The sequence below is a fragment of the Paraburkholderia sp. RL17-373-BIF-A genome (genome assembly GCF_046030175.1).
In the GTDB taxonomy this organism is placed as follows: Bacteria; Pseudomonadota; Gammaproteobacteria; order Burkholderiales; family Burkholderiaceae; genus Paraburkholderia.
This window is the reverse complement of the sequence record NZ_JARESO010000003.1, coordinates 226,485-282,197: the sequence shown is the minus strand read 5'-3', so window position 1 is coordinate 282,197 and position 55,713 is coordinate 226,485. Positions and strand designations below refer to the sequence as shown.

Here is a 55,713-nt window from a genome sequence, read left to right as displayed (position 1 = left end):
ATGTGTGAAGGCGCGGGCGCGGCGGGCAACCGCCCCGTGCAAGTGTCGATCTAGATCAATAGTCGCGCGGACGCCGGATCACGGTTGATTGCGCGCGGCCGAGCGTGGCGCGATCGAGTTTGACGGTCAGCAGGCCGATCACGTCTTCGAGGGTGCGCGAGGTGACTTCGACGCGGAAGGTCACGCGCTCGCGTTGCTGGTCGATGGTGACGACATAAAGACGCAGGTCGTCGCCGAGCGCGGCGTGCAACGCGCGCCGTCCGTCGGCCGACGACCTGCCGGGCACGGTGACGTCGATAATGACGAGTGGCACGACGATATGCGTGCGGCGAGCCATGTGCGGCGCTTGCGGCGCGCGCTGGGTGCGCGAGGACGTGCGCGTGATGGGGAGATCGGACGTGGCGACGGAGGGGGGCATAGGGTTGCGCCGACCCGGCGGGCGGCGCGCGTTGTTGGCACCCGCCCACAATAACGGCGCGCGTCTCAAGGAAGCGCAAAAGCTGCCGCGCGGCGAATTAAAATTGTGTTAACGCGCGAGCTGCGTGTGGTGTGGTAACGCGGCAAACAGCGGCGAACCGCGGCATCAAACCTTCGGCGCCGCGGCCGTGGCCTTCGCCTCGTTCACGGCCACGCCGACGCGTTCGACGAAATCGCGATCGGTGCTCGACAGCGCTTCGCGGTCGCCGTTCGCCGTTCGCACCATCAGACGATGCGTGATGTCCTGGGTCAGCCAGGTGAGCCAGCCGACCACGACCAGCATCGTGCCGCACACCATGCCGACCGGCGAGCGCAATATCGCGCCGACAATAGCGCCGGCGAGTCCAAGCAGCGAAATCGTGAGCGGCAAGACCTTGTTCTTCGGCACGGTGACGACCCGCACGTCCACGATATCGCGCAGCGGAAAGACCTGGCCGGCGGACGAGAGTGCGTTGCGCGTGACCGACACGCCACGATCATTGAAAGGGGTTTCCATCGAGTCGAATGCAAGCGGTAGCAAAGGCCGCAGCGTACCAGACTTCGAATGTCGAAAGTTACGGGGCCTTTCGCCGGCTCACAGGCTGACCGCGCAAGGGGAGCGTGCGCAGTCGGCTCAAAGCAGCAATCACTGGATTTTTCTGCCCACATGGTGCGGGCGATCTCCGAGCGCTGCTGGCAATTAGTCGCAACTAGTCGTTATCGTTTCACGCTTCGGAAGTAAGGCTCCCTGGGCGACCATTAGTCACGGGCTACGTAGACGATCGGGCGTACATCCCGGATTCCCATATGCAAAGCGGCGCCATTCCACCGATGGCGCCACTTGGGGGCGTGAAGTCGTAGGCTTGCTTATCGCGCCACGTGCCCGACGTGATGACCCAGCCGAAGCTCGAAGTCGCCTTCCTTCTGCAGACCTTTCTCGTACATTTTGCCGATCAGAGCCTGCGTTTCCGGCCAGGAGGTCGTGCCGATGAAGGCCTGATTCGAGGACCAGCGCTCCGCTTCGGACGGAATCCCGGCGCGGGCATTGACGAGCTTCTTCGCGAGTTCGAGCGCGCGCTTTTCGAAGCTCGCGACACGCCGGGCAAAGTTATCGACGAAAGCGTCCAGCTCGGCGTCAGGAATCGAGCGATTCACCCAACCATATTTCTCCGCGGTGTCGGCGTCGAAATCGTCGGCGCCGCAGATGATTTCCAGCGCGCGTGAGCGACCGGCCAGAGCGGAGAGCCATTCGGTTGCGCCGCCGCCGGGGACCACCGCCACGCCAACTTCGACCTGTGCGAGCACAGTCTTTTCCTTCGACGCGAAACGCATGTCGCATGCCAGGGCGAGTTCCGAGCCGTGACCGCGGGCGCGCCCACGAAGCTTAGCCACGCTGACGACCCGCGATTGCGCCAGCCGGGTGACGAATTTCGGCCACGCGCTAAATTCAGCGGCGCCCGGTTGTTCCGGGATGACCTCGCCACGATCGAGATCGTAATGCGCAACGAAGTAATCGGGGTTGGCACTTTCAAAGACAACAACCTTCAGATCACGGTCGGCGTCGATCTTGTCCATCAGGACATTGAGTTCCGCGAACATCTCCGGATCGTAGAGATTGATTGGCGGATTCTCGATGATCACGCGCCAATAGCTGGGGGTCACAGCGTCGATCGACAGTCTGTTCTGGTTGGAAGTCATGTGTTTCTCCAAGTGATTTTGCGGCCGAGCCACGTTGGCAAGAGGTCCGTTATCTGGTTTCGTTATGAAACCATGTGGAGAAGCGTAACAACAATGGTTTAGTAACGCAACCAGCTAGTGGGAGAAATTTTGGAATGGTATGTTGTCGATTACGAGGGTGATGCCCGTGGAAAAATGGGGTAATTAAAGGACATTCGATCTATTTCGTGCATGATGGTCATGCACAAAAATCATCTCGTTGTGGTTGTATAACAAAACTAGATACAATAAGATCAAACCGAATTGATCGATCGTGTACCGAGAGGCAATCGATCCGACGCTGGATTGGCTTCAGTGATTTTTTAGCTTAGAGGAAGAGAGCAATGTCACTTCAACAACAAGTTTCAGACGACAACACCCAGGAGTATTCATGGCCTGGCGTGTTGGCCATTGCGCTTGGCGCGCTCTCGCTGGTTGTCACCGAGTTTCTGCCGGTTGGGTTGCTGTCGGGAATCTCCCGCGATCTGGGCGTGGCCGAAGGAACAGCCGGGCTAGCGGTCACTGCCACCGCGGTACTCGGCTTTATCGCCGCGCCGGTAACGGCGATTGCAATCGGCAAAGCCGACCGCAAGCTGGTCCTGCTTGGTCTCACGGTCTTGCTCATCATTTCCAGCGTATTGTCGTGGACAGCCGGAAGCTTCGCGACGCTACTGATCGCCCGCATCATCCTTGGCATTGGGGTAGGTGGGTTCTGGGCCATCTCCATTACCGCGGCAGCGAAGCTTGTTGCGCCGGAGAAGGTGCACGCGGCGTCGTCGCTCGTGTTCGCCGGCATATCGATCGGTTCTGTGATCGCAGTTCCGGCCGGCTCCTACATCGGCGCTTATGCCGATTGGCGTGACGGATTTCTTGCCGCCAGCATCCTGGCCGCTGTCTGCTTCATCTTGCAGCTCGTTTTTCTTCCGACGCTCAAGATGAAAGAAGGGGTAAGCGTCAGTGACTTCTTTAGCTTGCTGAAGGACCCCAAGATCCGGGCGATCTTCTTGACTGTGATCTTCATCGTTGCCGGACAGTACGCGGGCTACACTTTCGTCACGCCTTACCTGGAACAGATCACTCATCTCGATGCCACTATCGTCAGTGGCCTGCTGTTCGCGTACGGCGTGTCTACTGTCGTCGGGAATTTTGCCGGCGGTGCCTTCGCCGGGCGGAACCTGCATAGCACGGTGGTCGCCACGGTGTGGATCTTCGTGTTGTCTCTCGCTGCGATGGCAGTCTTCGCAACCAGCCCCATCTTCGCTGGCGCGGCGTTGATGATATGGGCTCTTTCGTGGGGAATGGCTCCCGTGGGAACTCAGCTGTGGCTATATAACGCGACCTTGCATGCGCCTGAAGCCGCGCAGGCGATGAACACGAGCGTGTTCCAGCTGTCGATAGGATTGGGCTCGCTGGCCGGAGGCATCGTAGTCAATAACGTTGGATTGCGCGGTTCGATGTGGCTCGGTGTCCTGATCCTGGCCCTTGCGGTCGTGATGGTCTACATCGTCGGCCGTACGAATCCGCAGGCTGCCGTCGCGTGAGATGGATACCCTTCTCACGCTAGTAACGAACGCCGAACTCTTTTCGATCGTGCTGTGCTCGATGTGTTGACTTGACAGGAGATGGAAATGCAACCAACCGCAGTAGTGGTGGGCGTTGGCTCGGAGGAAGGCCTTGGCGCCGCAGTCGCACGCCGATTCGCGCGTGGTGGCTTCCATGTGCTAGTGGGCGGCCGTACTATGAGCAAGCTCGAACAGGTAGTGGCAGGCCTCGCTGACGGAAATGGAACGCCGGTTCAGGTGGATGCTACGAAGGAAGAGGATGTCCTGCGGCTATTCGAACTGGCGTCGTCTCCTGGTGTCGGGCGCTCACCAGCCAGTGTCGTCGTCTTCAACGCCGGAAACAACCAGCACATCCCGTTTCAGGAAGTGTCCAGCGCTCAATTCGAGGACTTTTGGCGTGTGGGCTGTCTTGCCGGTTTTCTGGTCGGCAAAGAGGCGGCGAACCTTATGTTGCCTCAACGCCGGGGTACGATCATCTTCACCGGAGCGTCAGGTAGCTTGAGAGGAAAGCCCGGCTACGCGCATTTTGCAGCGGCGAAGGCGGGACTTCGCATGGTAAGCCAGAGCATGGCGAGGGAATTCGGACCACAAGGCCTGCATGTCGCTCATGTGGTGATCGATGGTGGCATCAACGGAACCAGGCTGAAAAACCTGCGTCCAGACGCCGTTGCCCAGCGAGGAACGGATGGCCTGTTGAACATCGATGCTATTGCCGAGACTTACTGGCAACTGTATCTGCAACACCCGACTGCGTGGACTCACGAGATCGACCTGCGGCCGTTCAAGGAATCGTTCTGACGCGTCTGGATGAGTCCATTCTTTAAACCGATGCGGTCCTCTCCGCCGGCTAGTTCATGAAGACGATGCGGGGCACCAGAACATCCTTCGGATGGAGATGGCGCCCGTCTTCCGACACCATCGCGAGCCGCTTGAGAGGCCGCTTTTTCTTGGCATCCAAAGGGATGGAGCCGCGTTCCCCGGGTTCGAACAGATATTCAGCGCCCCACTGACCGAGCGCGACAAGCACGGGGAGCAAAGCCTCTCCTTTGCTGGTCAGCGCATACTCCTGGTAAGCGCTGCCATCCGAGGCGGGGACAATTTCCATCACCCCCTGTTCGACCATTGATTTCAGACGGGCCGACAGGATATTTTTGGGGATGCCAAGACTGCGCTGGAACTCGCTGAAGCGGCCTATGCCGGCCGTCGCGTCGCGGATGATGAGCAACGACCACCAGTCGCCAATTTCATCGAGCGCCCGGGCGATCGCACAGAGATTCCCTTCGAGACTTTTGCGTTTCATGGCTGATCCTGCTTGACTATGCCCTAGCATATCATATCTGGTATCTTTATTGAACCAACATGATGGAGGCATGAGAGAGTCTTCGCGATGACTATCTCGTCATTGCACCCGCCAGGAGAGGCTCTGTCGCAGGACTGCGATCGGCTCGCCCGAATCGGGCCTGCCGCGATGGTTATTGCTGGTGGGAGGCCTGTTCTGCGGGCGATGGATTGTCTTTCTCCGCCTCCGTCAATGCGCAGCGGCTGCCTCGACCAGAGCGACCACGCCACTGAGTGGCTTCATCAAATCATCCGGAAGTCCATGACGTTGGCGGAGATACTCGATCGAGTTGAACGACAACCATGTACGGCCATCGGCATCCTCCCAGACGAGTACCTTAAGCGGAAGATCCAGCGCAGCAGTAGGCGCGCATTGCATCAATGGCGTACCAGCCTTGGGGTTGCCGAAGATCACGAGTTGACTGAAGCTTAGCGCGAGCCCGGCTCGCTCGGCGTCGCCACTGAAATCGATGCAGCTGAAAAGCATCAGCCCCCGTTCCCGGATCAACTGTTGGAGACGCTCGGCTGTTGCGGCACCGGAGCGCGCGCTTGCAACGGTGACGATGCCGTTATCGGCACTCTCAGTAGTTGAGTTGGTGGTCATGGTGTCTCCAATGCGGACGGTACGCGTTCGACGTAGTCCAGACGAGCGCACCAACTCAGTTTAGGTGTTCCCGGAAGCAGCGTGGTCGATTTTTCGCCCGGTCTCAATCAAACGCCTTGTCGTTCGGCGCTGCGTACAATTTTTCCAGTCCCTCGCTCATGGGAAAGTCAAAGTTGATGCCTTTCGGCGGTACCGGCTTCATGAACCACTTGTCGTACATGGTTTTGATATCGCCGCTCTTCATTTCGTGAATCATGACGTCGTCGACCAGCTTCCTGAACTCCGGGTCGTCCTTGCGGAGCATGAAGCCATACGCTTCGGACGATTCAGGCGTTCCCACAATGACCCAATCGGCGGGCTTGGCCGTCAGCGAGCGCGCACCGGCAAGCAGGACGTCGTCCATCATGTAGGCCACGGCCCGGCCGGTTTCGAGCGTGACACGGCCTTCACCGTAATCTTTCGCGCTGATGATCTGCATGTTCATCTTTTTCTCCTCGTTCATTTTCCTGAGGAGACGTTCTGACGTGGTTCCCTGGTTGGTCACGACGGTCTTGCCGGTAAGATCGGCGAAATCCTTGATGCCGGAGTCTTTGCGCGTCAGGAGACGCGTCGTGGCAACGAAGAACGTGTTGGAAAACGCGACCTGGTTTTGCCGGGCCGTCAGGTTTGTCGTCACCCCGCATTCGAGGTCGACGGTGCCGTTCTGCACGAGTGGAATGCGGTTCTGCGAGGTGACCGGTATGAAGCGGACGCGCAGATCGGGGCGGCCAGTCTTGGCCTTCACCGCGTCGATGATTCTGTTGCAAATATCCTGGGAAAATCCGATCACCTGATTATTCGTATCAACGTACGAAAACGGCACGGATGTTTCGCGGTGGCCGATCGAAATCGAATTTCCGTTCTGGATTTTTGCCAGGGTCGACTGCGTCTCCTGCGCCGAGGCGGTGGTCGAAACAACGGCAAAAGTCGCGAGGGCCATCAACAGCCTGTGTTTCATAACAATTTCCCCATCGTGGTAAGAGCCCGTCTCTGCGCGTGTGCGCGGCCGATTTGATACATATGTTGCCAGAAAAATATTTAATGCAACATATGTTAACCACTGATACGCCAAACATTTGGCCGCTTTGATTGCACGAGCGGCACAGGGGGTCGACGGGTGCCTCACAAGGGCCGGTCACGCTGCGCTGCAATCCACGTCTGCGAATGCGTGTGATTTCGCCTGTCGCATCGCGGCCGGAATCCGCTCGGGGGAGGGGAACGTTAAATGCTACTTCGGTCGACGGAGTCGCGCGGCGGCACGAACGAATACAGCCGCGCGAATTACACATCGACCCTGGAGACAAACAAAATGAGCACTCGGCCCACCAATCCGCCTGATCCTGCACGCCGGAAAATTCTCGCTGCGCTGGCAAGTTCTATTGCGTTGTCGGCTTGCGGCGGAGGTGGCGGCGGCAACTCCGGGTCAGGCGGGTCGACCAATCCTGCGATCGGAGCGATCCCGCCAGATCGCGCCAATCTTCCGCGTCCTCCATTGCCCGATCCGTCGACTTCCGGCATCGACCATATCGTCCTCGTCACGATGGAAAACCGTTCCTTCGATCATCTGCTCGGCTGGGTGCCGAACGCCGAAAGCGCGCAGGCTGGGCGCACGTTGACTGATGCGTTCGGCACGGCCCGCGCGTCGTTCGCGCTCACGGCAAATGCGGCCTATGGCTTCCAGGGCTGCGCATACGCGGACCCGGATCACGCGTACGACGCCGGGCGCACCCACCTTGCAAACGGCGCAATGAACGGCTTCCTGCTGACGCCGGCCACCAGCCTCACGCCTGGCGACTTGCTGCCGATCGGCTATTTCCAGGCCACGGATCTGGAGTTCTACCAGGGGGCTGTCGCGCAATACACCGTCTGCGACTATTACATGAGCGGCATTCTTGCCGACACCTACCCGAATCGCGTCTACCTGCATAGTGGTGAAACGGACCGCCTTTCCGACACGCTCGACACCTCGTCATTGCCGACCATCTGGGACCGTCTCGACGCGAAGAACATCTCGTCGACCTACTACTTCCACGACGTGCCGTTCACGGCGCTCTACGGAACCCGCTATGTCGGCCGTTCGAAGCTGTTTGCCGATTTCCTGACCGATGCCGCCGCGGGCACCTTGCCGTCGTTCTGTATGGTCGATCCGAGTTTCGGCGGCGAAGCACAGGGGACGTCGAACGACGACCATCCGCATGCCGACGTCCGCAACGGCCAGGTGCTGTTGGGGCAGATCTACGATGCGCTGCGCACCAGCCCGAACTGGAGCAAGACGCTCGTGATCATCGTCTACGACGAGTGGGGCGGCTTCATGGAACATGTCGCGCCGCCGATAAGGACGGTGTCGGCCGCCGAAAGCGCGTTGGGCAACGACGGGCGGCTCGGGTTTCGCGTGCCTTGCGTGCTGCTCGGACCGCGTGTGCGGGCGAACAGCGTGTCGCGCTATCCGTTCGATCCTAGTTCGATCCATCAACTGCTTGCCTGGCGCTTCGGGCTCGACCCGCTCGGCGTGCGGGGAAGCGATCCGGGAACGGTCAACCTCGCGTATGCGTTGGATCTGGCGGACGCGCCACGTACCGACGCGCCTGCCATCGCCGTCACGCAGGGTGTTTTCGGCGCGGCGTGCGCGGCGTCGGCGTCCACCGGCGCTTCGGCCGTGACCGGCATCGGAGAACTGGACAAGAGCCAGGTCACGCCAGGAAGCACCGTCCCCGATACGGCAGTGAGCCCGGTGGGCGGCCGTTTCGCGGAGCTCAGAACGAAGGCGGACGCTCTTGGGTTCCCGAGCCCGAAGTAACCTGGCGTCAAGCGTGATCGGCTGGATTGCCTTGACCCGCCTTCGGCGCTCCGGCGTCCTGATGATGATCGGCGGCGAGAAACATATACATCGCGGGCACCACGAACAACGTGAAGAGCGTACCGATCGACAGCCCCGTGAAGATCACGAGGCCCATCGCATTGCGGCCCGCGGCGCCTGCCCCGGAGGCGACCACGAGCGGCAGGACGCCGAGCACCATCGCCGCCGTGGTCATCAGAATCGGGCGCAGCCGCACGCCGGCCGCCTCTTCCAGGGCTTCGCGCTTCGATCTGCCGGCATGTTGCAGTTCGTTGGCGAACTGGACGATCAGAATGCCGTGCTTGCTGACGAGCCCCATCAGCGTGACGAGCCCGACCTGCGTGTAGATGTTCAGCGTCGTCAAGCCGATGTTGATGAAGATCAGCGCGCCGAAGAGCGCCATCGGCACCGAAATCAGAATCACGATCGGGTCGCGGAAACTTTCGAACTGGGCCGCGAGCGCAAGGAACACGATGATCGTCGCGAACATCAGCGTGATGACGAAACCGCCGGACTCCTGCACGAACTGCCGCGATTGCCCCGAGTAGTCCGCCGAATAGCCTGCTGGTGCTGCCTGTGCGGTCGCCTTGCGCAGAAAGTCGAGGACCTCGCCTTGTGACACGCCCGGCACGATCACGCCGGAGATCGTCGCCGAGTTGAGTTGCTGGAAGTGGTTGATCGATTCCGGCACGACGTTGTGTTCGAGATGCGCAATCGTCGAAGCCGGCATGACACTGCCGTCCGGCGTGCGCAGGTAGTAATCGAGCACCTGTGAAGGATTCAGGCGGTCGGTCTGCAATACCTGCGGAATCACCTTGTACGAGCGCCCGGCGATCGAGAAGTAGTTGACATAGCCGCCGCCGAGCGCCGACCCGAGGGCCTGCCCGACGTCGCTCTGCGAGAGGCCGAGCGAAGCGACCTTGTCGCGGTCGACGACGAGCGTGGCTTCCGGCTTGTCGAGCTTGAGATCGCTGTCGACGAAGAAAAACATCCCGCTCGCGCGGGCTTGTTGCAGAACTGCCTGCGATACCTCGTTGAGGTTCTCGAAAGGCTCGGTCGTGCTGATGACGAACTGCACCGGCAAGCCCTGCGAGCCCGGCAGCGGCGGAAACTGGAATGCCGCGACACGTGCCCCGGCAATCTCATTCCATTTCTGCTGCAATTCCTGTTGCAACGCGGTCGCGCCCTTGCTGCGCTGATCCCATGTCTTGAACAGCACCCCGCCGATTCCCTGGTTGAGTGTCGGTGAGCCCGTGAGCTGGAACATCTGCGAGTATTCAGGCAAGGCCTTGGATATGTCGAATACCTGGTCCGCGTACGTCTGCATCTGCTGGATGGTCGCGTTCGGCGGCCCCTGGATCTGCGACAGTACGATGCCCTGATCCTCCTGCGGCGCGAGTTCCGATTTCGACGTCATGAACAGGTAGACCGTTCCGCCGAGCAGCAGCGCGCCCATCACGGTGAATACGGGCCAGGTGTCGAGCGTCGCGTGCAACAGACGGCCGTAGCCACGATGAAGGCGTTCGAACTGGCGGTCGACGAAGCGCGCGAAGCGCCTCGACTCCTGGTCCGCGCGAAAAAAGCGCGAGCACATCATCGGCGACAACGTGAGCGCGATCACGCCGGACACCGTCACCGCGCCGGCCAGCGAGAACGCGAACTCGGTGAAGAGGGCGCCGGTCAGGCCGCCCTGAAAACCGATCGGCGCATACACGGCGATCAGCACGACGGTCATCGCGAGGATCGGGCCGCCGAGTTCGCGCGCGGCGATCAGCGCGGCCTCGAATGGCGCCTTGCCTTCCTCCTTCATGTGGCGATCGACGTTCTCGACGACGATGATCGCGTCGTCCACCACGAGCCCGATCGCGAGCACGAGCGCGAGCAGTGTCAGCAGATTGATCGAATAGCCGAGAAACTGCATCACGAAGAACGTGCCGATGAGCGACAACGGCATCGCGATCAGCGGCACGACGACCGCGCGCAAGCTGCCGAGGAACAGGAAAATCACCGCGGTGACGATCAGCAGCGCCTCGACCAGCGTCTTGATGACTTCGACGATCGCGGTGTTGATGAAATCGGTTGCGTCATAAACGATCTCGCCCGTCATGCCGGTCGGGAACTGCTTCTGCAGCCCCGGAAAGATGGCCTTCACGCGCTTGGCGACATCGAGAATATTGGCGTCCGGCGCGACCTTGATGCCGATGAACACCGAACGCTTGCCGCTGAACGCGACATTGAAGTCGTAGCTGTCGGCGCCGAGCACGACGTTCGCGACGTCTTCGAGGCGCACGATCGCGCCGTTCTTCTGTTTGACGACGAGTTGCTTGAAGTCGTCGACGGTGTGCAGGTCCGTGCCCGCGTTCAGATCGACGCTGACCATTTGCCCCTTGGTCGTGCCGAGCGTCGCGAGATAGTTGTTGTTGCCGAGCGCCGTGAAGACGTCGGCTGCCGTCACGCCGTGGGCGGCGAGCCGCGTCGCGTCGAGCCACGCGCGCAACGCGAACTGCCGGCCGCCGAGGATTTCAGCCGTCTGCACGCCTTCGATCGAATCGAGCTTGGGCTTGATGACGCGTAACAGGTAGTCCGTGACGTTGTTGCTCGGCAGCACGTCGCTGTAAAAGCCCATGTACATCGCGTCGGTGGTCTGCCCGGTCTGTATCGTCAGCACCGGCTGCTGCGCCTGCGGCGGCAACTGGTTGCGCACCGAGCCGATCTGCGTATTGATCTCGGTCAGCGCGCGGTTCGCGTCGTAGTTCAGGCGCAGCGTTGCGATAATGGTCGACACGCCGGTGCTGCTCGTCGACGACATGTAGTCGATGCCTTGCGCCTGGGCAATCGCCGACTCGAGCGGCTGCGTGATGAAGCCGGCGATGGTGTCGGCGCTCGCCCCGTAGTAGGCCGTGGTGATCGTCACGATGGCGTTTTCGGTCTGCGGATACTGGCTGACTTTCAGCGCGGCCAGCGAGCGCAACCCGAGCACGAGGATCAGCAGGCTGACGACCGAGGCAAGCACGGGCCGGCGGATAAAGAGATCGGTGAAGGTCATCGCGCGGTCTCTCTATTGTTCCTGGGGCGCCGGGTTCGGATTGTCCGACGGCTGCACGCTGTTGTTGATGACGAGCGGCGTGCCGTTCTTCAGCTTGAGCTGACCGCTCGTCACGACCTGCGTGCCGGCCTCGACGCCTTTGAGGATCGCGACCTGATCGCCGCGCGTCGGGCCAGGCGTGACGAACACCTGCTGCGCGACGGGCAGCGCCTTGCCCTGTGCATTGGGTTGCGTGCCCGGCTTGACGATGAACACGGTCGCGCCATAGGGGTTGTAAGTGATCGCGGTTTGCGGGAGCGTCAGGTAGCGCTGTCCGGCGCCCGCGTCGATCTTCACGTTCGCGTACATGCCCGGCAGCAGCTTGCGCTCGTGGTTGTCCACGCTGGCTTCGATCTGCACGTTGCGCGTGGTGCTGTCGACCTTCGGGCTGACCGACTGGATCTTGCCCTTGAACGTTTGCCCGCTGTAGGCATTGGTGTCGACCACGATGGTCTGGCCGATCGCGAGCTGGCCGAGCTGCTGCTGTGGCACGTAGAAATCGGCGTAGATCGGATCGATTGCCTGCAACGTGACGATCGCATCGCCCGGATTGATGTACTGCCCCGGATTGATCGTGGTGATGCCGAGACGTCCCGCAAACGGCGCGCGAATGATCTTCTTGTCGACAAGCGCGGCCTGTTGCGCGACTTGCGCCTTCTTGCCCTTGAGGTCGGCGGCGTCCGCGTCGAGCTGCGCCTTGGCGATCGCCTTGATGTCGTACTGCGCCTTGTCGCGCGTGTAGACCGTCTGCGCGAGTTCTGCGGCTGCCTGGAGCGACTGGAGCAGCGCCACGTCGCTGTCCGCGTTGAGCCTGACAAGCACTTGTCCGGCTTTCGCTTCCTGTCCCGAACTGAATGCCACCTCGCGCACGAGGCCCGCGACTTCGGTGGTGACATCGACGCCGCGCACGGCGCGCAGGCTGCCGACCGCCGCAAGCTGCGGCTGCCATTGCTGATAACCGGCGACGACTGCCGAGACGGTGGCGGGCGGCGCCGAGTTGCCCGCCATGAACTTGGCGAACATATGCGTGCGAAACACGTTGAAGCCGACGAGCGCGGCCAGCAGCAGGCCGACACAGATCAGCATGATCACCATCCGTTTTGTCAGCGGTTTTCTTTCGGTCATCGTGATGTCCTTGCACGGCATTGGGCGAAAGCGCCGGACGGTTCGTCCTTTCGTTCCTTCGTTTCTGACGGCGCGTGTTGCAAAGAGCGGTGAAGCGAGTGTCCCGTCGGGCTATGGCAATGCGTCAATGCGTGGTCGCGGCGGTGGCCGGCGCGGCGGCGTTCCACCAGCCGCCACCGAGCGCCTGGAAGAGGGCCGCGGTGTCGGCGTAGCGGGCTGCCTGAGCCTGAGCGAGGCTCACCACGGTTTGCTGGTACTGGCGTTGGGCATCGAGAAGCGATAGATAGCTCACGCCGCCGACGCGGTACTGCCCACGCGTGAGTTCCAGCGAGTCGTTGGCGGCATGCCAGGCATCCGTCTGCGCTTTCAGGCCGGTCGCGTCGTGATCGAGCGCGCGCAGCGAGTCCGCGACGTTCTGAAACGCCAGCAGCACCGTTTCACGATATTGCGCGTCGGCCTGCTCGTACGCCGCCTCGGCTGCGCGCTTCTGCGCGCTCAGTTGCCCGCCGTGGAAGACCGGTTGCAGCAGGCCGGCGCCGATGCTCCAGATCGTGCTGCCGGCTTTGAACACCTGTGCCGGCGTCAGAGCCTCGGCGCCGTAGCTGGCCGACAGCGTGATCTGCGGATACATCGCCGCGGTGGCCACGCCGATTTGCGCGCTGGCCTGATGCAGCACGGCATCGGCGGCGAGAATGTCGGGCCGCTGTTGCACCAGGGCCGACGGCAGGCTGACAGGCAGCGTTTCGGGTAACGAAAACATCTCGAGCCTGAATTCGGGCAACGCGGTGTCGCTGGGCAGTTTGCCGGCCAGCACGGCGAGCTGGTGACGCACCTGGTCGAGTTGTTGTTGCAGCGGCGGCAGCGTAGCGCGGGTCTGCGCCAACAGGGTCTGCTGCGCGAGCACCGTCGTACGGCCCACGCCCCCAAGTTCGAACTGCTTGCCGAGTACGCCCAGTTGCTCGTCTTCTTGCGCGGCGATCTGCTCGGTCGCCTCGATCTGGGCGCGCAGCGACGCTTCCTTGACGGCCGCGGTCACGATGTTCGCCGACATCGCGAGATAGGCCGCCTGCAACTGGAAGCGCTGGTAATCGACTTGCGCGTGCACCGCTTCGAGTGCGCGCCGGGTGCCGCCGAACACGTCGAGTTTGTACGACACGTTCACCGATGCGTTGTAGAGATTGAACTCCTCGACGAGTCCGGGCTCGCCGAATGTGACGCCGTTGAATTTTTCGCGCGTGGCGCCGAGTTGCGCGTCGACGCTGGGCAGAAGGGTGCCGCCCGCTTGCGCCGAGAAGTTCTCGCGCGCCTGCCGCAGGGCCGCTTGCGCCGCCGCGATGTTCGGACTGTTGACGAGCGCCTGACGGATCAGCGTATCGAGCGGCTCGCAATGAAAGAGCGCCCACCAGGCGGCGGGAATGTCCTGTCCCGGCACGAAGCGCTGCGGCAAGCCGGCGGCTCCCGGGGAAGAGGCCGTCTGCTCGGGCAGCGGCGAAGCGGTGTAGGTGTCGGTAGCGGGCGCGGAGGGAGAGCGGTAGTCAGGACCGACCATGCAGCCGGCCACTGCGGCGCAGCCGCATAGCGCGACGCACAGGCGCCGCTGCCGGACAATACGCGGGGTAACGTCGGTCATCGATCCACCTTATATCGCCTGCGTTCTGACTAAACGAGCGAGCGGACGCGGATATTCGGGCAACGTGAACGTTCGGTGTTTCTTTTCCTGCCTGACGCCGGAATTTACCACGCGGGACGATAGCTACGCGTAGCCTAGCACGGTCGATTGCTGCGCTCGCACACGAGATCACGTAGGCAGTGCGCTCGACCTGCCGCCACCGGGATCTCCCATTGCTCAAACGGTCTATACTGGAATATCGCCCTTTTTTTCGGGGGATCAAATGGCTGCCACGCAATCCGGGGCGACGCCCCTCTCCGATCAGGACGCTCGGCGGCAGTTACGCCGCGCCGTCATCGCCAGCACGATTGGCACTACGATCGAATGGTATGACTTCTTCCTCTACAGTACGGTCACCGGCCTGGTTTTCGCGAAGCTGTATTTTCCCGGATCAGACCCACTCGTCGGCACACTGCAAGCTTTCCTGATTTACGCCGTCGGCTTTATAGCGAGGCCGGTTGGCGCGGCTATTTTCGGCCACTACGGAGATCGCATCGGACGTAAAGCCACGCTCATCGTCACGCTGTTGCTGATGGGATTCGCCACGTTTGCCGTGGCCTTTGTTCCGACCTATGCGACGATCGGCATCTGGGGCGCCGTCGCGCTCACGGTGCTGCGTTTCATCCAGGGCGTGGGCGTCGGCGGCGAATGGGGTGGCTCGGTCCTGATGTCGATGGAATGGGCACGCACCAACGCGCACCGCGGCTTCGTCGCCTCCTGGCCGCAGTTCGGGGTGCCGGCGGGACTGTTCCTGGCCAACCTCGCCGTGCTGGCCATGAGCGAGATCTCCGGCAGCGCTTTCCTGACGTGGGGCTGGCGCGTTCCCTTCTTCCTCAGCATCGTACTGGTCGCGATCGGCCTCTACATCCGACTGAATATTCTCGAGACGCCGATCTTCGCGCGGCTCCTCGCCGAACACAAGATCGAGAAGACGCCGATGCTCGAGGTATTGCGCCGCCAGCCGAAAGACATCCTTCTCTCGGCCTTTGCGCGCATGGCGGAACAGGCACCGTTCTACATTTTCACGGCCTTCGTCTTCACTTATGGCGTCACGACGCTGGGCGTGACACGCGACCTGCTGCTGACGGCGGTGCTGGCGGCTTCCGTGCTGGAATTCGTCACCATCCCGCTGTTTGGCCATGTGTCCGATCTGATCGGGCGGCGGCGGATGTACATGATCGGTGCCGCCGCTGTCGGCGTATTCGGCTTCCTCTATTTCGGCATGGTCGACACCAGGAATCCAATGTGGATCTTTGCGGCCATCGTGCTCTCGCTGGTACCGCATTCAATGATGTATGGTCCGCAAGCTGCATTGATCGCCGAATCGTTCACGGGGCGGCTGCGTTACAGCGGGGCGTCCATGGGCTACCAGTTGGCTTCGGTCATTGCGGGCGGCCCCGCGCCGCTGATTGCGACCGCGCTCTTCGCTTACTACCATTCGGGCTATGCGATCGCCGGCTATGTGCTGGTGTGCTCGGTGCTCAGCCTGATCGCCGCTTCGCGGCTGGGTGACTACACGAACAAAGACATCTCGCAGGAATACGACGATGCGCGGACGATGGGCGATAGCGGGCACGCCACTCCAGCCGCATGATTAGTCGGCTTGCCGCGGCTTCCATCAATAGGCCGCGGTCAGAGCGGGTCGGGCCGGGCCGGGTTCGCAGTGCCTGTCTTCATTTCCACCACGCTAATTCCCGTTACCTCTGGTCCTACATGCCTCGACAACATCCGCGGGCGCACGACCTGACCGGTGGCTCATTGCGCCCATTGGCCAGATTGCCAGCGTGCCCCGTGCCATGCCCGACGCAACGTTCCTTCACATGCGTCGAATCTGATCAGGCGTTTCAGTCATATCTTACGGCGACCTGATCATAGAACCTCGCGTCTCCCAATCGTACATTTGAGCCACCGGAATGCCAGGTCAGCCGCCTGCCTTCAGGCCGGTAGATGAACGCTCACGGCCCCCGCCGCATGACGATCCATATTGGGAGAAATGCTATGAATGCAGTATCGCGACTCACCGACCGCGATCGTTACGCGCGGTGCATTCGCGCTTCAAAGATGGTCAGCTGGGACATCGACCGTGACGTGATTCGAGGCCGCACCTTTGACACGTCGCAGAAGTATTTGCCAGACGGACTCTCGCTGGCTCCGAATTTCATCACGCTCTCGGATAGCGAGAAGCTTTTTGTCAGCCAGATTCAGGGACGCACGTATGCCAACGTGTTCGGACTGGTGGAGCGCTTCATCAACGCCAAGGTGCTGGAAGTCAGCCGTGACTATTGGCTTGGCGACCAGGTGGCGCTCGAGGCGCTGGTCCGCTTTAGCGACGAGGAGCTTAAGCATCAGGCGCTGTTTCGCCGCATCGACATGCTGGTCGGTGAAACGCTGCCCGCTGGCTATCGCTTCAACGTCGACCCTGATGCCATTGCCGCCGTGGTCCTCGGCAAGAGCACCTGGGCCGTGCTGGCGCTGACGCTGCATATCGAACTGTTCACGCAGCTTCACTATCGCCATAGCATTGATCCAGACGGTCAGCTTTCCGAACTATTCAAGAATGTATTCCTTTACCACTGGAAGGAGGAGAGTCAACACGCCATTCTCGACGAGCTCGAATGGGAACGTCACGACGCCACTGTCACGGCCAACGATCGCGACAAGGCTGTTGACGAGTTCATCGAACTGGTCGTCGCGATCGACGGCATTCTGCAGGCGCAGGCCGTAGCCGACGCGCGTTACTTCGTGGCCAACTGCGGCCGCGCGGTCTATGAAGCGGAAACGCTGTCGATCGAAGCGAATTTCCTCGAGGCCTACCGGTGGCAATACATCCACTCGGGTGTACGGCACCCTCATTTCAGGGAGGTGCTTTATAGCCTTATTTCCGAAGACCAGGCCATGCGCATCCAGACTGCGCTCGCCACCCTGCAATAAGACTTTCTGAAGCTGAACAACCCACGTTTGTCCAGGAGATGGAACATGAATGCCAATGCACAGACCCATGAAACTAACATCGTCAACGGCCTCAACGTCGACGACCTGTTCTCCCTGATCGAAGGCGTCAAGGGCGATGCGTCGAAAGCCAACACCAGTTGGCGCGTTGCCACGACCTGGAAGGGCCAGGCCCGGAGTCACTCCGAGGTAAAGGGGTTCGCGATCGGAGGGCAGGACGTGTCGCGTCGATTCACGATCGATATCGATGAACCTCTCGAACTCGGCGGCTCGAACCAGTTCGCCAATCCTCAGGAGCATCTGATCGCGGCGCTGAACGCTTGCATGACGGTGGGTTACGTGGCGCAGTGCGCTGTTCGCGGAATCACGCTCCAATCTCTCGAGATTGAAACGGAGGGCGACATCGACCTTAGAGGCTTTCTCGGGCTCGACCCGAAGGTGGCAAACGGCTACGAGAGCCTGCGTTATACCGTTCGTATCAAGGGCAGCGGTACCAAGGAACAGTTCGCCGAAATCCACGACGCTGTCATGGCCACTTCTCCCAACTTCTACAATCTGGCGAATGCCGTCTCCTTGAAACCCACGCTTCTGGTCGGGTGAGCTTCGCGATGTAGGGCGGCGCGACTCGAATCGTTTCCGTCGCGCCGCCTTCCAACTGCGGATCGCCAACTCAGCTGTCCGGTGAACGGTCATACGCGTTCACCGACGTTCACCGGTTCCAACTTTTCGCCAGGTGTTCAGGCTTGAAGTTACTCGACGAAATCCGTTGCTTCGGAAGAGCCTTTCCAGGCGTCGACATCGTGCTGGACCGCCGCGATCTTTTGCGCCGCCAGTTCGTTCGCAATCTTGCCGGCGAACAGGTGCAACGGGGGTTCTGTTACGTCCACCGCCTGCATGATCAGCAGGGCCAGCTTGTCCGGGTCGCCTGCCTGACGACCGTGCAGCGTGCCGAGGTGCAGATCGAGCGATGCCTTGGCCTCGGTGTATTCATCGATCTGCCGTTTGGCCACCGCTAGCGCGCCACTCGACAAAAACTCCGTGCGCACCGGCCCCGGATACACCACCGTTGCCTTGATGCCGAACTCGGCCACCTCGGCGGCCAGCGACTCCGTCAGGCCGGCGATGGCGAACTTGCTTGCCACATAGCTGCCCCAGCCGGCGTAGCCGCCCTGGAAACCCACAATCGAAGCGATATTGATCACGTGCCCGCCGCGCTGGGCACGCAGGTGCGGAAGCGCATGCCGCAGCACCGTCAGCGGGGCGAACAGGTTGATGTCGAAGTTTTGCCGAAGCTCCTCGTCCGAAAGCCCTTCAACGGTGCCTTGTTGCGCATAGCCGGCGTTGTTGACGACCACATCGATCTTGCCGAAGGTTTCAATCGTCCTGGCGATAGCGCATCGCACGCTCTGGTCGTCGGTGAGATCCACTTGCAGAGGAAGAAACTGCCCGGAAGCCGGGCCGATCGCTTCGGTCAGCGACGCTACGGTTCGCGAGGTCGCCGCGACGCGATCGCCGCGCGCGAGGAGTTGCCGTACGAGTCGTTGGCCGACGCCTTTCGACGCGCCGGTGACAAACCAGATTTTTGCAGACTTGCTCATGATGATGTCCTTTGATAGATCAGTCATGCGAAATTAATGGAGGCCAATTGTTTAAAGGAACTCGGCCATGAATTACTTGAGCGCCACGCTCATTCCGCCATCGGCCATCACCACCGCGCCGACGATATAGCTGGCTTTAACGGAAGCCAGGAAGGCGATCACTTCGGCGATTTCCCGCGGATCGGCCGCCCGTTTGATCGGCGCGCTCTTGCCATGCGCGGCGAGAAAAGCCGGCCCGTCTTCGTGGATGTGGTTCGTGATGTTCGTCACCGCATCGCCCGATCCGACCGCATTGACGCGAATGCCGTGATCGATCGCTTCGAGCGACATGGCGCGCGTCAACTGGGCGAGCGCGCCTTTCGACGCCGCATAAGCGGCGATCAGCGGAAACGCCTGATAACACGCATATGAACCCACGTTGACGATCGCGCCCGTCTTCGCCGGCATCATCGCGCGCATTGCCTCGCGCGAGAAAAGGAACGCGCCGGTGGAATTGACTGCCTGAATGCCGTTCCAGTCGTCGAGCGTCATGTCAACGACCGGCTTGTTGATGATGATGGCCGCGTTGTTGACCAGAATGTCCAGCCGCCCGAAGCGTTCTGTCGCTGTCGACACCGCACGCACCGCGCTTTCTTCATGCGCGACGTCGGCGATGAGCGGCACGATCCCCGGCTGGGCCAACGCTTCGACATTGGCGCCGCGATCGACGGCGATCACGGTGGCGCCTTGGCCGTGCAGTAGCTCGGTGGTGGCGAGTCCGATGCCGCTAGCCGCGCCAGTGACGATGGCGACTTTGCCGGCGAATATTTGGTCTGTGGATGCAGATGAGGTCATGATGAATTTCTCCTGGGGGAAGGGGATGCTTAGAAGGGACTTGCCGTCGGACGCACGACGAGTTCGCTCACGTCGACATCCGCCGGCTGCTCGATCGCGTAGGCGACTGCGCGCGCAATGGCGTCGGAGGTCAACGCGATCCGGCGGAAGTCACGCATTGCGGCCCGCGCCGTTTCGTCGGAGATCGAATCGGCCAACTCCGACTCCACGACGCCGGGGCAGATCACGGTCACGCGAATCTTGTCGGTTTCCTGCCGCAATCCATCCGAGATGGCGCGCACGGCGAATTTGGTGGCGCAGTACACGGCGGCGGTCGGCGTGACGGCCAGCCCGCCGATCGAGGACATATTGATGATCTGGCCGAACCCCTGCCGCTCCATGGTCGGCAGTACCGCGGCGATGCCGTGCAACACGCCGCGCACGTTCACGTCGATCATGCGATTCCACTCGTCCACTTTGAGCGAACTCAAAGGCGACAAAGGCATCACGCCGGCGTTGTTGACGATCACGTCGATACGGCCGAAGGTGTCTAGCGCGAACTGGGCGAAAGCGTTCACGTCGGCGGCGGACGTGACGTCGAGTGCCCGATAATGAACCGAGCCGCCGCTCGCCTGGATTGTCTCGGCCAACGCCGCGAGTCGTTCGGTGCGCCGTGCGCCGATCACGAGCTGATGCCCCTGGGCAGCGAGCAGCCGAACCGTTGCTTCGCCGATACCGCTGCTTGCCCCGGTGATGAGGATGACCTTGGGTTGGTTGGTTTGCGTTGTCATGGTGCGTTCTCCGTTCCGATAGTTCGTGCAGGTTTTGTCCGAGGGGCGCCGCGAAGGCCGTACATCACGAAGCAGGGCAATCGCGGCGGCGTCTCTCTCGAGACCTTCGGCAGCACTGTGCAACCGATGACCCATCTTATGAGCCGGCCACCTGCGTGCGAATACACGCGACAATGGCGGTATTGCCTATTCCTATCGACGTGGGCTGTTGCCCGTTGATCGAGTCCGGCGGAATCGCTTAACCTGACCTCGCAAAAAAAGGAGTTCTCGTGACCGTAGCCGACAACCCGGTTTCCACAAGAATGGTGAGCCTGCTTGGGCGCCTGGCGCCGAATGAGGGGTACACCCAGTCCGCATTGGAGTCGGTGCGGTTCATGCGCTCGAACCGGCCGCTGGGGCGCACGCCCGTGCTGTACGAACCCAGCATCGTGATCGTGTGCCAGGGGCGCAAGCTGGGCTTTCTGGGCGAAGAGGTGTACGTCTACGATGCGCAGCACTACCTGATTCTGTCGGTACCGCTGCCGTTTTCGACGGAAACCGAGGCGAGCGAGTCCGAGCCGATGCTGGCCGTGTCGCTGCGGCTTGATCTCACCGATCTGACCGACCTGATTCTGGCGATCGATCAATCGGCGTGCCAGCAGCAAGGCACGCCGCTTGGGATCGTCTCCACGCCGCTGGAGGGCGATCTTGCCGACGCTACGTTGCGCCTGCTACGGGCGCTGAGCTCGCCGCTCGATGCCCAGGTGCTCGGGCCGGCAATCGTGCGCGAAATCTGCTATCGGGTCCTGGTGGGGGAGCGTGGTGCGGCGATGCGAGCGGCGCTCGCCCATCAAGGCCGCTTCGGCAGGGTGGCCAAGGCGCTGCGGCGGATCCACACGGACTTTGCCGAGCCACTCGATGTCAGCCGTCTCGCCGACGAGGCCGGCATGAGCGTGCCGGCTTTTCACGCCAATTTTCGGGCCGTCACGCAGACTTCTCCGATCCAGTACATCAAGTCGACGCGGCTTCATCAAGCGCGCCTCATGATGATCCGCGACGGCTTGACTGCCGCGTCTGCGTCGGCGCGAGTCGGCTATGAGAGCCCGTCGCAGTTCAGCCGCGAATTCAAGCGGTTTTTTGGCCGCTCGCCGGTGGACGAGGCTCGGGACATGCGAGCGTCTTTCGCGCTTTCGCCCGCCGCGAAGATCGACGATTTTGTCGCGTCTCACTGATAGCCCGCTTCACTCATGCTGCGCGCGAGTTACGGCGCTCAGACCGGGCATCGGCGCTGAGCGCAAAGGCAACGGCAACGGAGAATGGCGCTAGCTGCGGTAATCGGATTTCGGGTCGTCGATCAGACGGAGCGCGGCTTGCCACGCCAGCTCCGCGATTTCCGCCGAATCCTCGCGAGCGAACTGGCTCGCGGTCAGTTCACAGACTTCACGCGACGGGATGCGCAAGGCGCTGCCGCCGGCCAATGCCTGAATCTGCGCCTGGCAGGCACGTTCGAGGAAGTAGATCTCGTGGAATGCTTCGGCGGCCGTGGCGCCTGCGGCCAGCAATCCGTGATTGCGCAGGATCATCGCCTTGCAGGTGCCGAGATCGCGGACCAGACGTTCGCGTTCGCCGAGTTCCAGCGCGATGCCTTCGTAATCGTGGTAGCCGAGCTTGCCGTAGAACTTCAACGCATGCTGGCTGATCGGCAGCAGCCCTTGTTCCTGAGCGGATACAGCGGTTCCGGCGGCCGTGTGCGTGTGGATCACGAAATGCAGGTCGTCCCGCGCGGCGTGAATCGCCGAGTGGATCGTGAAACCCGCGGCGTTCACGCGGAACAATGCGGGCTCGGTTTGCGCGCGCTCGTCGACGACCTTGCCCTGATGATCGATCTTCACCAGATCCGAAGCGCGCATCTCGTGGAACAGGACACCATAGCGATTGATCAGGAAGGCGGCTGGCTCACCCGGCGCGCTCGGCAGACGCGCGGTAATGTGCGTGTCGATCATGTCCGTCATGCGGAAATGCGCGACGAGCCGGTAAAGCGCGGCCAGTTCTTCCCGCACATGCTGCTCGTTATCGGATCGCGTGCTGCGTGCAGCGCGCGATTCCACCGTGGGGTCGGATAATTGGGACGTTTGCATTTGAGAAGGCTCCGAGGTTCGCACTTGCTGTCACGTGCGCAATGTTCGCTGGCGGCGAGGCGGGTTGGCAAGCGTCGCGGCTTCGGTAAACAATACGCCGTTATCGTCGGCGAGGACCAGTCCGTCGGACCGTACCATGCTCGCGCATGGTCTCGTGCCGTTAACGGAAGCCAAAAGCAATGGGGCGAATGATCTCCGATAAAAAAGAACTCGCCCAAAAAGAAAAACGCCCCGCAGGGCGTTTTTCAGAACTTCGATCCAGCAGGAAACTCGCGTTCCCCACCGAGAGAGACCCGCTTAGAACTTGTGACGGATACCGACGCGGAACGCCAACTGGTTGTCCGAACCCGTGCCCGACGTATTGAAGTAGCTCGTGCTCGAACCGATCTGCGCTTGCACATCGCCCGTTGCCGCATTGTGGCCCGAAGCGATCTGGTAGATACCCAGTGCATACACGTCAGTACGCTTGCTCAGCGCGTAGTCGACGCTCAGGTCCACCTGGTTCCAGTGGCCCGTGTTCGCGTTGCTCAGGTGCATGTACGTGTAGCCCGCGCCTGCCGTCAGAGCCGGCGTGAACGCGTACTTCGCACCTGCTTCATAGGCGGCGAACGTCGTCGAACCACCCGTGATCGGCTCGAAGCGCGTGTTCGTGTACAACGCCCACAGCGTCGCTGCGCCGATCGAGTAACGGCCGCCGACGCCGAACGTGCGCAGATCGCGCACCGTGCCGGTCGTCACGTTGGCCATCGCCGTCGAGAAGGCCGGCGTTGCCTGACCCGGGAAGCGGATGTCCGTGTAAGCCGCGCCGACGCCGAACGGGCCGTTGGCGTAGTTCACGCCGAAGCTATAAGCACGCGACGAACCGGCGGTCGTGCCGACCGTCGGTGCGCCGGCAAATGCGCCTGCCTGGTTCGAGAAGCCGTACATCGCGCCGAAGGTCAGGCCCGCGAAATTCGCGCTGCTGAACTTGACTGCGTTGTTGATACGGCTCGACGTCAACTGGTCGACGTCGTTGATGTGGTAAGCGTAGTTACCCGCGACGGTCTGGCCGCCGGTCGAGTAGTTGCCGCCCAGATAGTCCGTCGAAAACGAGTACTGGCGACCGAACGTCAGCGAGCCGATGCCGTCCTTCGACAGACCGACATAAGCTTGACGGCCGAACAGCGCGCCGCCCTGGCCGAGCGTGCCGTTGCCGCTGTTAAAGCCGCTTTCCAGGACGAACAGCGCCTTCAGGCCGCCACCCAGATCTTCCGTGCCGCGCAGGCCCCAACGGCTGCCTTGCGAAACGCCGTCGTCGTACTTGAAGAGGTTGTCGTGACCCGTTGCGGTCTTCGAGTTGTTCACGTAGCTGATACCGGCATCGATCAAGCCATACAGCGTGACGCTGCTTTGCGCGTGGGCGGCGGTGGCGAAGACGGCGAGAGTAGCGGCGGTCAATACTTTCTTGTTCAAGACTTTCTCCGATTAAAAATTAAGCGATCGCGGCGCCGAACTCTTTGGTCAGGTCGTGCGATGGCCCGAAATTTAAGGGAACGCAGAGTAAGGTATGTGACAGCATGGGTTATTTTTGAAATCTGTCGCGCCGGCGCGACACTCACATGGCGCTGCCCGCTCAAATCACGCAGGCCATGCGCGTATAAGCTTTTTCCGGATCGTGCATATAAGCGTGTGAAAAACGATTGGTTTCGGGCGCCCCGGCCGCATGCGACGATGCGCGCCTATCAACAAATCACACGTGGGGCAACGCATGCAACGCCGGAGAATCATCCAGAACCTGCTCGCTATTGCGGCCATTTCGCTCACGGCCACGTTCGCGCACGCGGACGACAAACAACTCAAGATCGGCACGATGAGCGGTCCCGACGCGCAAATCTGGACGGTCGTGACGAAAGTGGCGGCGCGCGAAGGTCTGAACGTCAAGGTCATCGAATTCAACGACTATGTGCAGCCGAACGCGGCGCTCGACGCGGGCGATCTCGACGCCAATGGTTTTCAGCACCAGCCGTTTCTCGACAGCCAGATCAAGCAGCGCGGCTACAAGATCGTCAACGTCGGCCTGACCTATGTGTCGCCGATGGGCTTCTATTCGAAGAAACTCAAGTCGCTTAAGGACTTGCCGGAAGGAGCGAAGGTCGGCATCCAGAACGATCCGTCGAACGGCAACCGTGCGCTGCTGCTTCTGCAGAAGTACGGCGTGATCAAACTCAAGCCGGGCGTCGGCACGAACGGGGTGAACGCGACGCCGCTCGACGTCGCCGAGAATCCGAAGAAGATCAAGCTGGTCGAACTCGACGCCGCGCAATTGCCGCGCGCGCTCGGCGATCTCGACGCGGCGTCGATCAATACCGACTACGCGGTCAAGGCCGGCCTGCAGCCGACCAAAGACGCGATCGCGATCGAGGACCTCAAAGGCCCGTACGCGAATCTGATCGCGGTGCGCGAGCAGGACCGCAATCAGCCGTGGGTGAAGAAGCTGGTGGCGGCGTACGAGTCGGACGAAGTGCGCAAGTACATCGATACGCAATTCAAAGGCGCGATCATTCCGGCCTTCTGAGCGCGGCTTCGACACACGGAGTGCAAAAGCAGATCGCCCGCTGAAACAGCGGGCGATTTGTCTTTCGGCTCAAGCTTTTACCGGTGCAATGCGCGGCAACGCGGCACCGTCCACGGTTGCGCTTTAGTTGCTCAACAGCGAGCCGCTGCGGAACGCCTTCGCGCCGGCGATGCGCGCGAACTCCAGGCCGGCCGTCGCAAAGCGCGTCAAATGCCGTGCGTACAGCACGCCGGCCACGCTGCTCTTCAGCGTGACGACTTGCTCCGTCAGCGGATCGACAATATCGGCGATCTCATGGCCCACGTCGACCCAGGTGCCCACTTCGCAGCGATACACCAGCACGCCGCTCATCGGCGCGACGATCGGCTCGGCGCCGGCGAGCGGCGTGGCGGCGAATTCGAGCGGCGGCAGCGGAGCGGCCGTACCGTCGATCACGCCACGCGAGGTCAGGTATTCGATGATCGCCTGGGCATCGTGCTCGGCGTACTCGTACGACACTTCGCGCTGGCCGCGCAGTTCGATCGTGACCGAGATCGAGCCGTTCGGAATCGGGAAGCGGTCGCCGTAGCGGCCACGCAGATCCGACCAGCAGAAGCTGTGGATTTCATCGAACGGGTTGCCCACCGAATTGAGCGCGAGCAGCGAGGCCTTGGCATCCAGGTAGCAGGCGAGCGGCTCGACTTCCGGCCACAGATCCGGATTCGTGTAGAGGTGCATCGCGGCTTCCCAGTCGCAGTGCAGATCGAGCACGATGTCGGCGTCGTACGAGAGCTTTTGCAGTGCGAGGCGCTGCGATTCGAGTTCGGTTGCCGGCTGTTGCGCGTCGAGTGCCTCGCGCATGGCCGTACGGATGGCGGTGCGGTTGGCGTCGACGTTGTCGGTCAGGCGCGACTCGATCACCGGCTGCACCAGCGCCGACAGATCGTGGAAATTGCGGTTGAAGTTCTGCGCGGTGTTGGTCTCGAAGCGTCCCGTCAGATGGCCGAGAAAGTGCTGGTTCAGGCCGATCGGATTGGCCACCGGCACGATCACGACTTCGCCGCGAAGCTTGCCGGCGGCTTCCAGCGCGGCCAGCTTGCGGCGCAGCGCCCACGACACCAGCATGCCGGGCAACTCGTCGGCATGCAGCGACGACTGGATGTAGATCTTCTGCCCGCCGCCGGGACCGTAGTGGAAACTCATGAGGTTGCGGGCGGTGCCGAGCGTCGGGGCAATCAGCGGATGGGTTTGGGTTTGCATAGTTTTCAAATCCGCGGCGAGGTGGGGCGTGCCGCGCTATCTCGTTGATAACAGTGGGGAAACTTGCTTGGCGGCCGGTCAGTCTCGGGGCCGGCGGGTGGCGCCTTGCGGGCGCCTCGATCGCACGATCTTAGCCGATATGACGCAGTGTGTGGTTTTATGCGGCGCCGCAAATGAAACGGGCTCCGCATGTGGCGGAGCCCGTTTCGGCAAACCGGCAGGCGCGCCGTCAGACGCGCATGGCTGGTTGAGTTGGCAACTTAGCTGCCGTACACGTCGAAGTCAAAGTACTTCTTCTCGAGCTTCTTGTACGTACCGTCCTTGATGATGTCGGCGATCGCCTTGTCGATCTTCGCCTTCAGATCGGTGTCTTCCTTGCGCATGCCGATGCCCGCGCCGTTGCCGAGGATCTTCGGATCGTCGAGGTTCTTGCCGACGAAGTCGAAGCCGGCGCCGCGCGGCGTCTTCAGGAAGCCGATTTCAGCTTGCACCGCATCTTGTAGCGCTGCGTCCAGACGGCCCGACAGCAAGTCGGCGTAGACCTGGTCCTGGTTCTGATACGGCACGACCTTCGCGCCCTTCGCTTCCCAGTACGTCTTCGCGTAGGTTTCCTGGATCGTGCCTTGTTCCACGCCAACCGTCTTGCCCTTGAGCGAGTCGGCCGTCGGCAGGATGCCCGAACCCTTCTTCGCGACGAGGCGCGTCGGCGTGTTGAACAGCTTGTTCGAGAAGGCGATCTGCTCGGCGCGTTGCGGCGTCATGGACATCGACGACAGCACGCCGTCGAACTTCTTCGCCTTCAGGGCCGGGATCATGCCGTCGAAGTCGTTTTCGACCCACACGCACTTGGCCTTCAGGCGCGCGCAGATCTCATTGCCGAGGTCGATGTCGAAGCCAACGAGCTTGCCGTCCGAGCCCTTCGACTCAAACGGAGGATAGCTGGCGTCAACGCCGAAACGGATGGTCGACCACTCTTTAGCGTGTGCGCCAATCGAAACGGTAGCAAGCAGAGCAACCGTCAAAGCCGCTAGCAGTTTTTTCACTGTTTAACTCCTCGTGTAGTTCAAATACGCCCGCATGCGGTTGTACCGCTGCGAGTCACCCGGCGCGACTCACGACCGGGCTTGGGTTGAAGCTGCCAGCCGGGGCGGCCAGCAGCGCGCGCCAAGCTTATCAGTTCAAAAAGATTGGGTAGCTAGTGAAACACCGGATGGCGCGGGAGGATAGCTTTTAAGGTCCAAGTGTGGTGGAGATTCAAAAGCGGCCGTGATGCGTATTGGATGGAATGGCCGCTCGCCTTGCGCATGTAATCGCGTAGTAATGAAGTTGGCTAATTGCGTCCGTATTGCAGTTCGGCCGAATGACGCGCGATTCAAGCCACTCGGGCGCGGCGGACTAAAAACCGGCCATTTACTCCTTATTTACTGCTTACCCAGCGAATCCGCGCGCCCGGCGCCGACCTCGCCGCACCACAGTTCGCCTTTGTCCATCATCTGCGCCTCCTGCGCGGACATGCCCGCGCAGGTGCCGCGCATGTCCGGCGTCTCGCGCTCAGTGCGCGCGAGCGCGGCCCGGTTCATTTCGCCCTGAAGCCAACTGCCGAAGCACCCAATCGACCCGGCCGCGACGGCCACCCACATCCACTCTGTTTTGCTCAAGCGCATTGTCTGTTTCTTGTCCGACTCTTCGACTGCCCGCAAGACAGGCCGCGCGACATCCGGCGACGCTGCCGTCGACCGCCGGCGGCGGACTGGGCAAGAGAGTTTATCGGCACCGGCGCGGGGTTCTTTAGAGACGGCCCTCTATCTCCGAATGGCGTTATTAAGCGCGGACAATCGCGCGCTATTACAGCGCTTGCGCGCGTTTCAATCGATAGGCGGCGAGTTAAAGTTTCCGCATAAAGTGCCGTTAAATGCAGTTGAGCGGCTTTGATGCATCACGTCCGACCGGATATTTTTTCGACTCTGGCTAAGCCAAAAACCAAAAATGGTTTCCTTAGCGCTATCATCGATGCTCCTCGCGCTCCGCTACACGCAGCATCGAGCGCATCTGTCTGAAGAAAGTCACCGAGCACCCCGTCCGCGGATCGAGTCCGCGTGTTTGCGCTCGTCGGAAAGGCCTTCTGCTAAACGGTGTTGGTTATGCACATGATGTTGACGGCAGATGAAAAGCGCTTTTGTAAACGATTCTTCCATTCACGAATCGCTGCCGCCTTGGCGCGCGCGCGTTTGTCGTGTCGCGGCGTTTGTTCGGGATATTTAACATTTCTGATTGGCGCGGTTATCTGCCTGGGCGTTTGTTTGGCGTCGCCGGTTAAAGCCGAAGAAAAGATTCTGCGCGTGCTGGCATGGCCCGGCTACGCGGACGCCGACGTCGTCAAGAATTTCGAGGCGCGTTATCAAGCCAAAGTGGAAGTGACGCTGGTCGATTCCGACGAGGCGCTGTGGGCGCAGATGCACGCCAAACATGCGCCGCCGTTCGATGTGCTCGCCGCCAATACCGCGGAAATCCAGCGCTACACGCAGGCGAATCTGCTGGCGCCGCTCGATCTCGCCAGCTTGCCGAACACCAAAAAACAATTGCCGCGCTTTCAGGCGCTCGCGTCGATCGGCGGCATCACGTCGGGCGGCAAGGCGTACGCCATTCCGTTCACGTATTCGTCGATGGGCCTGATCTACGACCGCAAGCAGGTCGCCGTGGCGCCGCGCTCCATGCGCGAATTGTGGAATCCGCGCTACCGCGGCAAGGTGCTCGACTTCAACAGCGCGCAGCACAATTTCTCGTTCACGGCGCTGGCGCTCGGCTATCCCCATCCTTTTCAACTCGATGCCGCGCAGATGCGCGCGATCGCGCACAAGCTCGTCGATCTGCGCCGCAATCTGTTGACCTATTACACGTTGCCCGAGGAGGCGACCGCGTTTTTCATCCAGCACAAGGCTGCGCTGATGTTCGGCAACTACGGCACCCAGCAGGTCGAATTGCTGCGCCGCGCGGGCGCCGACGTCGGCTACGTGATTCCCGACGAAGGCGCGCTCGCGTGGCTGGATTGCTGGTCGATGACACGCGCGGCGGCCGATCAGCCGCTGGCGCTCGCGTGGATCAATTACATGCTCGAACCGGACGTGAGCGCTTTGCTGACGCAACGCCAGGGACTCGCCAACACGTTGACGGCGCCCGTGGAAAACAGCGATAACGCGCGCATCGTGTGGATTGGCCCGGTCGAAGATATTCAGCGGCGCGAGGACCTGTGGGCCAGAATCGTGTCCGGGGACCGGTCGGAGCGTTTTTGATGATACGCCCGGGGCTGACCTTCAAACTATCCGTGCTGCTTGCGTGCATCGGCGTGCTCGCGTCCGGCGCGACCGGCTATTACGCGTATCGCGCCAACCGCACGATGCTCGTGAACGAAGCCGAGCGCAGCCTGCTTACGTCGACGGAATTGCTCGGCCAGCGCTTTTCCACCTCGATCGACGACGTCGCCGCCGACGCGCTTGTGCTCGCGAGCATGCCGTCCACGGCGGAGGTCGCGCAGACCGACGACGGTATCGGCCCGAACGTGGCGCGCGAACGGCTGGCGCAGGTGTATTCCAGTTTCATGGTGCATCACCCCGAGTACCTGCAAGTCCGTCTGATCACGCGCCAGCACTATGGACTCGAACTGGTGCGCTTCGACCGCGACGCCGACGGCCTCGTGCGGGTCGAAGGCAACAAGCTGCAGGAGAAAGGCCAGTTCGCGTACGTGTTCGACACGCTGGCGTTTTCGCCGGGCCGCATCTACACCTCGCCGATCTCGGTCAACCACGAGTACGGCACGCATGCCGCGGAGGGCAAGCCGACCTTGCGGGTCGGCACGCCGGTGTCGAACGTCAATGGCGCGGTGGTGGGCGTGATCGTGATCGACATCGATCTGGCGGGTTTGTTCAAGCGCCTGCAAAGCGATTTGCCGAGCGACTATCAGGTCTATCTGGCTAACGAGTGGGGCGATTTCCTCGTTAATCCGGATGCGTCGAAAACCTTCGGCTTCGATCGTGGCCGGCGCGTGCTGATGCAGGACAGTTTCTCCGTCACCAAGCCGCTGTTCGAGCAGACGCAAAGCGAGGTGCTGGTCAACGGCCTTGGGCGGCCACGGCAGGCCGCCGGCCAGGTGCTCGCTTTCGTGCGCAGGCCGTTCGGCGATCTGGAGGGCAACCGCTTCATCGTGCTCGGTCTGGCCAAGCCGCTCGAAGACGTGCTGTCCGGCGCGAATCTGCTTGGCAACAGAATCGTGCGCATGGTGCTGATTTTCAGCGTGCTGGCGCTGTTCCTTGCGGTTCTGTTCGCGCGCGCGCTGACCAAGCCGCTGCACATTCTCGCGTACGCGGCGACGCATCTGTTCGCCGAGCACGCCATGGAAACGCTGCCGCTCAAACGGACCGACGAGATCGGCGTGCTGGCGCGCTGCTTCGACCGGCTGCGCCGCGAAATCAAATCGCAGATGGACGTGTTGCACACCAAGCAACGCGAGCTCGTGCATCTCGCCACGCACGACGTGCTGACCGGACTGCCGAACCGCGTGCTGTTCATGGAGAAGCTCGAAAGCGCAATCGACGAAGCGACGCGGCGCGAGGAAGGGCTGGCCGTGCTGTTCGTCGACCTGGACCGCTTCAAGCAGATCAACGACCAGTTCGGCCATGCCGTCGGTGACAAGGTGCTCGTCGCGGTGGCGCGCCGCTTGAAGCAGGTGCTCTGTTCCGCGGATGTGGTGGCGCGTCTGGGCGGCGACGAGTTCATCGTGCTGATCGAGGGGCCGCGCTCGGCGGAGGCGGCGCCCGCGATTGCCTCGCGGATCATGGCGACGTTGAACGAGGAACTCCGCGTGGACGGGCAGGGCATGACGGTGGGCGCGAGCATCGGCATCAGCCAGTTCCCCGACGACAGCGGCACGGCCGAGGAGTTGCTGCTCAACGCCGACGCCGCGATGTACGCGGCCAAATCCGGCGGACGCTGCGCCTATATGCGCTATCACGTCGTGCTCGAAATGCGCCGCCGCGAACAGCTCGAGCAGGCGCACGCGCAGGCAGACGTAGGCGCAACGGAAGGGCGCGAGGCCAAGCCGACGACCTGATGCGCCTGTTACGCTTGAGCTGCACGCCCAGCTTTGCTGGCTGCTTGCCGGTTGCTTGCCGGTTGCTTTCTAATTGCTTTCTGATCGCGTCGCCTGCTGCTCTCTCCCCAGCAAAACCGCGAGGCAACTTTGCCTCGATCCTCGCTTTGCCGAGCGTCGAAGCAATCGTTTGCGCCGATCTTGAGGCAAGTCTTTTTGATTTTCGGCGAAGCGTTTCCGCCATATCAACTTTGCCGCGGGCCTGCCGAAAACTCCGATATAGCAACGGATTTGACGGGAGATTGCCGTGAAGCGACAGATAGGGTTGTTGGCTGCCGTTTTCGCGTTCGCCGGGTGCGCCCAGATGCCTCCGCCGACTGCGGCCCATACGGACAAAGCGCCGAACGAGGTGATCAGTTTCGACATTCCGCCCGACGCGCTCGGCGCGCGCGATCCGCAACTCAGCGCCGTGCTCGCCAAAGCGGGCGCGTTGGCCGCCGCGCAGCCGCAGTCCACGGTCGTTCTCGTGACCGCGCTGGGGCAGGATTTTGCGTACCTGAATCAGGCGGTATGGAAGGGCGTGCCCGCACAGCGCACGGCCCGCGTGAACTTCGAGAACCGCACCGCCGGACTGGGTCAGCCGTATAGCGTGTCGATCAGGACGGTTCAATGATGGAGGGCACCGTGACGGTTCGCATCATTTTGCTGGCGCTGGCCGCGCTTCTGAGCGCGCCGGCCTTTGCCGGCCAGCCGGGCGCGGACCTGCAATCCGCCGGCGCATTTCCCGCAGCATTTCCCGCCGCGGCGGACAAGGTTTATCCGCCGTTGCCGTCGCTCGCCATGCTTCCGCCTCCGCCCGCAACCGACGACGACTTGCCGCTCAAACCGGCTACGCGTCGAAAGAAGCCGCATGGGGCGGCTCAGACGCAGGAGCGCAGAAGTCCGCCGGGCCCGGTCGTGCGCATCGTCGTGTCCGACGCCTCGCGTGCCTATCTCGACTCCGTGCAACGACAGATCGATCAGGCGTTGGCCAGTAAATCGGGCGGCGACCCGACGCTCGCCACTCTTTATCACTAACTAGCGGAAGGATGCGTCATGTCCTTGAAGATCTTCCTTATTGCGCTCGCCTGCCTGTCGGTGTGCGGCGTCGCGCAAGCAGCCGACGATTGCTTCAACGAAGCCGCGGCGTATCAGGGCGTCAACCCATGGGTGCTGCGCGCGCTTGCGTGGTACGAATCGAAGGGCGACGCGGGCGCGATACGCCAGAACGCAAATGGTTCGATCGACGTGGGTCAGCTGCAGATCAACTCGATTCACTTCGACGACCTCGCGCGCGAAGGCGTGCCGCATCGCGCGCTGATCGATCCGTGCGTGAACGTGTACGTGGCCGCCTGGCTGCTGAAACAGAAGATGGTCAAGCACGGCAATACGTGGCGCGCGATCGGCGCTTACCACTCGGAAACGCCAAAGCAGCGCGATGCGTATGCGCGTGGGATTCAGAAGGTGCTGGTGGCGTGGGGGCAACTGCCGTCCACGCCATGAGGATGCTCGCGAGCCGCGCATCGCGAGCCCGGCGAGCAATAAAAGCCCTATAAAAAAGCCTTCAAACGATCCGTGCCCCGCCGCGATACGTCGCGCGCGGCACCGGCAGCTTATCGAGCATCGTCACGCGCACGAAGTCCCCGCGCAAACCCGCTTCGATCGCGCCGCGGTCGTGCAAACCGGCGGTGCGCGCCGGTTCGGCGGAGACCGTCGCCATCGCTCGCGGCAAGGTCCAGCCGGCTTTGTCGACCAGTTCGAACACGGCGGTCATCAGGCTCGACGGCACGTAATCCGACGACAGGATATCGAGCAAGCCGGCTCGCGCCAGTTCGAGCGCCGAGACGTTGCCCGAATGCGAGCCGCCGCGCACGATGTTCGGCGCGCCCATGATGGTCGAAATGCCGTGTGCGCGCGCGGCCTCGGCGGCGATGCGGGTGGTCGGGAATTCGGCGAGCACGATGCCTTCCTCCTTGGCCTGCTCGACGTGTTCGATCAGCGTGTCGTCGTGGCTCGCCACCGGAATGCCGAGGCGGTTGCAGCGCGCGACGATCTCGCGGCGGTGCGTATCGGCGTAACGCGCCTGTTCGACCGACAGTTCGGCGAGCGCGGTCGCGACGTGTTCGTCGCTCAGCTTGCCGTTGCGTTCCTGGAAGCGGCGCCATTGCTCGCGGTCGTGCCACTGACGCTGACCCGGCGTGTGATCCATCACCGAGGCGAGCCGCAGCAGCGGATGCGCGCACAGCGAGTCGAACACTTCCACGACGTCGGCGGTGGCGATTTCACAGCGCAGATGCAGGAAGTGTTCGGCGCGCAGCAGCTTGCGCTCGGAAAACCGTGTGAGCGATGCGGCGCATTGCGTCTGCAAGTCGCGGCCCCGCAGCCCCACGTTCGTGCGCGAGCCGATGGCGAGCGCATCGAACACCGTGGTGATGCCGGCCGCGGCCACTTGCGCGTCGTGGATCACGAAGGCGGCATCCGTATTCCATTGCACGCCCGGACGCGGCGCGAGATGCTTCTCCAGATTGTCCGTGTGCAGTTCGATCAGACCGGGCAACAGATAGTCGCCGTCCCAATCTTCGGCTTCGCGCGCGCTGGTCGTGCCGCGCTCGACGTCGCGAATCACGCCGTCTTCGACGCGTAGCACGCCGGTGAATACTTCGTCTCGCGTCACGATGCGAGCGTTCCTGATCAACATCGACTTGCTCCGTAGTCAGTCAGACTTGAGTGTGGCTGTGTGGTTGCTGTGTTGACGCCGCATGCGTCAGTGTAGTGCCGTTTGGTGTCACTTAGTGACGCAGCGGCGGCTGCAGTTCCAGGCGGCGCGTGGCCACCTTGCCGCGCGTATCTTCGTCGTGAAAGATCCCGACGATCGCCGCGCCGCGCTCGCGCGCTTCGACGATCAGATCGGCGACCACGTCGCGGTTTTCCGCGTCGAGCGAGGCCGTCGGTTCATCGAGCAACAGTAGCGGATGCTCCGCGATCAGACCACGCGCGATATTCACGCGCTGCTGTTCGCCGCCCGAGAACGTGGCGGGCGCGAGCGACCACAGCCGTTCCGGCACATTCAATCTGGCCAGCAGCGCGGCGGCGCGCGAGCACGCTTCGTCTTCTGGCACGCCGCGCGAGAGCAGTGGTTCGGCGACGAGCGTGAGCGTCGGCACGCGCGGAATCACGCGCAAAAACTGGCTCACGTAACCGACCACGCCACGGCGCAGGCGCAGCACGTCGTGCGGTTCGGCGCCGGTGATCGACACGGGCCGGCCGTCATTCGCCGCATCGCGAATCGCAATCGAGCCGCGGCTTGCCAGGTAATTGCCGTACAGGCAGCGCAGCAGCGTGCTCTTGCCCGCGCCCGACGGTCCGACCAACACCACGCACTCGCCGCGCTCGACTTCGAGCGAGACGCCCGCGAGCGCTTCGATCTGCACGCCGCCCTGGCCATGCAAGATAAACGTCTTGCCGATGCCGACCGCGCGCAGCATCAGCGCCGCGTTGTCGATGAACGCGCGCTCGCCGGCGCGCGCTTCACTGCTTGTTTCAATGGATCGCATTGTGAGCCTCAAACCGGCAGAACCGAGGAAACCAGCGTTTGCGTGTATGGGTGCTGCGGATCGTCGAGCACCTGATCCGTCAGGCCCGCCTCGACGACTTCGCCACCCTGCATCACCATCAACCGATGCGCGAGCAAACGCGCGACGCCGATATCGTGCGTGACGATCAGCACCGACAGATGCAGCGTGGATGTCAGCGTGCGCAGCAGATCGAGCAGACGTGCCTGCACCGACACGTCGAGACCGGCGGTGGGTTCGTCCATGAAGACGAGTCGCGGACTGGTGACGAGATTGCGCGCGATCTGCAAGCGCTGCTGCATGCCGCCCGAAAACGCAGCGGGAAATTCGTCGATGCGCGAAGCGTCGAGTTCGACGCGCTCCATCCACTGCGTGGCCGCGTAACGGATATCGCCATAGTGACGCGCGCCGACGGCCATCAACGGCTCGCCGATATTCGCGCCGGCCGAGACGCCGCTGCGCAGTCCGTCGCGCGGATTCTGCTGGACGAAGCCCCACTCGGTGCGCATCAGCAAGCGGCGGCGCGGTTCGGACAACGCGAGCAGATCGAGCTGGTCGCCATGCGTGGCCGTGTAGTGAAGCGAGCCGCTGTCGGCCGCGGTTTTGAGCGCGAGCGTGTTGAGCAGTGTGGTCTTGCCCGAGCCGGATTCACCGACGATGCACAACACCTCGCCCGGATACAGATCGAAGCTGACGTTTCTGCAGCCGTTGCGGCCGCCGTATTGTTTGGTGAGCGAGCGGGCGCTCAGAAGCGGCGTCATGCGGGCTCTCCTTTGCGTGCTTCGCGTGCCGGCAGATCGAGATCCGCGTCGCCGCGGCGTTCGTGGCAGTAGTCGCTATCGGAGCAGACGAACATGCGTTTGCCGGCGTCGTCCACGATCATTTCGTCGAGAAAGCTCTCCGTCGATCCGCACAGCGCGCACGCGTGCTGCCACTTCTGCACTTCGAACGGGTGATCGTCGAAGTCGAGGCTGCGCACCGGCGTGTACGGCGGAATTGCGTGAATGCGCCGTTCGCGGCCGGCGCCGAACAATTGCAGCGCGGGGTTCATATGCATCTTCGGATTGTCGAACTTCGGAATCGGCGAGGGCGAGGCGAGGTAGCGATGGTTGACGATCACGGGATAGTCGTAGGTGGTCGCGATGCTGCCGTGATGCACGATATCCTCGTAAAGCTTCACGCTGATCAGACCGTAGTCGGCGAGCGCATGCAGCTTCTTGCATTCGGCGACGCGCGGTTCGAGTCGAAACAGCGGCTCGGGCATCGGCACCTGATAGACGAGAATCTGCTTGTCGGTGAGCGGCGCTTCGGGAATGCGGTGACGGGTCTGGATGATCGTCGCGTCGACCGTGCGGCGCGTGGTCGCCACGCCGGTGGTGCGCGCGAAGAAGCGGCGGATGTTGACCGCGTTGGTGGTTTCGTCGGAGCCCTGATCGATCACCTTCAGCGTGTCGTGTTTGCCGATGATCGCCGCGGTCACCTGAATGCCGCCGGTGCCCCAGCCGAACGGCAGCGGCATTTCACGCGAGGCGAACGGCACCTGATAACCCGGCACGGCGACGGCCTTGAGCAAGGCGCGCCGCAGCATGCGCTTGGTCTGTTCGTCGAGGTACGCGAAGTTGTAGCCGTCGGCAGCGCTGTCGTATGACGCGGTGGACGCGGTGGCGAGAGATGTGTCGGGCGCGTTCATGCTGCCTGCTCCTGCTGAGCGTTGGGTTGGTCCTCACTCTGCATGGCGTGCTGCGCACGCAAACGGCGCACGAGTTCCAGCTCCGATTGGAAGTCGACATAGTGCGGCAGCTTCAGGTGCTGCACGAAACCGGACGCTTCGACGTTATCGCTATGCGAGAGCATGAATTCGATGTCCTGCGTCGGCGAGGCAAGCGTTTCGCCGAGTTCTTCGGCGCGCAACGCGCGGTCGACAAGCGCCATCGCCATCGCCTTGCGCTCCGAGTGGCCGAACGCGAGACCGTAGCCTTGCGTGAAGGTTGGCGGCACCGCGCCGCTGCCGGCGAACTGGTTGATCATCTGGCATTCGGTAATGTCGATGTCGCCGATTTCGACCGTTTCGCCTAGTTCGTCGAGTTCCATTTCCACGGCGATCGTACCGAAGCGGATCTCGCCCGCGAACGGATGGGAGTGCGCATAGCCGCGCTGCGTCGCGTAACCCATCGCGAGTAGGAAACCTTCGTCGCCGCGCGCGAGATTTTGCAGGCGTGTGGCGCGGCTCGCGGGAAAGGCGAGCGGCTCGCGCGACAGATCGCCGGGTTCAGGCGCATTCGGCGTGGGACGTTCCTGTTCGATCAACCCTTCCTTGTCGAGCAGACTGACGACGCGCGGCATCGCTTCCGTTTCCACTGCGGCGACTTGATTCGAAGGTGACGGCGCTACGCTAACAGCCCCATCGCTTTCAGCGAGCAACGCGAAATCCAGCAGACGCTGCGTGTAATCGTACGTCGCGCCCAGCAACTGCCCGCCGGGCACGTCCTTGAAGGTCGCCGAAATGCGGCGCTCCACCTGCATCGCTTCGGTATCGATCGGCTGCGTGTAGCCGAAACGCGGAAGCGTGGTGCGATAGGCGCGCAGCAGGAAGATCGCTTCCACCAGATCGCCTGCGGCTTGCTTGATCGCGAGCGCGGCGAGTTCTTCATCGTAGACCGAGCCTTCGGTCATCACGCGCGCCACTGCGAGGCGCAATTGTTCGCGAATCTGCGCGACGCTGAGTTCGGCCAGCCGCGTGTCACCGCGGCGTGCCTTGTCGAGCAGACGCCACGACGCTTCGATCGCGCGTTCTCCACCCTTGACGGCAACGTACATCAGTTCACCTTCGCTTGAGTTGTGCGCGGCAGGCCGATCAGGCGCGCGCCGCAGACGAGATAACAATCGACGCCGCAAGGAAAGAGCGGCGCGAGCGCGGCGCGTTCGCGCCAGAAATGCTCGGGCAGGCCGACCGGCGCAATCGTCGTTGTGTGCTGGATGCCGGGGCCGCTCAGCACGATCGGTGCGCCGCCCGTCAGCGCGTCGACGCGGATCAGCAGCGTGACCGATTGCTCGGGCGATTCCGCCGCGCCGAGCGCGAAGCTTTCCAGCGGCGGCAACGCGCCTGCGTCGTGGATATAGGCGAACGCGGCTTGGCCCGGTTCGTCGACGAGCGGCGCGCCGGTGTGAAAGCGCAATGCCGAACCCAGCGCCGTATCGGGTTGCGCGAGCCACACGGGCGTCGCGTAGTCGCAGAGCGCGAGCAGCGCGGCGAAGGGGGCGAGCTCGGTGCGTGTGGCCCGCCCTTCGGGCAGCACGTTCTCGATCACGCCGACCGTGCCCGGCCGCGACAGCGCGTCGAGCAGAGTGCGAAACACCGCCTGGGTGTCGTGTACCGGGTCTGCGAAACCCGGCGCTAAGGTGGATAACGCGGTAGACAATGCAATCTGTGAGTTTTCCATCAGTCGCCCCGGACCATCGTAAAGAATTCGACGCGCGTGGCCGCGGCGTCCTGTTGCCGCCCGGCGCGTTTCGCGGCCTGCTGCGTGGCAAACGGCTCGATCAGTTGCTTATGCAAGACGGCGTGATGCTCAGGCATTTGCAGGAGCGCGTCTGCGAACGCAGCCAATTCGGCGCGGCGGCGGTCGCGGCCCAGATGGCACGCCACGCCGACAGCCGCGGCGGCATCGCCCGACGCGCGCAGACGCAAGGTGGCGCGCGTTACCGTGGCTTCGCCGAGATTGAACGGATCGCCGCTGCCGCCGACGCGCCCGCGCACCATCGCAAGGCCGATCTCGGGTGGGCGCAGCCAGTCATACGTCGGAGTGGGGATGTCCCGCAGTGCGCGCTCGAGCGCGGCTTCGAGATCGGCGCGCGGCGTGCGGGCCAGGACGGCCATCCATGCGCGCCGGACAGCCGGTGGCGGAGCGGAGGAAGGCGAGGCGGAAGTGGCACTCATCGAATTTCCTGTTGATCCAGCGAGTAGACATTTGACCATCTATTCATCTAAACGTCTAGACGTTTAGGGGTATGCTTGTCGAGCCGTGTAGCGCATGCCGGCCGTTTCACATTTCCATCACGGCTTGCGCACTACAATGCACGTCATAGAGAATATTTGAACCCAAGGGAATGACAGCACCATGACATCGAACGACAACGCGACGCCGGGCACGATGCTCGAACGCGGCGCGGGCGTTGCCGTGTGGCGGCAGATCGAGCAGATCCTGGCGGCGGAGATCGCCGCCAGCGGTTTCGGCGAAGAAGGGCGCCTGCCGAGCGAGGGCGAACTCGCGAAACGCTTCGACGTGAACCGGCATACCGTGCGCCGGGCCATGCTGGGTCTCGCGGCGTTGGGCCTCGTCAGCGTCGAGCAGGGGCGCGGCACCTTCGTGCAGCCCGGCGCCATCGACTATACGATTGGCCGCCGCACGCGGTTTACAGAAAACTTGCGCCAGCAGCATCACGCCGCGGCGGGCACGATGTTGTCGGCCGCGCGCGTGAAGGCCGAGCCGAGCGTCGCGAAGGCGTTGAGCCTGCGGGCCGGCGCGTCGGTCTACCGGATCGAATCGCTGCATGAATCCGACGGCGTGCCGCTCACGTTCGCGCGCAACTGGTATCCCGCGGTGCGTTTCGCGGACCTGCCGGAGGTGCTGGAGCGCACCGGCGGCATCACCAAGGCCATGGCGGAATTCGGCGTGAACGACTATCTGCGCAAGTGGAGCCGTATAGGCAGCGTGCTGCCCGAGCCGGAGGTGGCGCGGCGTTTGAATATCAACCGTCAGCAACCGGTGCTGTGGGTCGAAAACGTCGATGTCGATCTGCAAGGCACGCCGGTCAAATACGGCTTCACGCACTTTGCCGCGGACCGTGTGCAACTGCTGGTGGAGCACGACTTATGAGCGGCGCCGCATGGGGTGCCGAAGCTCGTTTCGCTGTGTATTACGCGCCGTCGCGTGAATCGGCGTGGTGGCAGGCCGGCTCGGCGTGGCTCGCGCGCGACGCGGAAAGCGGCGAGCGCTGCGAATCTCCTCAACCTCCCGAGTTGTCGCGTCCACTCGCAGAACTCACCGAAGCGCCGCGCCGCTATGGTTGGCACGGCACATTGGTCGCGCCGTTTCGACTCGCCGACGGCGTGACGCAGGCACACGTATTGCAAGCCACGCGTGAGTGGGCGCGGAACCAAAGCGCATTCGCGTTGCCGGTGGAAGCCGCGACGCTCGGCGATTTCGTGGCATTGCGGCCCGCCGATGCGCAAGGCGAAGCCAGCATCCGCGACGTGGCCACGAGCGCGCTGCAAACGCTCGATGCCTTGCGCGCGCGGCAGTCCGCGGCCGATCTGGCACGCCGTTTGGCGGCCCCGCTCAGCGAACGGCAACGCGCGTTGCTGATCGAATGGGGTTATCCGTACGTGTTCGACGAATTCCGATTTCACATGACGCTTTCCAGTTCACTCGCCGACGCGCAGGAGCGCGCCACGCTGGTCGCATGGTGGCAGGCGCGAACGGCCGCGCTCGGGCCGCTGCTTGTCGATCACGCCGCGCTCTTCGTCGAACCGGCTCCCGGCGAGCCGTTCGTGCTGTGGCAACGTATGCCGTTCCGGACCGACGAGGTGAAATAACAATGACAGGTCGTTTGATCTATGTAATGGGGCCGTCCGGCGCGGGCAAGGATTCGTTGCTGGAGTTCGCGCGCAAGCACTTGATGGGCGAGCCGATTCTGTTTGCGCATCGCTACATCACGCGGCCGAGCGGCAATGGCGAGGCACACGTGGCGTTGAGCGTCGAAGAGTTCGCGGCGCGTTCCGTGCTCGGCCTGTTCGCGCTCGAATGGTCGAGCCACTCGCTGCGCTATGGCATCGGTATCGAACTAGATGTGTGGCTGGCACGCGGCTGCACGGTAGTCGTCAACGGCTCGCGTCAGCATTTGCAGCATGTGCTGGCGCGTTATCCGAATACGGAAGTGGTGCACGTGGACGCCGCGCCGCATATTCTCGAAGCCCGGCTCGGCGCGCGGGCACGCGAATCGGCGGAACAGGTGGCGGCGCGGCTCGCGCGCCGCGCGCCGTTCTCGTTGCCGGATGGCGTGCGCTGCACCACGATCGACAATTCCGGCGAGCTGAACGAAGCCGGGCATGCGTTGATTGCGTTCCTCAAGGCGGAAGCCGACGTTCAGTAAGCCGTATTATTCGGCCATCGCCATGCGTTCCCGCGTGGCGTCCTGCAGGCAGGACACGAACTGCAGGACGGCCGGCGTCGGCAGCAGGCCGCGCCGCGAAATGATGCTGAGATCGTAGTTCGGCAGCGCCTCTTCGATCTGCGCGACGCGGATGCCGAGCGGCGCGACCATCTGCGCGAGCGGCCGCGTGAAGCAGCCGATCACATCGGTTTGCGACACCAGTCCGAGCGTCACCGCGAACGACGACGGCGCGCGCACCAGCCGCTTCGGCACCGGCAGGCCGTGCGCGTTGAACATCGCCATCATCACGCTGTGCGGGAAGTGATCGGCGCCCACGGTCACGATCCACTCCGCGTCGAGCAGTTCATGCAGGCGCGTCACGTTGGCCAGCGGATGCCCCGCGCGCATGGCGACGACGAACTGCGTCGAATAGAGCGGCGCTTGCACCAGATCGCTGTCGAGCGCCTGCACGTGATGGATCGCCGCGATATCCAGCGCGCCGTTGCGCAAACGCGCGACGGCGTCCGGGATCGTCACTTCTTCCAGATGCAGATTGACCAGCGGCATCGCGCGGCGAAACTTCGAGACCGCATGGGGCAGCGCCGTGAGCGCGATCGACGGCATGGTGCCCACGCTGACCTTGCCGGCCAGTTCTCCCTTCACCTGTTCGACGGCTTCGACCGTGCGCCGCATGTCGCCCAGCAACTGCTCGGCGCGCGGCAGCAGCGCGAGCCCGCACGCCGTCAATTCGATGCCGCGCACGCTGCGCACCATCAGTTCGGCATTCAGCGCGCTTTCGAGCTCGCGGATCGTATGCGTGACGGCCGGTTGCGTCACGCCGAGCTCGCGCGCGGCGGCGCGCAGACTGCGGTGATGGGCGGCGGCGACGAACGCCTGCAACTGCTGCGGTTTCATTGGGGTAATCCCGTATATAACGCTTGTTAATCGGGGTGAAAAAAACAGCATCTTATTCGAACAAAACGGCGTGGCTATAGTGCTCGCCTGTTGGCCGCGTTTTGATGCGGCCATGAATCCATGGAGCCCTAGAGATGAGCGAAGCCGCGCGTTTTACCGAAGTGTCCGACCTGGCGCCCGCCGCCGACAGCCTGCGCGAGATTCGCCATCACATTCACCACCACCCGGAACTGGCCTACGAGGAGCACCAGACGAGCGCACTGGTCGCCGAGAAGCTCGAGCAATGGGGCTGGCAGGTCACGCGCGGCGTCGGCCAGACGGGTGTGGTGGGCACGCTGAAGGTGGGCGACGGCAAGCGCAGCATCGGCATTCGCGCCGACATGGACGCGCTGCCGATCATCGAGCAAACCGGCCTGCCGTATGCGAGCGGCACGCACGGCAAGATGCACGCATGCGGCCACGACGGGCACACGACGATGCTGCTCGGCGCCGCGCAACGGCTCGCGGCCACGCGCAATTTTTCCGGCACGGTGCATCTGTACTTCCAGCCGGCCGAGGAGAGCGGCATCGACAGCGGCGCGCTGAAGATGATCAACGACGGCCTGTTCGAGCGCTTCCCCTGTGACGCCGTGTTCGGCGTGCACAACCATCCGGGCGAAGAGCCGGGCGTGCTGCTGTTCCGCAAAGGGCCGTTCATGTCGGCGGGCGACAAGGCGATCATTACGATTGAAGGCGTCGGCGGCCACGCGGCGCGTCCGCATCTCACGGTCGATCCGGTGGTGGTGGCGGCGAGCATCGTGATGGCGTTGCAGACGATCGTCGCGCGCAACGTCGATCCGTCGCAACCGGCGGTGGTGACAGTCGGCTCGATGCATGCGGGCACCGCGAACAACGTGATTTCGAGCAGCGCGAAGCTGGAGCTGAGCGTGCGCTCGTTTAGCCCCGAAGTGCGCGCGCTGCTGAAGAAACGCATTACCGAGCTCGCCGAAAGCCAGGCCGCGAGCTACGGCGGCAAGGCGGTGGTGGAGTACATCGAAGGCTATCCGGTGGTGGTCAATTCGGATGCCGAAACGGACTTCGCGGTGGAGGTGGCGCGCGAACTGGTCGGCGACGACAAGGTGGTCGCGCAGACCGACATCCTGATGGGCAGCGAAGACTTTGCCTTCATGCTGCAGAAGCGGCCGGGCACGTTCCTGCGCATCGGCAACGGCGCGGGCGAAGACGGCTGCATGGTGCACAACCCGCACTACGACTTCAACGACCGCAATTTGCCGGTCGGCGCGGCGTTCTGGACGCGGCTGGTGGAGCGCTATCTCGGCCAGTGATCCGGTGCGGCGAGCCGCGCCTGAGTCGAGTCCCACAACCATAACGACGAGGAAGACCACGCGATGAGTACCACGACCAATGCGAGCCACGCCGTTCAGGCGAGCCGGCCCGCCAGCCGCGGCGCGATCGCCGCCGCGGTGATCGGCAACTGGCTCGAGTTCTTCGACTTCACCGTGTACGGGTTTTTTGCCGTGATCATCGGCAAGCTGTATTTCCCGTCGGCGGATCCGACTACGTCGTTGCTGCTGTCGGTGGCGACCTTCGCGGCGGGCTTCATCACGCGGCCGCTCGGCAGCGTCATGCTCGGCGTGTACGCGGACCGCAAGGGCCGCAAAGCCGCGCTCAATCTGACCATCATGCTGATGGCGGTGAGCACCGGCCTGATCGCGATCGCGCCGACCTATGCGCAGATCGGTCTCGCCGCGCCTTTGCTGATCGTGCTGGCGCGTCTCGTGCAAGGCTTCTCGCAAGGTGGGGAGTTCGGCGCGGCCACATCCACACTGCTCGAACAGGGCGGCGGCACGCGGCGCGGCTTTCGCGCGAGCTGGCAACTGGCCACGCAAGGCGGCGCCGCGCTGATGGGCTCGGGCATCGCGGCGGCGCTGTCTGGCGCGTTGCCGAAAGAGTCGCTGGAAAGCTGGGGTTGGCGCATTCCGTTCCTGCTCGGCGTGCTGATCGCGCCGGTCGGCATGTACCTGCGCCGCCGCTTGGCCGACGACGCGGCCAGCGCGCACAGCCACGCCATCGAGCGCGGCGTGCTGCATGAACTCTTCACTAGCCATTTGCGCCCGCTCATCCTGATCACGCTGACGGTGATGGGCGGCACGGTCTCGACCTACATTCTGACCTTCTACATGCCGACCTACGCGATCCACACGCTCGGCCTGCCGATGTCGCTGTCGATGCTGGTGGGCGTCGCCTCGGGCTTCGTGATGCTGATCACGTGTCCGCTCTTCGGCATGCTGTCGGATCGCATCGGCAGCCGTAAGCGGCCTATCCTGTTCGGACGCGGCGTGCTGGTGCTGCTGCTATTTCCGGCTTTCATGCTGATCAACCGCTTTCCGCAGTTGCCCGTCATCATGTCGCTGACCGCGCTGATGCTGCTGTTCTACTCGATGGGCTCGGCGTCGGAATTCGCCTTGATGTGCGAGTCGTTTCCGCGGCGCGTGCGCGCCACCGGCATTTCGATCGCGTATGCGTTGAGCGTGTGCGTGTTCGGCGGGACCGCGCAACTCGTCGCGACCTGGCTGATCAAGCTGACCGGCAGCAAGCTGGCGCCGGCCGGGTATGTCGCCGCGTGCGTCGTGGTGTCGTTGATCGCGGTCTCGATGTTGAAGGAAACGGCGGATAAGCCGATCGATTGATTGCTCGAACAGGGCGCCGTCATGACGCGGCGCCCACGACCGGAATTACCCGCGCCGTGCCACCATCTCCGAGACGGTTTGCGCGGCGTGCTGCAGCGGCTCCAGAAACGCCTTCACCATCTGCTTGGCCGAATTGCGCTGCGCATTGCCGCTGATATTCATCGCGGCGATCACGCGTCCCTGGCGATTGCGGATCGGCGCGGACAGGGAAATCAGTCCGCCTTCCAGTTCCTGATCGACGATCGCCCAGCCTTGGCGGCGCACCTGCGCGATCAGCTTCTTCAACTCTCCCTTGTCGGTGACCGTGCGCGGCGTGTGCGCGTAGAGCGGCGCCGAATTCAGGGTCGTCTCGAGCGTTTCCTCGTCGAGCGCGGCGAGCAGCACGCGGCCCATCGACGTGCAATAGGCTGGCAGCCGGCTGCCGATCGACAGGTTGATCGTCATGATTTTGTGAGTCGGCACGCGCAGCACGTAGACGATCTCGGTGCGGTCGAGCACGGCCGCCGAGCAGCTCTCGTGGACCTGCGCCGACAGTTGTTCCATCACCGGCTCGGCGAGGTTCCAGAACGGCATGGAGGTCAGATACGCGAAGCCGAGATCGAGAATCTTCGGCGTGAGGCGGAACAGGCGCCCTTCGGCCTCCACATAGCCGAGCGTTTGCAGGGTCAGCAAAATGCGGCGTGCGCCGGCGCGTGTGAGGCCGGTGGCGGCGGCGACGTCTGTGAGCGTCTGTTCGGGGCGCGTGGCGTCGAACGCGCGGATCACCGCGAGGCCGCGCGCGAACGACTGCACATATGAGTCGCCCGGTTTGTCCGGGGCCGGTTCGGCGCTGACGGGAACGGCGGAAGACGGCGGCAGGGCTTTGCTCATGGGCCTTGAAGGATGCATTCGAGGAAGGGCGGACCCGCGCCACGCTTGAATCCCCCGCGCGGCGCGCTAAAGGCGTGACGATAGCTTAAGCCTTCTGTTTCGCCAACTTTGCGGCCCGATGCACAAAAATCCCAGGGTTTGCATGGATGCAGCCGACATCTAAAATTTGTATGATGACCCGATAACATGATCAATCGAGGCATCGATGTTCGACAAGATTCCTGCGAGAGCGTTGAGCGACACCGTCGCGCAGCAGCTTCTCAAGCAGATCGACAAAGGCACCTTCGAGCGCGGCGGCAAGCTGCCGACCGAGGCCGTGCTCGCCCAGCAGTTCGGGGTGAGCCGCACGGTGATCCGCGAGGCGATCTCGCGGCTGAAGAACGAGGGCGTGGTCGAGCCGCGCCAGGGCAGCGGCGTGTTCGTCGCCGCGCACGGCACGGTCCGGCCGCTGCGGATCGACTACGCGGAAGCGGTCGAACCCGGCTCGGTGGTGCAGATTCTCGCGTTGCGGCGCGCGATCGAAGCGGAAGTCGCGTCGGAAGCCGCCATGCGCCGCAGCGACGCCGACATGATGTCGATCGACGCGGCGCTCGCGAAGATCGACGCGGCGGTGGCCGAAGGCGAGGACGGCGTGGCTGAAGACGTCGCGTTCCATCGCGCGATCGCGGCGGCCACCGGCAATCCGTATTTCCTCAAAACCCTCACGTTCCTGAATCAGTACCTCGAAGCCGGCACGGTCGTCACGCGCCGCAACGAGGCGCTGCGCGAGGACTTTTCGCGTCAGGTGCGCGAAGAGCATGCGGCGATCGCTGCCGCGATTCGCGCAGGCGATCCGATGGCGGCGCGCAATGCGGCGCGAACTCATATGTACAACGCGGCACGGCGTCTCGCGGAAGCGGGGATTTGCTGAGCTTCGTTGCTCAGATTCAGTGCTCAGTTTCAGGCGCGAGCGCCCAACGAATTCATAGAGGTCAAGCATGTCCAGAAATGTCGGTGTCATCGGTCTTGGTGCAATGGGCCTGGGTGTCGCGCGCTCGCTGCTGCGCGCGGGTCTGCGCGTCCATGCGTGCGATCTGCGGAGCGAGATCCTGAATGCGTTCGTCGCGGAAGGCGGCGTGGGTTGTGCGACGCCTGCCGAACTCGGCGCGCAGTGCGAGGTGATCGTCACGCTGGTGGTTAATGCCGCACAAACCGAGGCCGTGCTGTTCGGCGAGCAGGGCGCGGTCCCAGCGATGAAAAAGGGCGGCGTGGTGATCGCCAGCGCGACCGTGGCGCCGGACTTCGCGATCGAACTCGGCAAGCGGATCGAGGCGGCCGGTTTGCAGATGCTCGACGCGCCGGTCTCGGGCGGCGCGGCGCGCGCGGCCTCCGGCGAGATGACCATGATGACGTCCGGTCCTGCTGCGGCCTATGCCGCGTGCGAGGACGTGCTGGCCGCGATGGCCGGCAAGGTGTACCGCCTCGGCTCCGAGCACGGCGCCGGGTCGAAGGTGAAGATCATCAATCAGTTGCTGGCCGGCGTGCATATCGCGGTGGCCGCCGAGGCGATGGCGCTCGGCTTGCGCGAAGGCGTCGACCCGGATGCGCTGTACGAGGTCATCACGCACAGCGCGGGCAATTCGTGGATGTTCGAGAACCGCGTGCCGCACATTCTGAACGGCGACTACACGCCGCTGTCGGCCGTCGATATTTTCGTCAAGGATCTCGGCCTCGTGCTCGATACCGCGCGTCGCTCCAAATTCCCGCTGCCGCTGTCGGCGGCGGCGCATCAGATGTTCATGATGGCGTCCACGGCCGGTCACGGTGGTGAAGACGATTCCGCGGTGATCAAGATTTTCCCCGGCATCGACGTGCCGGCGGCGAAGTAAGCAGGAGACTGTCATGACGGCAAACACGAAACGCGCGCTACTCGGCTGCATCGCCGACGACTTCACCGGCGCCACCGATCTCGCCAACATGCTCGTGCGCGGCGGCATGCGCACCGTGCAAACCATCGGCGTGTCCGCATCGAGCGAAACGCTCGAAGCCGACGCACTGGTGGTCGCGCTGAAATCGCGCACCATTCCCGCCGCCGATGCGGTCGCGCAATCGCTCGCCGCGCTCGACTGGCTGCGTGCGCAAGGCTGCCGGCAGTTCTTCTTCAAATACTGCTCGACATTCGATTCGACCGACGCGGGCAACATCGGCCCGGTCACGGATGCGCTGCTCGACGCGTTATCCGCGAACGGCAACGTCAATGCGTTCACGATCGCCTGTCCGGCATTTCCCGAGAACGGCCGCACGATCTTTCGCGGCCATCTGTTTGTCGGCGACACGTTGCTCAACGCGTCGGGCATGGAAAACCATCCGCTCACACCGATGCGCGATGCCAACCTCGTGAGCGTGCTGCAACGGCAGACCCGATCGAAAGTCGGTCTCGTGCGTTATGACGCTGTAGCGCGAGGCGTGTCGGCCGTGCGCGAATCGTTCGATACGTTGCGCGATGAAGGCGTGCGCATGGCGATTGCCGATGCGGTGTCCGACGCCGACCTCTACGTACTCGGCGAAGCTTGCGCCGACCTCACGTTGATCACCGGAGGTTCCGGCGTCGCGTTGGGTTTGCCGGCCAACTTTCGCCGCGCGGGTTTGCTCGAAGAACAGGGCGACGCCGCGCAGTTGCCGCCGGTGGACGGACTGTCGGCGGTGCTAGCCGGCAGCGCATCGAAAGCGACCAACGCCCAGGTCGCGGAGTGGCGCGCCACACGGCCCGCATTTCGCATCGATCCGCTTGCCGCGGCGCGCGGTGAGAACGTCGTCGAACAGGCACTGGCTTTTGCGCAGCCGTACCTCGACAAAGCCGAGCCCATGCTGATCTATGCCACTGCCACGCCCGACGAAGTCAAGGCGGTGCAACGCGCACTCGGTGTGAATGAAGCAGGACATCTGGTCGAATCCACGTTGGCCGCGATTGCTCGCGGTCTGCGCGAGCGCGGCGTGCGCAAGTTCGTGGTAGCGGGCGGCGAGACCTCGGGCGCCGTCGTTCAGGCGCTCGACGTGCACACGCTGCGGATCGGCGCGCAGATCGATCCCGGCGTGCCCGCCACCGCCACGACCGGCGCCGAGCCGCTGGCGCTCGCACTGAAATCCGGCAACTTCGGCACGACCGACTTCTTCGAAAAAGCGCTGCGTCGTCTGAGCGGAGCCGCGCAATGACCGGCACGCCCGCACTCCATACGACCAACGAAGCGCGCGTTCGCGAAGAAATCTGCGTGACCGGCGCGAGTCTTTATCAACGCGGCTACACGGTGGGCACCGCCGGCAACATCAGCGCGCGGCTCGACGACGGCTGGCTGATCACGCCGACCGATGCCTGTCTCGGCCGGCTCGATCCCGCCGATATCGCCAAGGTCGATCTCGACGGCAACGCGGTGTCCGGCGGCCGGCCGTCGAAAACGCTGGCGCTGCATCGCGGCATCTATGCGCGCAACGGCGAGGCACGCGGAATCGTCCACACCCATTCGACGCATCTGGTCACGCTGACGCTCGCGGGCGTCTGGCGCGAGACCGACGTGCTGCCGCCTATCACGCCGTACTACGTGATGAAAGTGGGCCACGTCCCCCTGATTCGCTACAAGCGGCCCGGCGATCCGCAGGTCGCGGAACAGATCGCCGCGCTCGCCGACAGCGTTCGCGCCGTGCTGCTCGAACGTCTCGGTCCGGTGGTGTGGGAGCGGTCAGTGGCGCAAGCCGCGTATGCGCTCGAAGAACTCGAAGAGACCGCGCGTTTATGGTTGATGACGACCCCGCGGCCCGCACCGCTCGACGAAGCCGCACTCGAAGAACTGCGCACCGTGTTCGGCGCGCGCTGGTAGGGAAACCGACATAACAAAGCCCGGCTGCGCTCGTTGCGCCGCGTCGGGCCATTCATCAAGGAGACAATGCATGAGTTCGTATCAGGCCACACCCAGCCAACCGATTGCAGCCGACGCCGCCGGACAACCCGGCGCCGCCGAAGTCGAGCGCACGTACAAGAAGGTGTTCTGGCGCATCGTGCCGTTTCTGATGCTGTGCTATGTGGTCGCCTATCTGGACCGCGTGAATGTCGGTTTCGCGAAACTGCAGATGTCGCAGGACCTGGCGTTCAGCGAAACGGTGTTCGGCCTCGGCGCCGGTGTGTTCTTCATCGGCTATTTCCTGTTCGAGTTGCCGAGCAACATTCTGATGCACAAGCTCGGCGCGCGGATCTGGATCGCTCGGATCATGATCACGTGGGGCTTGCTCTCGGCAGTGTTCGTGTTCGTGAAGACGCCGATGCAGTTCTACATCTTGCGCTTCTTTCTCGGCCTCGCCGAAGCCGGTTTCTATCCCGGCGTGATCCTGTACCTGACCTACTGGTTCCCGTCGCATCGGCGCGCGAAGATCATCGCGGTGTTCATGTCGGCGATTCCGGTGTCGGGCATCTTCGGCAATCCGCTGTCCGGCTGGATCATGCAGACGTTCCACAACAGCTCGGGTTTCGCGGGCTGGCAATGGATGTTCCTGATCGAAGCGATCCCCGCCATCGTGATCGGCATCGCCACGATCCTGTATCTCGACAACGGCATCTCCGCCGCGAAGTGGCTGAGCGAACGCGAAAAGCGCCTGCTCACCGATGAAATCGCCGCCGCGCAGCCGAAGGAGCAAACCCAGAAGCATTCGCTTGGCGCGGTGTTCCGCGATCCGCGCACGTGGTGGATGTCGCTGATCTATTTCGCGTTCGTCACCGGGCAATACGGCCTGACGTTCTGGATGCCGACGCTCGTCAAATCGACGGGTGTGACTGGTGCATTCAATATTGGTCTGCTGAGCGCGATTCCGTTTCTGTGCGCGATCGTCGTGATGAATCTGATGGGGCACAGCGCCGACAAGCGCCGTGAGCGCCGCTGGCATCTGATCGTGCCGGCGTTGTTCGGCGCGGTCGGCTTCACGGTGGCGGCTTCGTTTGCGGATAACACGGTGGTGTCGATCGCGTTTCTCTCGCTCGCCGCCGCCGGTGTGTTGACCTGCGCGCCGCTCTTCTGGTCGCTGCCCACCGCGTTCATGTCGGGCGCGACCGCCGCGGCTGGCATCGCGATTATCAATTCGATCGGCAATCTCGCGGGTTTCGCGAGCCCGTACATGATCGGCTATCTGAAGGACCTCACGCATAGCACGCAGACCGGTATGTACGTGCTGGCCGGCATGCTGGTGATCGGCGCGATCGCCACGTGGCTCACGCCGGCCAAACTGGTCAACCGATAAATCGACATTCACGCGCGGCATGGGTCGCTGCCGCGCGCCGCATCAAACCGTTTTCAAGGAGTCGCCGCCATGCCTCGCTTCGCCGCCAACCTCTCGATGATGTACAACGAGCACGCTTTCCTCGACCGTTTCGCCGCCGCGGCGCAAGACGGTTTCGAAGCGGTCGAGTTTCTGTTCCCCTACGATTTCCGCGCCGACGAGATCAAGGCGCGCCTGGACGCGAGCGGTCTCACACAAGCACTCTTTAATGCGCCGCCCGGCGACTGGGCCGGCGGCGAGCGCGGCATTGCCTCGCTGCCGGGCCGCGAAGACGAATTCCGGCGCGGCGTCCAGACCGCGCTCGACTACGCGCGCGTGATCGGCAATCGCAAGCTGCATGTGATGGCTGGCCTGATCGGCGCGGATCAGCCGCGCGCGAAACATCGCGAGGTGTATCTGAGCAATCTCGCGTATGCCGCCAAGGCCGCGCAAGCCGAAGGCATCACGGTCGTGATCGAGCCGATCAATACGCGCGACATGCCAGGCTTCTTTTTGACCCGTCAGGACGAGGCGCAAGCGATCTGCGCGGAAGTCGGTGCGCCGAATCTGAAAGTGCAGTTCGACTGCTACCACTGCCAGATCGTCGAAGGCGACCTCGCGGTGAAACTCAAACGCGATATGGGCGGCATCGGCCACATTCAGATCGCGGGCGTGCCGGAACGGCATGAACCCGATACGGGTGAGTTGAACTACCCGTATCTGCTCGAACTGATCGACTCGCTCGGCTATGACGGCTACATCGGCTGCGAATACCGGCCGCGCGCGGGTACTTCGGCCGGCCTCGGCTGGTTCAAACCGTATCTGAACGCGACCCGCTAACAAGGACGAAACTCATCATGAAAGTACTGATTACCGGCGGCGCGGGTTTTCTCGGCCAGCGTCTCGCGCGTGAACTGCTCGCGCGCGGCTCCCTGAAGGACACGCAAGGCACGCCGCAAGCGATCACCGAACTGGTGTTGCTCGATGTGGTGCAAGCCAACGATTTCGGCGACAGCCGCGTACGCAAGGAAGTGGGCGACATCGCCGAGCGCAGCGTGCTCGAGCGCGTGATCGACGACAAGACTTCGGCGATCTTCCATCTGGCCGCGATCGTGAGCGGTCAGGCCGAAGCGGATTTCGATCTTGGCATGCGCATCAATCTGGATGCGTCGCGGCTGCTGCTGGAAACCTGCCGGCAGCGTGGCCACCGGCCGCGCGTGCTGTTCACGAGTTCCGTGGCGGTCTATGGCGGCGAGCTGCCCGCGGTCGTGCAGAACGATACCGCGTTGAACCCGCAGTCCTCGTATGGCGCGCAGAAGGCGATCGCCGAGTTGCTGCTCAACGATTACGCACGGCGCGGTTTCGTCGACGGCCGCGTGTTGCGCCTGCCCACCATCAGCGTGCGGCCGGGCAAGCCGAATGCGGCGGCGTCGTCGTTCGCGAGCGGCATCATTCGCGAGCCGTTGAACGGCGAAGCGGCGGTGTGCCCGGTCGCGGGCTCGACGCGCCTGTGGCTGCTGTCGCCGCGCAAGGCGATCGAGAGCCTGATCGCCGGACTCGAACTCGATTCCGCCGCGCTCGGTAACCAGCGTGTGCTGAACTTGCCGGGTATTTCGGTAAGCGTCGACGAAATGGTCGCCGCGCTGCGCGAGGTGGCGGGCGACGCGGTCGCCGGGCGGATCGTGTGGGAACCGGATGCGCGCGTCGAAAAGATCGTGGGTAGCTGGCCGGGACGGTGGGATACGTCGCGCGCCGAAGGGCTGGGGTTGAGCGGCGAGCGCAATTTTGCCGACGTGATCCGCAGCTATATCGAGGACGAGCATATCCAGGTCCGCTAGAAACACCCCCAACGCAGTCTCCAGCCCCGTGCCCGCGCCTTGAAAACAGGGCTGCGGGCACGGGCGCGTCATTCGTCTGATCCTTGGCAAGAACGGCCGCGGCCTGCACGTATTCCCTGGTGCGGGCCTGGCCGCGCTTGACATGGTTTCGGCCACACGCCTATTATCGTATCTAGTTGTTCGATATATGACCGTATGTTCGTATAAAGAACAAATTGCGGAATTCTCGAGCCCATCGTTCATCGTCCTGCGCTAAGCTGAATCGATGCGACGGCTGCCTTGCAGCCGCTTCCCGTCGCGTTTGCCGGTGCGTCCGGTGCGCGCCACGCCGGCAATCCGGCCGCGGCGCAGCGCATGCAGCACATCAACTGGAGACATCACATGACCGAAGCATTCCTGTGCGACGCGATTCGCACCCCCATCGGCCGCTATGCGGGTTCGCTGTCGTCGGTGCGCGCCGACGATCTGGGCGCCGTGCCGCTCAAGGCGCTGATGGAGCGCAACAAGGACGTCGACTGGAACGCAATCGACGACGTGATCTACGGCTGCGCGAATCAGGCCGGCGAGGACAACCGCAACGTCGCGCGCATGTCGCTGTTGCTGGCCGGTTTGCCGCAAGGCGTGCCGGGCTCGACGGTGAACCGCCTGTGCGGTTCGGGCATGGATGCGGTCGGCATTGCGGCGCGCGCCATCAAATCGGGCGAGGCCGCATTGATGGTGGCCGGCGGCGTGGAAAGCATGAGCCGTGCGCCGTTCGTGATGGGCAAGGCGCCCACCGCGTTTTCGCGTCAGGCGGACATCTACGACACGACCATCGGCTGGCGTTTCGTCAACCCGCTGATGAAGAAAATGTACGGCGTCGATTCGATGCCGGAAACGGGCGAGAACGTTGCGACCGACTACAACATCAGCCGTGCCGATCAGGACGCGTTCGCCGTGCGCAGCCAGCAGAAAGCGGCGCGCGCGCAACGCGACGGCACGCTCGCGCAGGAAATCGTCGGCGTGACGATCGCCCAGAAGAAGGGCGATCCGATCACGGTGCTGCAAGACGAGCATCCGCGTGAGACGAGCCTCGAAACGCTCGCCAAGCTCAAGGGCGTGGTGCGTCCGGACGGCACCGTTACGGCAGGCAACGCGTCGGGCGTGAACGACGGCGCTGCGGCACTGTTGCTCACGAATGAAGAAACGGCGAGGCGCTTCGGTCTCACGCCGCGCGCCCGGGTGCTGGGTATCGCCACCGCCGGCGTCGCGCCGCGCGTGATGGGCATCGGCCCGGCGCCCGCCACGCAAAAACTGCTGGCGCGTCTGAACATGACCATCGATCAATTCGACGTGATCGAACTGAACGAAGCGTTCGCGTCGCAAGGTCTCGCGGTGCTGCGCGCACTCGGCGTGGCCGACGACGACGCCCGCGTCAATCCGAACGGCGGCGCGATCGCGCTGGGCCACCCGCTCGGCATGAGCGGCGCGCGTCTGGTGACCACCGCGATGTATCAACTGCATCGCACGCAAGGCCGTTTTGCGCTGTGCACGATGTGTATCGGCGTCGGCCAGGGCATTGCGATCGCGATCGAGCGGGTGTGATGGTTTAGCGGCTTGGTCCGCGCTACGGTTGAAGCTGGATGAACAGCCTCGTCGCTCATGCGACGAGGCTGTTTCTTTTTGTGCGGCGAGCATATCGAATGCGTGTCTAATTCGATCTAATGACGCTTTTGATTATGGCGGAATACCGGAAAAACATCGATTGCCGATTCGGTCGCCACACAGTGTGCATTTAATGCTGTCTGCATTTAAAACGCGCCGTTCATTCTGAATGGCCGTGAGAATATCCTTGCTTGGCCGGCTGACAGGATGCCGCTGTGACGCCATGCCGCGGCGCTTTAATGGCCGCGCGCATTCATTTGAAAATCACAATTCAATCAATTGCGGGTTGTTGTCAGGCATGTAAAATCGTTTGCGTCGTATCTGTTGAAAACTACCATCCTGAAGATACACAGGCACTCATGGCGTTAAGAGTCCGCATTCCGCGGTTTCAGCTCGCCGTTACGCTGGATCGAACAAACTCTCAAGGAGCATGCAAATGAAGGCAGCGACGATTGGAGCAGCGTTGATGGTCGCGGCGTTTGCCGCAGCCCAGCCGGCATGGGCGCAAGATGCCATGGCCAGTGCCGCGCAAGGCATCGTCGGCGCGGTGGAGCCGGTGCATATGAAGGCGCAGATCGTCGGAATTGATCCGGGCACCCGCACGCTCACGCTCAAGGGGCAGGGCGGCAACGTGGTGGTCGTGCTCGTGAGCCAGCAGGTGGAGGGATTCGACAAGCTGACGGTGGGTGACCAGGTGGACGTGCTCTACAAGAATGCGCTCCTTGTGAAGGCCGAGAAGGTCACCGGCAAGGACAAGGGCATTCGCGCGCGTGTCGACACGCAGGTGTACGCCCCGGCCTCGGGCGGCTTCGAATCGGCGCGCCAGATCGAAGTGCTCGCTACCGTGCAGAAGATCGACCGCAAGAAGCGTCTGGTCACGCTGCGCGGCGCGTACCAGACGCAAACGCTCGAAGCCGGTCCCGACGTCGATCTGAAGGACGTCAAGGTCGGCGATACGATCCACGCGGTATTCGTGTCGGCGGCGGCCGTGCAGGTGACGCCGAAATAACGTCGGGCAATCGGCAGCCACAAAAACACCCCTTGTATTAAGGGGTGTTTTGCTTTTTTTGCCACGAACACAGCTCGCCTTCACGTGCGCGGCTAACGCGGCGCAGGCGGCCCCAGACTCAACCACGCGAGC

At 63.0% G+C, this 55,713-nt stretch carries 54 protein-coding genes (1 of these 54 cut by a window edge); 27 read left to right on the top strand and 27 right to left on the bottom strand.

The window, feature by feature from the left end; genetic code table 11:
- Positions 1–55: 55 nt before the first annotated feature.
- From P0D80_RS05465 to P0D80_RS05455, 3 genes are all read right to left on the bottom strand, one after another.
- The gene (locus P0D80_RS05465) at positions 56–418 is read right to left on the bottom strand and encodes a hypothetical protein (RefSeq protein WP_132382190.1); all 363 of its coding nucleotides are present in this window, start codon (positions 416–418) and stop codon (positions 56–58) included.
- 165 nt (positions 419–583) lie between these two features.
- Positions 584–973, bottom strand: a complete 390-nt coding sequence (locus P0D80_RS05460; RefSeq protein WP_408176990.1) for a DUF6232 family protein — start codon at positions 971–973, stop codon at positions 584–586.
- Positions 974–1,323: 350 nt separating this feature from the next.
- Positions 1,324–2,154, bottom strand: a complete 831-nt coding sequence (locus tag P0D80_RS05455) for an enoyl-CoA hydratase/isomerase family protein (RefSeq protein ID WP_408281864.1) — start codon at positions 2,152–2,154, stop codon at positions 1,324–1,326.
- Positions 2,155–2,516: 362 nt separating this feature from the next.
- Between P0D80_RS05455 and P0D80_RS05450 the strand changes: the two genes are divergently transcribed.
- Both P0D80_RS05450 and P0D80_RS05445 read left to right on the top strand, forming a co-directional pair.
- The gene (locus tag P0D80_RS05450; RefSeq protein WP_408281862.1) at positions 2,517–3,713 is read left to right on the top strand and encodes an MFS transporter; all 1,197 of its coding nucleotides are present in this window, start codon (positions 2,517–2,519) and stop codon (positions 3,711–3,713) included.
- 87 nt (positions 3,714–3,800) lie between these two features.
- Positions 3,801–4,532: an SDR family NAD(P)-dependent oxidoreductase gene (locus P0D80_RS05445; protein ID WP_408281860.1), complete on the top strand. Its 732-nt coding sequence runs from the start codon at positions 3,801–3,803 to the stop codon at positions 4,530–4,532.
- A 49-nt stretch (positions 4,533–4,581) separates the two neighbouring features.
- On the opposite strand, the gene P0D80_RS05440 is transcribed toward P0D80_RS05445, so the two are convergent.
- The 3 genes from P0D80_RS05440 to P0D80_RS05430 form a co-directional block, all read right to left on the bottom strand.
- The gene (locus tag P0D80_RS05440) at positions 4,582–5,034 is read right to left on the bottom strand and encodes a winged helix-turn-helix transcriptional regulator (protein WP_408250697.1); all 453 of its coding nucleotides are present in this window, start codon (positions 5,032–5,034) and stop codon (positions 4,582–4,584) included.
- A 228-nt stretch (positions 5,035–5,262) separates the two neighbouring features.
- Positions 5,263–5,676 carry a DUF302 domain-containing protein gene (locus tag P0D80_RS05435; RefSeq protein WP_408281858.1) on the bottom strand — a complete coding sequence of 138 codons (414 nt, stop codon included), beginning with the start codon at positions 5,674–5,676 and terminating at the stop codon, positions 5,263–5,265.
- 103 nt (positions 5,677–5,779) lie between these two features.
- Positions 5,780–6,655 (bottom strand): glutamate/aspartate ABC transporter substrate-binding protein, encoded by an 876-nt coding sequence (locus P0D80_RS05430; protein ID WP_408281857.1) that lies wholly within the window; start codon positions 6,653–6,655, stop codon positions 5,780–5,782.
- A gap of 369 nt (positions 6,656–7,024) precedes the next feature.
- Here P0D80_RS05430 and P0D80_RS05425 point away from each other — a divergent pair, with 369 nt between their 5' ends.
- The gene (locus P0D80_RS05425) at positions 7,025–8,512 is read left to right on the top strand and encodes an alkaline phosphatase family protein (protein WP_408281856.1); all 1,488 of its coding nucleotides are present in this window, start codon (positions 7,025–7,027) and stop codon (positions 8,510–8,512) included.
- Positions 8,513–8,519: 7 nt separating this feature from the next.
- Here the strand turns inward: P0D80_RS05425 and P0D80_RS05420 are convergent, their stop codons facing one another.
- The 3 genes from P0D80_RS05420 to P0D80_RS05410 form a co-directional block, all read right to left on the bottom strand.
- Entirely contained in the window at positions 8,520–11,597 is a 3,078-nt protein-coding gene (locus tag P0D80_RS05420; protein ID WP_408281854.1) for an efflux RND transporter permease subunit, read from the bottom strand.
- Between the two features lie 12 nt (positions 11,598–11,609).
- The gene (locus P0D80_RS05415) at positions 11,610–12,761 is read right to left on the bottom strand and encodes an efflux RND transporter periplasmic adaptor subunit (RefSeq protein WP_408281852.1); all 1,152 of its coding nucleotides are present in this window, start codon (positions 12,759–12,761) and stop codon (positions 11,610–11,612) included.
- A 124-nt stretch (positions 12,762–12,885) separates the two neighbouring features.
- Positions 12,886–14,391 carry an efflux transporter outer membrane subunit gene (locus tag P0D80_RS05410; protein ID WP_408281850.1) on the bottom strand — a complete coding sequence of 502 codons (1,506 nt, stop codon included), beginning with the start codon at positions 14,389–14,391 and terminating at the stop codon, positions 12,886–12,888.
- Positions 14,392–14,653: 262 nt separating this feature from the next.
- On the opposite strand from P0D80_RS05410, the gene P0D80_RS05405 reads away from it, so the two are divergent.
- The 3 genes from P0D80_RS05405 (at position 14,654) to P0D80_RS05395 (ending at position 17,979) form a co-directional block, all read left to right on the top strand.
- The gene (locus tag P0D80_RS05405; protein ID WP_132382202.1) at positions 14,654–16,024 is read left to right on the top strand and encodes an MFS transporter; all 1,371 of its coding nucleotides are present in this window, start codon (positions 14,654–14,656) and stop codon (positions 16,022–16,024) included.
- A gap of 404 nt (positions 16,025–16,428) precedes the next feature.
- A complete protein-coding gene (locus P0D80_RS05400; protein WP_408281849.1) occupies positions 16,429–17,361 on the top strand; it encodes a hypothetical protein in 933 nt (310 codons plus the stop codon).
- Positions 17,362–17,406: 45 nt separating this feature from the next.
- A complete protein-coding gene (locus P0D80_RS05395) occupies positions 17,407–17,979 on the top strand; it encodes an OsmC family protein (RefSeq protein ID WP_408177006.1) in 573 nt (190 codons plus the stop codon).
- A gap of 149 nt (positions 17,980–18,128) precedes the next feature.
- Here the strand turns inward: P0D80_RS05395 and P0D80_RS05390 are convergent, their stop codons facing one another.
- The 3 genes from P0D80_RS05390 to P0D80_RS05380 all read right to left on the bottom strand — a co-directional run bounded on the left by P0D80_RS05390 (position 18,129) and on the right by P0D80_RS05380 (position 20,581).
- Positions 18,129–18,977 carry an SDR family oxidoreductase gene (locus P0D80_RS05390; protein ID WP_408281847.1) on the bottom strand — a complete coding sequence of 283 codons (849 nt, stop codon included), beginning with the start codon at positions 18,975–18,977 and terminating at the stop codon, positions 18,129–18,131.
- A 72-nt stretch (positions 18,978–19,049) separates the two neighbouring features.
- Positions 19,050–19,811, bottom strand: coding sequence for an SDR family NAD(P)-dependent oxidoreductase (locus P0D80_RS05385; protein ID WP_408281844.1), 762 nt, complete (start codon positions 19,809–19,811; stop codon positions 19,050–19,052).
- Between the two features lie 29 nt (positions 19,812–19,840).
- The gene (locus P0D80_RS05380; protein ID WP_408177009.1) at positions 19,841–20,581 is read right to left on the bottom strand and encodes an SDR family oxidoreductase; all 741 of its coding nucleotides are present in this window, start codon (positions 20,579–20,581) and stop codon (positions 19,841–19,843) included.
- A 269-nt stretch (positions 20,582–20,850) separates the two neighbouring features.
- On the opposite strand from P0D80_RS05380, the gene P0D80_RS05375 reads away from it, so the two are divergent.
- Positions 20,851–21,792: an AraC family transcriptional regulator gene (locus tag P0D80_RS05375; protein WP_408281843.1), complete on the top strand. Its 942-nt coding sequence runs from the start codon at positions 20,851–20,853 to the stop codon at positions 21,790–21,792.
- Positions 21,793–21,882: 90 nt separating this feature from the next.
- Here the strand turns inward: P0D80_RS05375 and P0D80_RS05370 are convergent, their stop codons facing one another.
- On the bottom strand, positions 21,883–22,698 hold the full coding sequence (locus P0D80_RS05370) for a class II aldolase/adducin family protein (protein ID WP_408281840.1): 816 nt from the start codon (positions 22,696–22,698) through the stop codon (positions 21,883–21,885).
- Between the two features lie 297 nt (positions 22,699–22,995).
- Complete coding sequence (locus tag P0D80_RS05365; protein WP_132382218.1) at positions 22,996–24,150, bottom strand: porin; 1,155 nt, start codon at positions 24,148–24,150, stop codon at positions 22,996–22,998.
- Between the two features lie 295 nt (positions 24,151–24,445).
- Between P0D80_RS05365 and P0D80_RS05360 the strand changes: the two genes are divergently transcribed.
- Entirely contained in the window at positions 24,446–25,252 is an 807-nt protein-coding gene (locus tag P0D80_RS05360; protein WP_408177014.1) for a MetQ/NlpA family ABC transporter substrate-binding protein, read from the top strand.
- A gap of 123 nt (positions 25,253–25,375) precedes the next feature.
- Here P0D80_RS05360 and P0D80_RS05355 read toward each other — a convergent pair whose 3' ends face one another.
- The 3 genes from P0D80_RS05355 to P0D80_RS05345 all read right to left on the bottom strand — a co-directional run bounded on the left by P0D80_RS05355 (position 25,376) and on the right by P0D80_RS05345 (position 28,155).
- A complete protein-coding gene (locus P0D80_RS05355) occupies positions 25,376–26,491 on the bottom strand; it encodes a succinylglutamate desuccinylase/aspartoacylase family protein (protein ID WP_408177015.1) in 1,116 nt (371 codons plus the stop codon).
- Positions 26,492–26,751: 260 nt separating this feature from the next.
- Complete coding sequence (locus P0D80_RS05350; RefSeq protein ID WP_132382224.1) at positions 26,752–27,534, bottom strand: ABC transporter substrate-binding protein; 783 nt, start codon at positions 27,532–27,534, stop codon at positions 26,752–26,754.
- 378 nt (positions 27,535–27,912) lie between these two features.
- Positions 27,913–28,155 carry a hypothetical protein gene (locus tag P0D80_RS05345; RefSeq protein ID WP_408177016.1) on the bottom strand — a complete coding sequence of 81 codons (243 nt, stop codon included), beginning with the start codon at positions 28,153–28,155 and terminating at the stop codon, positions 27,913–27,915.
- Between the two features lie 477 nt (positions 28,156–28,632).
- On the opposite strand from P0D80_RS05345, the gene P0D80_RS05340 reads away from it, so the two are divergent.
- From P0D80_RS05340 to P0D80_RS05320, 5 genes are all read left to right on the top strand, one after another.
- The gene (locus P0D80_RS05340) at positions 28,633–29,781 is read left to right on the top strand and encodes an ABC transporter substrate-binding protein (RefSeq protein ID WP_408281839.1); all 1,149 of its coding nucleotides are present in this window, start codon (positions 28,633–28,635) and stop codon (positions 29,779–29,781) included.
- The gene (locus P0D80_RS05335) at positions 29,781–31,595 is read left to right on the top strand and encodes a diguanylate cyclase domain-containing protein (protein ID WP_408281838.1); all 1,815 of its coding nucleotides are present in this window, start codon (positions 29,781–29,783) and stop codon (positions 31,593–31,595) included. The genes P0D80_RS05340 and P0D80_RS05335 overlap by 1 nt, the downstream gene beginning before the upstream one ends.
- A gap of 343 nt (positions 31,596–31,938) precedes the next feature.
- On the top strand, positions 31,939–32,247 hold the full coding sequence (locus tag P0D80_RS05330) for a hypothetical protein (RefSeq protein WP_408281837.1): 309 nt from the start codon (positions 31,939–31,941) through the stop codon (positions 32,245–32,247).
- Positions 32,244–32,651, top strand: a complete 408-nt coding sequence (locus P0D80_RS05325; RefSeq protein WP_408281836.1) for a hypothetical protein — start codon at positions 32,244–32,246, stop codon at positions 32,649–32,651. The genes P0D80_RS05330 and P0D80_RS05325 overlap by 4 nt, the downstream gene beginning before the upstream one ends.
- Before the next feature lie 18 nt (positions 32,652–32,669).
- Positions 32,670–33,116, top strand: coding sequence for a lytic transglycosylase domain-containing protein (locus P0D80_RS05320; RefSeq protein ID WP_408281834.1), 447 nt, complete (start codon positions 32,670–32,672; stop codon positions 33,114–33,116).
- Between the two features lie 61 nt (positions 33,117–33,177).
- On the opposite strand, the gene P0D80_RS05315 is transcribed toward P0D80_RS05320, so the two are convergent.
- The 7 genes from P0D80_RS05315 to phnG form a co-directional block, all read right to left on the bottom strand.
- Complete coding sequence (locus tag P0D80_RS05315) at positions 33,178–34,311, bottom strand: alpha-D-ribose 1-methylphosphonate 5-triphosphate diphosphatase (RefSeq protein WP_408281832.1); 1,134 nt, start codon at positions 34,309–34,311, stop codon at positions 33,178–33,180.
- 91 nt (positions 34,312–34,402) lie between these two features.
- Positions 34,403–35,167 carry a phosphonate C-P lyase system protein PhnL gene (phnL, locus tag P0D80_RS05310; protein WP_408281830.1) on the bottom strand — a complete coding sequence of 255 codons (765 nt, stop codon included), beginning with the start codon at positions 35,165–35,167 and terminating at the stop codon, positions 34,403–34,405.
- 8 nt (positions 35,168–35,175) lie between these two features.
- Positions 35,176–35,946: a phosphonate C-P lyase system protein PhnK gene (phnK, locus tag P0D80_RS05305; protein WP_132382240.1), complete on the bottom strand. Its 771-nt coding sequence runs from the start codon at positions 35,944–35,946 to the stop codon at positions 35,176–35,178.
- Positions 35,943–36,875: an alpha-D-ribose 1-methylphosphonate 5-phosphate C-P-lyase PhnJ gene (locus P0D80_RS05300; RefSeq protein WP_408281829.1), complete on the bottom strand. Its 933-nt coding sequence runs from the start codon at positions 36,873–36,875 to the stop codon at positions 35,943–35,945. The genes phnK and P0D80_RS05300 overlap by 4 nt, the downstream gene beginning before the upstream one ends.
- Entirely contained in the window at positions 36,872–38,002 is a 1,131-nt protein-coding gene (locus P0D80_RS05295) for a carbon-phosphorus lyase complex subunit (protein WP_408281827.1), read from the bottom strand. Before P0D80_RS05295 ends, P0D80_RS05300 begins: the two co-directional genes overlap by 4 nt.
- Positions 38,002–38,625 (bottom strand): phosphonate C-P lyase system protein PhnH, encoded by a 624-nt coding sequence (gene phnH / locus P0D80_RS05290; protein WP_408177028.1) that lies wholly within the window; start codon positions 38,623–38,625, stop codon positions 38,002–38,004. The genes P0D80_RS05295 and phnH overlap by 1 nt, the downstream gene beginning before the upstream one ends.
- On the bottom strand, positions 38,625–39,122 hold the full coding sequence (phnG, locus tag P0D80_RS05285) for a phosphonate C-P lyase system protein PhnG (RefSeq protein ID WP_408177029.1): 498 nt from the start codon (positions 39,120–39,122) through the stop codon (positions 38,625–38,627). The genes phnH and phnG overlap by 1 nt, the downstream gene beginning before the upstream one ends.
- A gap of 181 nt (positions 39,123–39,303) precedes the next feature.
- Here phnG and phnF point away from each other — a divergent pair, with 181 nt between their 5' ends.
- From phnF to phnN, 3 genes are read left to right on the top strand one after another with little or no spacing between them, the layout of a single operon-like run.
- Complete coding sequence (gene phnF / locus P0D80_RS05280) at positions 39,304–40,062, top strand: phosphonate metabolism transcriptional regulator PhnF (protein WP_408177031.1); 759 nt, start codon at positions 39,304–39,306, stop codon at positions 40,060–40,062.
- Entirely contained in the window at positions 40,059–40,781 is a 723-nt protein-coding gene (locus tag P0D80_RS05275) for a DUF1045 domain-containing protein (protein WP_408281824.1), read from the top strand. Before phnF ends, P0D80_RS05275 begins: the two co-directional genes overlap by 4 nt.
- Positions 40,782–40,783: 2 nt before the next feature.
- Positions 40,784–41,338 (top strand): phosphonate metabolism protein/1,5-bisphosphokinase (PRPP-forming) PhnN, encoded by a 555-nt coding sequence (phnN, locus tag P0D80_RS05270; RefSeq protein WP_132382253.1) that lies wholly within the window; start codon positions 40,784–40,786, stop codon positions 41,336–41,338.
- 6 nt (positions 41,339–41,344) lie between these two features.
- Here phnN and P0D80_RS05265 read toward each other — a convergent pair whose 3' ends face one another.
- The gene (locus P0D80_RS05265; protein ID WP_132382255.1) at positions 41,345–42,253 is read right to left on the bottom strand and encodes a LysR family transcriptional regulator; all 909 of its coding nucleotides are present in this window, start codon (positions 42,251–42,253) and stop codon (positions 41,345–41,347) included.
- A gap of 134 nt (positions 42,254–42,387) precedes the next feature.
- Between P0D80_RS05265 and P0D80_RS05260 the strand changes: the two genes are divergently transcribed.
- Entirely contained in the window at positions 42,388–43,578 is a 1,191-nt protein-coding gene (locus P0D80_RS05260; RefSeq protein WP_408281822.1) for a M20 aminoacylase family protein, read from the top strand.
- 63 nt (positions 43,579–43,641) lie between these two features.
- On the top strand, positions 43,642–44,943 hold the full coding sequence (locus P0D80_RS05255) for an MFS transporter (RefSeq protein WP_408177035.1): 1,302 nt from the start codon (positions 43,642–43,644) through the stop codon (positions 44,941–44,943).
- A gap of 45 nt (positions 44,944–44,988) precedes the next feature.
- Here the strand turns inward: P0D80_RS05255 and P0D80_RS05250 are convergent, their stop codons facing one another.
- On the bottom strand, positions 44,989–45,813 hold the full coding sequence (locus P0D80_RS05250) for an IclR family transcriptional regulator (RefSeq protein WP_408281820.1): 825 nt from the start codon (positions 45,811–45,813) through the stop codon (positions 44,989–44,991).
- Between the two features lie 205 nt (positions 45,814–46,018).
- On the opposite strand from P0D80_RS05250, the gene P0D80_RS05245 reads away from it, so the two are divergent.
- From P0D80_RS05245 to P0D80_RS05205, 9 genes are all read left to right on the top strand, one after another.
- Positions 46,019–46,723: a FadR/GntR family transcriptional regulator gene (locus P0D80_RS05245; RefSeq protein ID WP_132382369.1), complete on the top strand. Its 705-nt coding sequence runs from the start codon at positions 46,019–46,021 to the stop codon at positions 46,721–46,723.
- A 67-nt stretch (positions 46,724–46,790) separates the two neighbouring features.
- The gene (gene ltnD / locus P0D80_RS05240; RefSeq protein ID WP_408281817.1) at positions 46,791–47,681 is read left to right on the top strand and encodes an L-threonate dehydrogenase; all 891 of its coding nucleotides are present in this window, start codon (positions 46,791–46,793) and stop codon (positions 47,679–47,681) included.
- Between the two features lie 13 nt (positions 47,682–47,694).
- On the top strand, positions 47,695–49,005 hold the full coding sequence (otnK, locus tag P0D80_RS05235) for a 3-oxo-tetronate kinase (RefSeq protein ID WP_408281815.1): 1,311 nt from the start codon (positions 47,695–47,697) through the stop codon (positions 49,003–49,005).
- Entirely contained in the window at positions 49,002–49,664 is a 663-nt protein-coding gene (gene otnC, locus P0D80_RS05230) for a 3-oxo-tetronate 4-phosphate decarboxylase (protein ID WP_408281813.1), read from the top strand. The genes otnK and otnC overlap by 4 nt, the downstream gene beginning before the upstream one ends.
- Before the next feature lie 70 nt (positions 49,665–49,734).
- On the top strand, positions 49,735–51,072 hold the full coding sequence (locus tag P0D80_RS05225) for an MFS transporter (RefSeq protein WP_165924022.1): 1,338 nt from the start codon (positions 49,735–49,737) through the stop codon (positions 51,070–51,072).
- 69 nt (positions 51,073–51,141) lie between these two features.
- Entirely contained in the window at positions 51,142–51,930 is a 789-nt protein-coding gene (otnI, locus tag P0D80_RS05220) for a 2-oxo-tetronate isomerase (RefSeq protein WP_408281809.1), read from the top strand.
- A gap of 17 nt (positions 51,931–51,947) precedes the next feature.
- Positions 51,948–52,928: a D-erythronate dehydrogenase gene (gene denD, locus P0D80_RS05215; RefSeq protein WP_408281806.1), complete on the top strand. Its 981-nt coding sequence runs from the start codon at positions 51,948–51,950 to the stop codon at positions 52,926–52,928.
- 381 nt (positions 52,929–53,309) lie between these two features.
- Positions 53,310–54,512, top strand: a complete 1,203-nt coding sequence (gene pcaF / locus P0D80_RS05210) for a 3-oxoadipyl-CoA thiolase (RefSeq protein ID WP_408281960.1) — start codon at positions 53,310–53,312, stop codon at positions 54,510–54,512.
- A gap of 496 nt (positions 54,513–55,008) precedes the next feature.
- Positions 55,009–55,581 (top strand): hypothetical protein, encoded by a 573-nt coding sequence (locus P0D80_RS05205; protein WP_408177044.1) that lies wholly within the window; start codon positions 55,009–55,011, stop codon positions 55,579–55,581.
- 92 nt (positions 55,582–55,673) lie between these two features.
- Here P0D80_RS05205 and P0D80_RS05200 read toward each other — a convergent pair whose 3' ends face one another.
- Positions 55,674–55,713, bottom strand: the end of a protein-coding gene (locus P0D80_RS05200) for a DUF2917 domain-containing protein (protein ID WP_132382387.1). The gene runs 341 nt beyond the window's last position; 40 of the gene's 381 nt are visible here — the last part of the coding sequence; its start codon lies off the right edge, out of view; the stop codon is at positions 55,674–55,676.

Excerpts from the sequence above, each read along its gene's own strand:
- P0D80_RS05465 (WP_132382190.1), bottom strand. The coding sequence starts at position 418 with ATGCCCCCCTCCGTCGCCACGTCCGATCTCCCCATCACGCGCACGTCC.
- P0D80_RS05460 (WP_408176990.1), bottom strand. The coding sequence starts at position 973 with ATGGAAACCCCTTTCAATGATCGTGGCGTGTCGGTCACGCGCAACGCA.
- P0D80_RS05455 (WP_408281864.1), bottom strand. The coding sequence starts at position 2,154 with ATGACTTCCAACCAGAACAGACTGTCGATCGACGCTGTGACCCCCAGC.
- P0D80_RS05450 (WP_408281862.1), top strand. The coding sequence starts at position 2,517 with ATGTCACTTCAACAACAAGTTTCAGACGACAACACCCAGGAGTATTCA.
- P0D80_RS05445 (WP_408281860.1), top strand. The coding sequence starts at position 3,801 with ATGCAACCAACCGCAGTAGTGGTGGGCGTTGGCTCGGAGGAAGGCCTT.
- P0D80_RS05440 (WP_408250697.1), bottom strand. The coding sequence starts at position 5,034 with ATGAAACGCAAAAGTCTCGAAGGGAATCTCTGTGCGATCGCCCGGGCG.
- P0D80_RS05435 (WP_408281858.1), bottom strand. The coding sequence starts at position 5,676 with ATGACCACCAACTCAACTACTGAGAGTGCCGATAACGGCATCGTCACC.
- P0D80_RS05430 (WP_408281857.1), bottom strand. The coding sequence starts at position 6,655 with ATGGCCCTCGCGACTTTTGCCGTTGTTTCGACCACCGCCTCGGCGCAG.
- P0D80_RS05425 (WP_408281856.1), top strand. The coding sequence starts at position 7,025 with ATGAGCACTCGGCCCACCAATCCGCCTGATCCTGCACGCCGGAAAATT.
- P0D80_RS05420 (WP_408281854.1), bottom strand. The coding sequence starts at position 11,597 with ATGACCTTCACCGATCTCTTTATCCGCCGGCCCGTGCTTGCCTCGGTC.
- P0D80_RS05415 (WP_408281852.1), bottom strand. The coding sequence starts at position 12,761 with ATGACCGAAAGAAAACCGCTGACAAAACGGATGGTGATCATGCTGATC.
- P0D80_RS05410 (WP_408281850.1), bottom strand. The coding sequence starts at position 14,391 with ATGACCGACGTTACCCCGCGTATTGTCCGGCAGCGGCGCCTGTGCGTC.
- P0D80_RS05405 (WP_132382202.1), top strand. The coding sequence starts at position 14,654 with ATGGCTGCCACGCAATCCGGGGCGACGCCCCTCTCCGATCAGGACGCT.
- P0D80_RS05400 (WP_408281849.1), top strand. The coding sequence starts at position 16,429 with ATGAATGCAGTATCGCGACTCACCGACCGCGATCGTTACGCGCGGTGC.
- P0D80_RS05395 (WP_408177006.1), top strand. The coding sequence starts at position 17,407 with ATGAATGCCAATGCACAGACCCATGAAACTAACATCGTCAACGGCCTC.
- P0D80_RS05390 (WP_408281847.1), bottom strand. The coding sequence starts at position 18,977 with ATGAGCAAGTCTGCAAAAATCTGGTTTGTCACCGGCGCGTCGAAAGGC.
- P0D80_RS05385 (WP_408281844.1), bottom strand. The coding sequence starts at position 19,811 with ATGACCTCATCTGCATCCACAGACCAAATATTCGCCGGCAAAGTCGCC.
- P0D80_RS05380 (WP_408177009.1), bottom strand. The coding sequence starts at position 20,581 with ATGACAACGCAAACCAACCAACCCAAGGTCATCCTCATCACCGGGGCA.
- P0D80_RS05370 (WP_408281840.1), bottom strand. The coding sequence starts at position 22,698 with ATGCAAACGTCCCAATTATCCGACCCCACGGTGGAATCGCGCGCTGCA.
- P0D80_RS05360 (WP_408177014.1), top strand. The coding sequence starts at position 24,446 with ATGCAACGCCGGAGAATCATCCAGAACCTGCTCGCTATTGCGGCCATT.
- P0D80_RS05355 (WP_408177015.1), bottom strand. The coding sequence starts at position 26,491 with ATGCAAACCCAAACCCATCCGCTGATTGCCCCGACGCTCGGCACCGCC.
- P0D80_RS05345 (WP_408177016.1), bottom strand. The coding sequence starts at position 28,155 with ATGCGCTTGAGCAAAACAGAGTGGATGTGGGTGGCCGTCGCGGCCGGG.
- P0D80_RS05340 (WP_408281839.1), top strand. The coding sequence starts at position 28,633 with ATGCACATGATGTTGACGGCAGATGAAAAGCGCTTTTGTAAACGATTC.
- P0D80_RS05335 (WP_408281838.1), top strand. The coding sequence starts at position 29,781 with ATGATACGCCCGGGGCTGACCTTCAAACTATCCGTGCTGCTTGCGTGC.
- P0D80_RS05330 (WP_408281837.1), top strand. The coding sequence starts at position 31,939 with ATGCCTCCGCCGACTGCGGCCCATACGGACAAAGCGCCGAACGAGGTG.
- P0D80_RS05325 (WP_408281836.1), top strand. The coding sequence starts at position 32,244 with ATGATGGAGGGCACCGTGACGGTTCGCATCATTTTGCTGGCGCTGGCC.
- P0D80_RS05320 (WP_408281834.1), top strand. The coding sequence starts at position 32,670 with ATGTCCTTGAAGATCTTCCTTATTGCGCTCGCCTGCCTGTCGGTGTGC.
- P0D80_RS05315 (WP_408281832.1), bottom strand. The coding sequence starts at position 34,311 with ATGTTGATCAGGAACGCTCGCATCGTGACGCGAGACGAAGTATTCACC.
- phnL (WP_408281830.1), bottom strand. The coding sequence starts at position 35,167 with ATGCGATCCATTGAAACAAGCAGTGAAGCGCGCGCCGGCGAGCGCGCG.
- phnK (WP_132382240.1), bottom strand. The coding sequence starts at position 35,946 with ATGACGCCGCTTCTGAGCGCCCGCTCGCTCACCAAACAATACGGCGGC.
- P0D80_RS05300 (WP_408281829.1), bottom strand. The coding sequence starts at position 36,875 with ATGAACGCGCCCGACACATCTCTCGCCACCGCGTCCACCGCGTCATAC.
- P0D80_RS05295 (WP_408281827.1), bottom strand. The coding sequence starts at position 38,002 with ATGTACGTTGCCGTCAAGGGTGGAGAACGCGCGATCGAAGCGTCGTGG.
- phnH (WP_408177028.1), bottom strand. The coding sequence starts at position 38,625 with ATGGAAAACTCACAGATTGCATTGTCTACCGCGTTATCCACCTTAGCG.
- phnG (WP_408177029.1), bottom strand. The coding sequence starts at position 39,122 with ATGAGTGCCACTTCCGCCTCGCCTTCCTCCGCTCCGCCACCGGCTGTC.
- phnF (WP_408177031.1), top strand. The coding sequence starts at position 39,304 with ATGACATCGAACGACAACGCGACGCCGGGCACGATGCTCGAACGCGGC.
- P0D80_RS05275 (WP_408281824.1), top strand. The coding sequence starts at position 40,059 with ATGAGCGGCGCCGCATGGGGTGCCGAAGCTCGTTTCGCTGTGTATTAC.
- phnN (WP_132382253.1), top strand. The coding sequence starts at position 40,784 with ATGACAGGTCGTTTGATCTATGTAATGGGGCCGTCCGGCGCGGGCAAG.
- P0D80_RS05265 (WP_132382255.1), bottom strand. The coding sequence starts at position 42,253 with ATGAAACCGCAGCAGTTGCAGGCGTTCGTCGCCGCCGCCCATCACCGC.
- P0D80_RS05260 (WP_408281822.1), top strand. The coding sequence starts at position 42,388 with ATGAGCGAAGCCGCGCGTTTTACCGAAGTGTCCGACCTGGCGCCCGCC.
- P0D80_RS05255 (WP_408177035.1), top strand. The coding sequence starts at position 43,642 with ATGAGTACCACGACCAATGCGAGCCACGCCGTTCAGGCGAGCCGGCCC.
- P0D80_RS05250 (WP_408281820.1), bottom strand. The coding sequence starts at position 45,813 with ATGAGCAAAGCCCTGCCGCCGTCTTCCGCCGTTCCCGTCAGCGCCGAA.
- P0D80_RS05245 (WP_132382369.1), top strand. The coding sequence starts at position 46,019 with ATGTTCGACAAGATTCCTGCGAGAGCGTTGAGCGACACCGTCGCGCAG.
- ltnD (WP_408281817.1), top strand. The coding sequence starts at position 46,791 with ATGTCCAGAAATGTCGGTGTCATCGGTCTTGGTGCAATGGGCCTGGGT.
- otnK (WP_408281815.1), top strand. The coding sequence starts at position 47,695 with ATGACGGCAAACACGAAACGCGCGCTACTCGGCTGCATCGCCGACGAC.
- otnC (WP_408281813.1), top strand. The coding sequence starts at position 49,002 with ATGACCGGCACGCCCGCACTCCATACGACCAACGAAGCGCGCGTTCGC.
- P0D80_RS05225 (WP_165924022.1), top strand. The coding sequence starts at position 49,735 with ATGAGTTCGTATCAGGCCACACCCAGCCAACCGATTGCAGCCGACGCC.
- otnI (WP_408281809.1), top strand. The coding sequence starts at position 51,142 with ATGCCTCGCTTCGCCGCCAACCTCTCGATGATGTACAACGAGCACGCT.
- denD (WP_408281806.1), top strand. The coding sequence starts at position 51,948 with ATGAAAGTACTGATTACCGGCGGCGCGGGTTTTCTCGGCCAGCGTCTC.
- pcaF (WP_408281960.1), top strand. The coding sequence starts at position 53,310 with ATGACCGAAGCATTCCTGTGCGACGCGATTCGCACCCCCATCGGCCGC.
- P0D80_RS05205 (WP_408177044.1), top strand. The coding sequence starts at position 55,009 with ATGAAGGCAGCGACGATTGGAGCAGCGTTGATGGTCGCGGCGTTTGCC.